This is a genomic window from Streptomyces sp. NPDC044984, from assembly GCF_040646935.1.
In the GTDB taxonomy this organism is placed as follows: Bacteria; Actinomycetota; Actinomycetes; order Streptomycetales; family Streptomycetaceae; genus Streptomyces.
Genome location: NZ_JBEZBE010000036.1, coordinates 1 through 57,179 on the forward strand (window position 1 = coordinate 1; position 57,179 = coordinate 57,179).

The 57,179-nt window shown below is 73.1% G+C and carries 48 protein-coding genes, 3 tRNA genes and 2 pseudogenes (1 of these 53 running past the window's edge); 28 read left to right on the forward strand and 25 right to left on the reverse strand.

Going from position 1 to position 57,179, the window contains the following annotated elements; all coding sequences use genetic code 11:
- Positions 1–176: 176 nt before the first annotated feature.
- Positions 177–830: a DUF4360 domain-containing protein gene (locus tag AB0A94_RS30955; protein WP_361749270.1), complete on the reverse strand. Its 654-nt coding sequence runs from the start codon at positions 828–830 to the stop codon at positions 177–179.
- A 335-nt stretch (positions 831–1,165) separates the two neighbouring features.
- Between AB0A94_RS30955 and AB0A94_RS30960 the strand changes: the two genes are divergently transcribed.
- Complete coding sequence (locus AB0A94_RS30960) at positions 1,166–4,006, forward strand: beta-galactosidase (protein ID WP_361749271.1); 2,841 nt, start codon at positions 1,166–1,168, stop codon at positions 4,004–4,006.
- 45 nt (positions 4,007–4,051) lie between these two features.
- Here AB0A94_RS30960 and AB0A94_RS30965 read toward each other — a convergent pair whose 3' ends face one another.
- From AB0A94_RS30965 to AB0A94_RS30985, 5 genes are all read right to left on the reverse strand, one after another.
- Positions 4,052–5,557: an alpha-N-arabinofuranosidase gene (locus AB0A94_RS30965; protein ID WP_361749272.1), complete on the reverse strand. Its 1,506-nt coding sequence runs from the start codon at positions 5,555–5,557 to the stop codon at positions 4,052–4,054.
- A 94-nt stretch (positions 5,558–5,651) separates the two neighbouring features.
- A complete protein-coding gene (locus AB0A94_RS30970) occupies positions 5,652–6,620 on the reverse strand; it encodes an arabinan endo-1,5-alpha-L-arabinosidase (protein ID WP_361749273.1) in 969 nt (322 codons plus the stop codon).
- A gap of 21 nt (positions 6,621–6,641) precedes the next feature.
- Complete coding sequence (locus AB0A94_RS30975; RefSeq protein ID WP_361749275.1) at positions 6,642–7,505, reverse strand: carbohydrate ABC transporter permease; 864 nt, start codon at positions 7,503–7,505, stop codon at positions 6,642–6,644.
- Positions 7,502–8,443 (reverse strand): sugar ABC transporter permease, encoded by a 942-nt coding sequence (locus AB0A94_RS30980; protein ID WP_361749276.1) that lies wholly within the window; start codon positions 8,441–8,443, stop codon positions 7,502–7,504. Before AB0A94_RS30980 ends, AB0A94_RS30975 begins: the two co-directional genes overlap by 4 nt.
- Positions 8,440–9,798 carry an extracellular solute-binding protein gene (locus AB0A94_RS30985; protein WP_361749277.1) on the reverse strand — a complete coding sequence of 453 codons (1,359 nt, stop codon included), beginning with the start codon at positions 9,796–9,798 and terminating at the stop codon, positions 8,440–8,442. Before AB0A94_RS30985 ends, AB0A94_RS30980 begins: the two co-directional genes overlap by 4 nt.
- 282 nt (positions 9,799–10,080) lie before the next feature.
- Here AB0A94_RS30985 and AB0A94_RS30990 point away from each other — a divergent pair, with 282 nt between their 5' ends.
- The 7 genes from AB0A94_RS30990 (at position 10,081) to AB0A94_RS31020 (ending at position 17,842) form a co-directional block, all read left to right on the forward strand.
- The gene (locus AB0A94_RS30990) at positions 10,081–11,307 is read left to right on the forward strand and encodes a DUF6545 domain-containing protein (protein WP_361749278.1); all 1,227 of its coding nucleotides are present in this window, start codon (positions 10,081–10,083) and stop codon (positions 11,305–11,307) included.
- A 91-nt stretch (positions 11,308–11,398) separates the two neighbouring features.
- Entirely contained in the window at positions 11,399–11,905 is a 507-nt protein-coding gene (locus tag AB0A94_RS30995; protein ID WP_361749279.1) for a toxin, read from the forward strand.
- Positions 11,902–13,086, forward strand: coding sequence for an MAB_1171c family putative transporter (locus AB0A94_RS31000; protein WP_361749280.1), 1,185 nt, complete (start codon positions 11,902–11,904; stop codon positions 13,084–13,086). The genes AB0A94_RS30995 and AB0A94_RS31000 overlap by 4 nt, the downstream gene beginning before the upstream one ends.
- A gap of 31 nt (positions 13,087–13,117) precedes the next feature.
- A complete protein-coding gene (locus AB0A94_RS31005; RefSeq protein ID WP_361749281.1) occupies positions 13,118–14,332 on the forward strand; it encodes an MAB_1171c family putative transporter in 1,215 nt (404 codons plus the stop codon).
- A complete protein-coding gene (locus AB0A94_RS31010; RefSeq protein WP_361749283.1) occupies positions 14,322–15,728 on the forward strand; it encodes an FAD-dependent monooxygenase in 1,407 nt (468 codons plus the stop codon). Before AB0A94_RS31005 ends, AB0A94_RS31010 begins: the two co-directional genes overlap by 11 nt.
- Positions 15,729–16,261: 533 nt before the next feature.
- Positions 16,262–16,504, forward strand: a complete 243-nt coding sequence (locus AB0A94_RS31015; protein WP_361749284.1) for a DUF6411 family protein — start codon at positions 16,262–16,264, stop codon at positions 16,502–16,504.
- A gap of 471 nt (positions 16,505–16,975) precedes the next feature.
- A complete protein-coding gene (locus tag AB0A94_RS31020) occupies positions 16,976–17,842 on the forward strand; it encodes a hypothetical protein (RefSeq protein WP_361749285.1) in 867 nt (288 codons plus the stop codon).
- 141 nt (positions 17,843–17,983) lie between these two features.
- Here the strand turns inward: AB0A94_RS31020 and AB0A94_RS31025 are convergent, their stop codons facing one another.
- Together AB0A94_RS31025 and AB0A94_RS31030 are read right to left on the reverse strand one after the other, a co-directional pair.
- Positions 17,984–18,838: an SMP-30/gluconolactonase/LRE family protein gene (locus AB0A94_RS31025; protein ID WP_361749286.1), complete on the reverse strand. Its 855-nt coding sequence runs from the start codon at positions 18,836–18,838 to the stop codon at positions 17,984–17,986.
- Entirely contained in the window at positions 18,835–19,608 is a 774-nt protein-coding gene (locus tag AB0A94_RS31030) for an IclR family transcriptional regulator (protein WP_361749287.1), read from the reverse strand. The genes AB0A94_RS31025 and AB0A94_RS31030 overlap by 4 nt, the downstream gene beginning before the upstream one ends.
- Before the next feature lie 125 nt (positions 19,609–19,733).
- Here AB0A94_RS31030 and AB0A94_RS31035 point away from each other — a divergent pair, with 125 nt between their 5' ends.
- A complete protein-coding gene (locus AB0A94_RS31035; protein WP_361749288.1) occupies positions 19,734–20,378 on the forward strand; it encodes a hypothetical protein in 645 nt (214 codons plus the stop codon).
- Here AB0A94_RS31035 and AB0A94_RS31040 read toward each other — a convergent pair.
- Together AB0A94_RS31040 and AB0A94_RS31045 are read right to left on the reverse strand one after the other, a co-directional pair.
- Positions 20,359–21,231 carry a hypothetical protein gene (locus AB0A94_RS31040; protein ID WP_361749289.1) on the reverse strand — a complete coding sequence of 291 codons (873 nt, stop codon included), beginning with the start codon at positions 21,229–21,231 and terminating at the stop codon, positions 20,359–20,361. The genes AB0A94_RS31035 and AB0A94_RS31040 overlap by 20 nt on opposite strands.
- Positions 21,232–21,366: 135 nt before the next feature.
- A complete protein-coding gene (locus tag AB0A94_RS31045; protein WP_361749290.1) occupies positions 21,367–22,074 on the reverse strand; it encodes a FadR/GntR family transcriptional regulator in 708 nt (235 codons plus the stop codon).
- A 177-nt stretch (positions 22,075–22,251) separates the two neighbouring features.
- Here AB0A94_RS31045 and AB0A94_RS31050 point away from each other — a divergent pair, with 177 nt between their 5' ends.
- From AB0A94_RS31050 to AB0A94_RS31065, 4 genes are all read left to right on the forward strand, one after another.
- Positions 22,252–23,604 carry an SLC13 family permease gene (locus tag AB0A94_RS31050; protein ID WP_361749291.1) on the forward strand — a complete coding sequence of 451 codons (1,353 nt, stop codon included), beginning with the start codon at positions 22,252–22,254 and terminating at the stop codon, positions 23,602–23,604.
- 105 nt (positions 23,605–23,709) lie between these two features.
- Complete coding sequence (locus AB0A94_RS31055; protein ID WP_361749292.1) at positions 23,710–25,191, forward strand: acyl-CoA synthetase; 1,482 nt, start codon at positions 23,710–23,712, stop codon at positions 25,189–25,191.
- Positions 25,184–26,611, forward strand: a complete 1,428-nt coding sequence (locus AB0A94_RS31060) for a carboxyl transferase domain-containing protein (protein WP_361749293.1) — start codon at positions 25,184–25,186, stop codon at positions 26,609–26,611. Before AB0A94_RS31055 ends, AB0A94_RS31060 begins: the two co-directional genes overlap by 8 nt.
- A gap of 50 nt (positions 26,612–26,661) precedes the next feature.
- Entirely contained in the window at positions 26,662–27,699 is a 1,038-nt protein-coding gene (locus AB0A94_RS31065) for a rod shape-determining protein (protein WP_361749294.1), read from the forward strand.
- 89 nt (positions 27,700–27,788) lie between these two features.
- On the opposite strand, the gene AB0A94_RS31070 is transcribed toward AB0A94_RS31065, so the two are convergent.
- A complete protein-coding gene (locus AB0A94_RS31070; protein WP_361749295.1) occupies positions 27,789–28,742 on the reverse strand; it encodes an anti-sigma factor RsbA family regulatory protein in 954 nt (317 codons plus the stop codon).
- A complete protein-coding gene (locus AB0A94_RS31075; RefSeq protein ID WP_361749296.1) occupies positions 28,739–29,095 on the reverse strand; it encodes an STAS domain-containing protein in 357 nt (118 codons plus the stop codon). Before AB0A94_RS31075 ends, AB0A94_RS31070 begins: the two co-directional genes overlap by 4 nt.
- A 187-nt stretch (positions 29,096–29,282) precedes the next feature.
- Here AB0A94_RS31075 and AB0A94_RS31080 point away from each other — a divergent pair, with 187 nt between their 5' ends.
- On the forward strand, positions 29,283–29,963 hold the full coding sequence (locus tag AB0A94_RS31080; RefSeq protein WP_361749297.1) for an ANTAR domain-containing protein: 681 nt from the start codon (positions 29,283–29,285) through the stop codon (positions 29,961–29,963).
- A 64-nt stretch (positions 29,964–30,027) separates the two neighbouring features.
- A complete protein-coding gene (locus AB0A94_RS31085) occupies positions 30,028–30,186 on the forward strand; it encodes a hypothetical protein (protein WP_361749299.1) in 159 nt (52 codons plus the stop codon).
- Between the two features lie 39 nt (positions 30,187–30,225).
- Here AB0A94_RS31085 and AB0A94_RS31090 read toward each other — a convergent pair.
- From AB0A94_RS31090 to AB0A94_RS31100, 3 genes are all read right to left on the reverse strand, one after another.
- Positions 30,226–30,302: transfer RNA gene (locus AB0A94_RS31090), tRNA-Ile, on the reverse strand.
- A 177-nt stretch (positions 30,303–30,479) separates the two neighbouring features.
- A tRNA-Asn gene (locus AB0A94_RS31095) sits at positions 30,480–30,552 on the reverse strand.
- A 5-nt stretch (positions 30,553–30,557) separates the two neighbouring features.
- A tRNA-Asn gene (locus AB0A94_RS31100) sits at positions 30,558–30,630 on the reverse strand.
- Between the two features lie 171 nt (positions 30,631–30,801).
- Between AB0A94_RS31100 and AB0A94_RS31105 the strand changes: the two genes are divergently transcribed.
- The 4 genes from AB0A94_RS31105 (at position 30,802) to AB0A94_RS31120 (ending at position 36,415) form a co-directional block, all read left to right on the forward strand.
- A complete protein-coding gene (locus tag AB0A94_RS31105) occupies positions 30,802–31,107 on the forward strand; it encodes a YtxH domain-containing protein (RefSeq protein ID WP_361749300.1) in 306 nt (101 codons plus the stop codon).
- Positions 31,108–31,168: 61 nt separating this feature from the next.
- On the forward strand, positions 31,169–32,623 hold the full coding sequence (locus tag AB0A94_RS31110) for an FGGY family carbohydrate kinase (protein WP_361749301.1): 1,455 nt from the start codon (positions 31,169–31,171) through the stop codon (positions 32,621–32,623).
- A 130-nt stretch (positions 32,624–32,753) separates the two neighbouring features.
- Positions 32,754–34,487, forward strand: a complete 1,734-nt coding sequence (locus AB0A94_RS31115) for an ABC transporter ATP-binding protein (protein ID WP_361749302.1) — start codon at positions 32,754–32,756, stop codon at positions 34,485–34,487.
- Positions 34,487–36,415, forward strand: coding sequence for an ABC transporter ATP-binding protein (locus AB0A94_RS31120; RefSeq protein ID WP_361749303.1), 1,929 nt, complete (start codon positions 34,487–34,489; stop codon positions 36,413–36,415). Before AB0A94_RS31115 ends, AB0A94_RS31120 begins: the two co-directional genes overlap by 1 nt.
- Before the next feature lie 112 nt (positions 36,416–36,527).
- Here AB0A94_RS31120 and AB0A94_RS31125 read toward each other — a convergent pair whose 3' ends face one another.
- The 4 genes and pseudogenes from AB0A94_RS31125 to AB0A94_RS31140 form a co-directional block, all read right to left on the reverse strand.
- A complete protein-coding gene (locus AB0A94_RS31125) occupies positions 36,528–37,805 on the reverse strand; it encodes an RNA polymerase sigma factor (RefSeq protein ID WP_361749305.1) in 1,278 nt (425 codons plus the stop codon).
- A gap of 106 nt (positions 37,806–37,911) precedes the next feature.
- Entirely contained in the window at positions 37,912–39,840 is a 1,929-nt protein-coding gene (gene dnaG / locus AB0A94_RS31130; RefSeq protein WP_361749306.1) for a DNA primase, read from the reverse strand.
- A 270-nt stretch (positions 39,841–40,110) separates the two neighbouring features.
- A complete protein-coding gene (locus AB0A94_RS31135) occupies positions 40,111–40,524 on the reverse strand; it encodes an RICIN domain-containing protein (protein ID WP_361749307.1) in 414 nt (137 codons plus the stop codon).
- A gap of 1,110 nt (positions 40,525–41,634) precedes the next feature.
- A pseudogene (locus AB0A94_RS31140) lies at positions 41,635–41,799 on the reverse strand (MerR family transcriptional regulator); the annotation flags it as partial.
- A gap of 50 nt (positions 41,800–41,849) precedes the next feature.
- On the opposite strand from AB0A94_RS31140, the pseudogene AB0A94_RS31145 reads away from it, so the two are divergent.
- Positions 41,850–41,975 (forward strand): annotated as a pseudogene (locus AB0A94_RS31145) (IS701 family transposase); the annotation flags it as partial.
- A gap of 230 nt (positions 41,976–42,205) precedes the next feature.
- Here AB0A94_RS31145 and AB0A94_RS31150 read toward each other — a convergent pair.
- From AB0A94_RS31150 to AB0A94_RS31160, 3 genes are all read right to left on the reverse strand, one after another.
- Positions 42,206–43,477 carry an FAD/NAD(P)-binding oxidoreductase gene (locus tag AB0A94_RS31150; protein ID WP_361749308.1) on the reverse strand — a complete coding sequence of 424 codons (1,272 nt, stop codon included), beginning with the start codon at positions 43,475–43,477 and terminating at the stop codon, positions 42,206–42,208.
- Positions 43,478–43,570: 93 nt separating this feature from the next.
- Positions 43,571–44,878 carry a deoxyguanosinetriphosphate triphosphohydrolase gene (locus AB0A94_RS31155; RefSeq protein ID WP_361749309.1) on the reverse strand — a complete coding sequence of 436 codons (1,308 nt, stop codon included), beginning with the start codon at positions 44,876–44,878 and terminating at the stop codon, positions 43,571–43,573.
- A 180-nt stretch (positions 44,879–45,058) separates the two neighbouring features.
- The gene (locus tag AB0A94_RS31160; protein ID WP_361749310.1) at positions 45,059–45,826 is read right to left on the reverse strand and encodes a sirohydrochlorin chelatase; all 768 of its coding nucleotides are present in this window, start codon (positions 45,824–45,826) and stop codon (positions 45,059–45,061) included.
- Positions 45,827–46,039: 213 nt separating this feature from the next.
- Between AB0A94_RS31160 and AB0A94_RS31165 the strand changes: the two genes are divergently transcribed.
- The 5 genes from AB0A94_RS31165 to AB0A94_RS31185 all read left to right on the forward strand — a co-directional run bounded on the left by AB0A94_RS31165 (position 46,040) and on the right by AB0A94_RS31185 (position 51,242).
- A complete protein-coding gene (locus tag AB0A94_RS31165) occupies positions 46,040–46,741 on the forward strand; it encodes an ElyC/SanA/YdcF family protein (protein ID WP_361749311.1) in 702 nt (233 codons plus the stop codon).
- Between the two features lie 99 nt (positions 46,742–46,840).
- Positions 46,841–48,973 carry a molybdopterin oxidoreductase family protein gene (locus AB0A94_RS31170; RefSeq protein WP_361749312.1) on the forward strand — a complete coding sequence of 711 codons (2,133 nt, stop codon included), beginning with the start codon at positions 46,841–46,843 and terminating at the stop codon, positions 48,971–48,973.
- 129 nt (positions 48,974–49,102) lie between these two features.
- Positions 49,103–49,519, forward strand: a complete 417-nt coding sequence (locus AB0A94_RS31175) for a gamma-glutamylcyclotransferase family protein (protein ID WP_361749313.1) — start codon at positions 49,103–49,105, stop codon at positions 49,517–49,519.
- 417 nt (positions 49,520–49,936) lie between these two features.
- A complete protein-coding gene (locus tag AB0A94_RS31180) occupies positions 49,937–50,473 on the forward strand; it encodes a hypothetical protein (RefSeq protein ID WP_361749314.1) in 537 nt (178 codons plus the stop codon).
- A 118-nt stretch (positions 50,474–50,591) separates the two neighbouring features.
- The gene (locus tag AB0A94_RS31185) at positions 50,592–51,242 is read left to right on the forward strand and encodes a class F sortase (RefSeq protein ID WP_361749315.1); all 651 of its coding nucleotides are present in this window, start codon (positions 50,592–50,594) and stop codon (positions 51,240–51,242) included.
- Here the strand turns inward: AB0A94_RS31185 and AB0A94_RS31190 are convergent.
- The gene (locus AB0A94_RS31190) at positions 51,180–51,593 is read right to left on the reverse strand and encodes a helix-turn-helix domain-containing protein (RefSeq protein ID WP_361749317.1); all 414 of its coding nucleotides are present in this window, start codon (positions 51,591–51,593) and stop codon (positions 51,180–51,182) included. The genes AB0A94_RS31185 and AB0A94_RS31190 overlap by 63 nt on opposite strands.
- Before the next feature lie 106 nt (positions 51,594–51,699).
- Here AB0A94_RS31190 and AB0A94_RS31195 point away from each other — a divergent pair, with 106 nt between their 5' ends.
- Positions 51,700–52,611: an NAD(P)-binding domain-containing protein gene (locus tag AB0A94_RS31195; RefSeq protein WP_361749318.1), complete on the forward strand. Its 912-nt coding sequence runs from the start codon at positions 51,700–51,702 to the stop codon at positions 52,609–52,611.
- On the opposite strand, the gene AB0A94_RS31200 is transcribed toward AB0A94_RS31195, so the two are convergent.
- Together AB0A94_RS31200 and AB0A94_RS31205 are read right to left on the reverse strand one after the other, a co-directional pair.
- The gene (locus AB0A94_RS31200) at positions 52,601–54,037 is read right to left on the reverse strand and encodes a PQQ-binding-like beta-propeller repeat protein (RefSeq protein ID WP_361749319.1); all 1,437 of its coding nucleotides are present in this window, start codon (positions 54,035–54,037) and stop codon (positions 52,601–52,603) included. The genes AB0A94_RS31195 and AB0A94_RS31200 overlap by 11 nt on opposite strands.
- Before the next feature lie 256 nt (positions 54,038–54,293).
- Positions 54,294–55,076 carry a TSUP family transporter gene (locus AB0A94_RS31205; protein WP_361749320.1) on the reverse strand — a complete coding sequence of 261 codons (783 nt, stop codon included), beginning with the start codon at positions 55,074–55,076 and terminating at the stop codon, positions 54,294–54,296.
- Between the two features lie 195 nt (positions 55,077–55,271).
- Between AB0A94_RS31205 and AB0A94_RS31210 the strand changes: the two genes are divergently transcribed.
- On the forward strand, positions 55,272–56,489 hold the full coding sequence (locus tag AB0A94_RS31210) for an FAD-dependent oxidoreductase (RefSeq protein WP_361749321.1): 1,218 nt from the start codon (positions 55,272–55,274) through the stop codon (positions 56,487–56,489).
- Positions 56,489–57,179, forward strand: partial view of a nitrite reductase large subunit NirB gene (gene nirB, locus AB0A94_RS31215; RefSeq protein ID WP_361749322.1) — the start only. It continues 1,916 nt past the right edge of the window; only the first 691 of its 2,607 coding nucleotides appear in the window; its start codon is at positions 56,489–56,491; its stop codon lies off the right edge, out of view. Before AB0A94_RS31210 ends, nirB begins: the two co-directional genes overlap by 1 nt.

The following is a 57,179-nucleotide window of genomic DNA, read 5'->3' on the forward strand; positions in this document are numbered from 1 at the left end:
AAGGCGACGCGGAGTGGAGCGCAGCGCAACGCAGCGCCCTTTACTCGGCTCGCGGAAGCACGACACTGACGAAGAAGCGAGTGGCCCCGACGGTGACCTTTCAGTCGGCGGTGACACCGAGGTGCGGCCCGCACGCCCATCCGGGTCGTGCGGGCCGCACCGGTCGGGTCACCGGGTCACGACTTCTCCGGGCACTCCTTCCACGCCAGGTGGTACACCGTGCTGATGTCCCCGTCCGTGGAGTCCATCGTCATGAAGCTGACGTCGTCGGGTGACGTGGTGCCCGCGCTCACCCGCAGCTCCGTGTTGATGTTGAAGTTGCGCTGGACCCCGCAGGGCGCGTAGACCAGCTGGGCCCAGTCGGTCTCGTCCGTGGCCTGCCAGTTGTCGTCGTAGGGGCCCGCGAAGGGGTGGCTGCGGTACTCGGTGTTCGGGGAGCCCTGGAAGTAGTACGACGCCCGCTGCGTGCCCTTCGCGCCGGGCTGGAGCGAGGCGAAGCCCCGGTAGTCGGCGCTGGCGATGGCGTAGGTGAAGCCCTGGGGGACGTGCACCAGCAGGCTGAGCTGGCAGTTCTTGCGGAAGGCCGTGGGGTCGGAGTCCCCGCCGGCCTGGGCGAGGTAGTCGCTGTACGTCACGGTGAACGCGGTGTTGTCCGCGGAGACGGCGACCGCGGCGGTGCCCTGGGGGCAACCGGAACCGTTCACCGTGGCGACCTTGATGACGATCTTGTCCGGCGGCGGGTCCTCGAACCCGGTCGACGGGTCGTGCGCGGGTAACGCGGCGGTGAGGAGCGCGGCCGCCGCCGCGCCCATGAGCAGTCCACCAGCCATGGTTCTCCGTCCTTCGGTGGGGGGTGATGTCTCGCCTTGCCGTTTCGGATCGTTGCTGCTATGGGCCGTTGAAACGTCATGTACATGCCAAATATGCACGCACATGCACCCCCGGCCCCCGTGAAGGAGGCGTGGAAGTGCGGTGAAGGCCGGGAGCGCTCGCATCGTATGGAGCCCCGCGACCGGCGGACAGGGTGAACTCCGGCCATTCACTTCCACCCCACCGAAAAGGGAGGAACCGGCCGTAACGGAACCCTCGTGTGAACGCAAGGGCACCGGTTCGTGGACAATGGCCCACCGGCACCCCGTGTGGCAGTACTACAGGAGGCGCTCCCTTGGAGCTCAGCAGGCGTACCTTCACCGCCCTGGCCGGTACGGCGGCGCTCGGTCTCGCGCTGGCCGGCAGCGGCGGGGCGGCGACCGGCGCGCACGGGCCGCGCAGCGTCCCGACGGGCCCGCCGCCCCCTCCCCCGAGCGCGGACGGCAAACGGCACCGGATCGGCCACGACCGGTACTCGCTGCTGGTCGACGGCCGGCGCCTGGTGCTGTGGTCCGGGGAAATGCACCCCTTCCGGCTGCCCAGCCCGTCCCTGTGGCGGGACGTGCTGCAGAAGCTGCGCGCCCACGGGTGCAACGCGGTCAGCGTCCCCGTGCCGTGGAACCACCACTCCCCCGCACCCGGTACGTACGACTTCACCGGGGTGCGGGACCTGGACCTCTTCCTGAGCACGGCCGCCGAGGAGCGGCTGTACGTCATCCTCCGTCCCGGCCCGTACCTCGGTTCCGCCGATCTCGACGCCGGCGGCTTCCCCGGGTGGCTGACGGCCACCGGGGGCCGCGCCCGCACCGCCGACCCGGAGTACCTGCGGCACGTCGACGAGTGGCTGAGCGCCGTCAACCGCATCGCCGTCCGGCACCTGTTCACCGCGGGCGGCGGCACCGTGCTGCTGTACCAGTTCGAGGAGGGGTTCGAGGTCCCCGCCGACGATCCGGCCGGGCGGGCCTACCTGACCCACCTGTACGACCGGGCGCGCGCCGACCGCATCGACGTACCGCTGTTCCACGCGGACGGGCGTTTCGGCGTCCGCGGGAACGGCCGGCGGACGCCCGGGGTCCTGGCCGGGGCGGCCGGCGGGGCGGCCGACCCGTGGGGCGGGGCCACCTCCGGCGGCAAGGGGTACGCGGAGGTGCGGCGGACGCACGACGCGGCCCACCAGCGGCGCGACCACCTCACGAGCCTCGCCGACGGCGTCACCGTGCACAACGTCCGCGTGGCGTTCGGCGGGACCTCGTGGGGCTGGCTGCCCGCGCCGGGCGTCTACACCTCGTACGACTACGGGGCGGCGATCAGCGAAGGCCGCCGGCCGACGCCGAAGCTGGCCGCGCTCCAGCAGCTCGGCCACCTGCTGCGGACCGTGCCCGACCTCGCCCGGCTGGACCCGGCGAAGGAGGTACGGGCCGAGGACGACCGGCTGAAGGTGCGCCACCTGGCCAACCCCGACACCGGCGCCCAGGTGTACGTCCTGCACAACGACTCCGCGGAACCGGTCGCCTCGATGCTGCCCGGCACCGGCATCGACGTACCGGTCACCGTCGGCGCGCGGGACGCCAAGCTGCTCACCACCGGGCTGGAACTGGGCCGGCGGAAACTGGCGTACACCACCGCGCAGCCCATGCTGAGCACGACCGTCGGACGGCAGGACATCGCCCTGTTCACGGGCCGCAGCGGTGAGACGGCGCAGGTCGCGCTGGACTGCGACAGCGAGCCGCTCACCTACCGGCTGGACGACGAGCCCGGGTGGTCCTACGACCGGGGCAGGCTGAACATCGTGGTGCCGCTGGGCGTGGGCGGACTGAGCCGGGTGCTGCTCGAGGGCGGGGACTCCGAGACGCCCATGGTGCTGCTGTTCGCCGACGACGCGACCGCGCTGCGCCTGTGGCCGTACGAGACCCCGTCCGGCCCGATGCTGGTCTACGGCCCGGCGCTGCTGCGCTCGGTCACCCTGCGCGGCTCCACCGCCCACCTCGTCGGCGACCTCGTCGGCGAGACCGGCCTGGAGGTGTGGACACCGCGCGGGATCACCGCCGTGACCTGGAACGGACGGCCGGTGCCCACCCAGGTCAGCCGGGCCGGGAGCCTGCTGATGGAGGGGCTGATGCCGGGCGTGCCCGAAGTGCGGCTGCCCGCGCTGGAGGGCTGGCGCCGACGGGCGGAGAACCCGGAGTCCGAGGCCGGTTTCGACGACTCGGCGTGGCCGTCCGCCGACCTCACCTCGTCGCACAGTACGACGCCCGTGCCCGAGGGCGGTCCCGTCCTCTTCGCGGACGACTACGGCTTCCACCACGGCGACGTCTGGTACCGGGGACGGTTCGAGGACACGCGGGGCGTCGAGTCCGTGTCGCTGTCCTACCGCACCGGTACGCAGGGACTGCTGATGGCCTGGCTGGACGGCCGCCCGCTGGGCACGCACCGCATGCCGGTGCCGGACGGGGACACGGCCCGGCGGGGCACGTGGACGGCGACGGCCTCCTTCGGCGTGCCGAAGAAGCGGCGCGAGCGGGGCCCGCACGTGCTGTCCGTGCTCGTACGGCCGATGCAGCACGACGGGGACGCGCGGGCGCGGGACCCGCACAAGGCCGCGCGCGGGCTCGTGTCGGCCGGGTTCGGGGGCGCGTCCCGGGACGTGGAGTGGCGGATCCAGGGCGCCACGGCGCCGGACCGGGTGCGCGGGCCGCTGAACAACGGCGGGCTGTACGGGGAGCGGGAGGGCTGGCACCTGCCCGGGTTCGACGACCGGGAGTGGCGGGCCGTGGAGTTCCCGCGGGCGGAGCGGCGGCAGGGGGTGGCCTGGTACCGGACGGGGTTCCGGCTGAACGTGCCCGCCGACGTGGACGCCTCGATCGGGCTCACGCTCGACGACGACCCGGAGCGCGCCTACCGGGTCCAGATCTTCCTCAACGGCTGGAACATGGGCCAGTACATCAACGATGTGGGCCCGCAGCACACCTTCGTCCTGCCGAACGGGATCCTGCGCACACGGGGGACCAACACACTGGCCCTGGCGGTACTGTCCGACGGGACCACACCCTCGGGCCCGCGTGATGTGCGGCTGACGCTGCTGGGCGCGGCACAGGGCGGGATCCCGGTGAAGGCGGTGGACTCACCGGGGAGGTGAGCCCACCGCCGGGCACATCACACCGGACGGTTCACGCCGGCCGGATCACGCCAGCCGGATCACGTTCCAGGACAGCGGCTCCAGCACGGCGGAGAGCCGGCCGTCGGCCAGGGTCGTGCCGTCGACCGGGTGCGGGGTGACCCGCTCGGGCTCGGCGAGGGTGTTGCGGGCGTCGGGGTCGGCGTCCGCGAGGGCGCTGTGCTCGACGACCGAGGTGAGGTCGAGTCCGTTGAGCGCGACGTCCAGCGGCAGGGACCCGGTGCGGCTGCGGTTGACGGCGAAGACGGTGACCGTGCCGTCCTCGGCGCGCACGGCGGTGGCGTGCAGCAGGTCGGCCTCGCCGTACTTCTTCGTCTCGTACGTCGGTGAGTCCACGCGGACGTCGAGCACCTCGCCGCGGCCGTACCGCGAGGCCTGGGCGAACGGGAAGAACGTCGTCTGCCGCCAGGCCGGGCCGCCGGGCTCGGTCATGATCGGGGCGATCACGTTGACGAGCTGGGCGAGACAGGCCACGGTGACGCGGTCCGCGTGCCGCAGCAGGGCGATGAGGAGCGAACCGAAGACGACGGCGTCGGTGACGCTGTAGTTGTCCTCGAGCAGGCGGGGGGCCTCGGGCCAGTCCAGGGCGCTGACCTGGGCCTCGGTCCGGGACAGGTACCAGACGTTCCACTCGTCGAAGGAGAGGTCGATCTTCTTCTTGGACTTGAGGCGGGCGCCGACGTGGTCGCAGGTGGCGACCACGTTCTCGATGAAGGACTCCATGTCGACGGCGGAGGCGAGGAAGGAGTCGACGTCTCCGTCGAGCGGCTCGTAGTAGGCGTGCAGGGAGATGTAGTCGACCAGGTCGTACGTCTCCTTGAGGACCGTCGCCTCCCACTCGGCGAAGGTCTCCATGGACTGGCCGGAGGAGCCGCAGGCGACGAGCTCGACACCGGGGTCGATCTGGCGCATGGCGCGGGCGGTCTCGGCGGCGATCCGGCCGTACTCCTCGGCGGTCTTGTGGCCGGTCTGCCAGGGGCCGTCCATCTCGTTGCCGAGGCACCACATGCGGATGCCGAACGGGTCCTTGTCGCCGTGCTCGACGCGCAGGTCCGACAGGGCGGTTCCGGAGGGGTGGTTGGCGTACTCCTGGAGCTCCAGGGCCTCGGCGACGCCCCGGGTGCCGAGGTTGACGGCCATCATGGGCTCGGCCTGGGGGCCGATCTTCTTCAGGAAGGCGATGTACTCGGAGAGGCCGAAGCGGTTGGTCTCGGTCGAGCGCCAGGCGAGGTCGAGGCGGCGGGGGCGGTCCTCCACCGGGCCGACGGAGTCCTCCCACTTGTAGCCCGAGACGAAGTTGCCGCCGGGATAGCGGATGGCGGTGACGCCGAGCTCCCGGACGAGGTCCAGGACGTCCTGGCGGAGGCCCTCCGCGTCCGCGGTGGGGTGGTCGGGCTCGAAGATGCCGGTGTACACGCAGCGGCCGAGGTGTTCCACGAACGAGCCGAAGAGGCGGGGGTTCACTTCACCTACGGTGAAGGCGGGGTCCAGGGTGAAGCGGGCGGTGCGCAATTTCTTCCTTTCGGGGGTTCGGTTTCGTCTGCGGGTCGGTGGGGGCTGGTCGCGCACACGCGGCGGAGCCGCACGTCGACACGGCCCCGCACCCCTAACGGATGACCGGCCAGCCGTTTTTCCTCCAGTTCAGGGTGTTGAGCCCCAGCTTGGGCGTGCCGTCGTCCTCGGCGTCGTAATAGTGGTAGGCCAGGACGTCCCGGCCCTTGTCCTTGAAGACCGACTGGCCGCCCGTGCCCACGTACCTGCCGTGGCCGGCCAGCAGGAGGTCGCCGCCGCCTTCCAGCATCGGGGTGCCCTCGCTGTCGACGTACGGGCCGGTGATCGACGTCGAGCGGCCCACCTTGATCCTGTACGTCGAGTTCACGCCCGAGCAGCACGCGTCGTACGACGCGAACAGGTAGTAGTGGCGGCCGTGCTTGACGATCTCCGGGCCCTCGACCGCGTACGGCTCGTCGGGGCGGGTGGCCAGGTGGTGGACCGGGGCGTCCTCGACCGCCTTGCCCGTCGCCGGGTCCAGTTCGACCATGCGGATGCCGGTCCAGTACGAGCCGAACGTCATCCACAGGCGGCCGTCGGCCCGGGTGACGGCCGGGTCGATGGCGTTCCAGTGGTCGGTGGTCTCCGAGGTGAAGACCTTGCCGTGGTCGGTCCAGGTGCCGGGCAGGCCCGTGCGGGAGGTGGCGACGCCGATCGCGGAGTGGTTGGTGCCCCAGGAGGAGACGGCGTAGTACAGCCAGTAGCGGCCGTCGCGGTGGGAGAGGTCGGGGGCCCAGGGGTCGCCGGTGTCGTTGTACTCGTACCACCAGGTGGGGGGTTCGGCGAAGGCGTTGCCCGCGTCCGTCCAGTGGACGCGGTCCTTCGAGGTGCGGGCGCCGATGACGCCGCCCGTCGAATAGGCCACGTAGCCGCCGGACTCGAGGCGCAGCACGGTCGGGTCGTGGATGATCTGCTGGCCGGTGACCGGCTGGGGGTCGGGGTACGTCACGTCCGCCCGGGCGGTGGTCGGCGGCAGGGCCACGGCCGCGGCGGCCAGGAGGGTGACGAGTCTCAGGCGCTTCACATCAGGCTCCCCTCGGCGGGATCACTGGCCGGCCAGACCGGTGTGGGCGACGCCCGCCACGATCTGGCGCTGGAAGAAGACGAAGACGATGATCAGCGGCAGGCCCGCCATGAGGCCGCCGGCCATGAGCTGGGCCCACTGGATGCCGTAGGAGTTCATGACGGTCGCGATGCCGTTCGGCATGGTCATCAGGTCGGGGTTGTTGGTGACCATGTAGGGCCACAGGAAGTTGTTCCAGGAGCTGATGAAGGTGAAGATGCCGACCGCCGCGAGGGAGGGGCGGGACAGCGGCACGATGATGGTGAAGAAGACGCGCCAGCGGCCGGCACCGTCGATGAAGGCGGCCTCCTCCAGTTCGCGCGGGATGCCCTGGAAGAACTTGTAGAGGATGTAGACCATCGCGGCGGGCGCGCACTGCGGCAGGATCATGCCCCAGTAGGTGTCGACCATGCCCATCTGCTGGACGGTGGTGAACAGGGGGACGCCGAGCACGGCCGGGGAGACCATGAGGCCGGCCATGACGACACCCATCAGGACGTTCTTGCCGCGGAACTCGGTGCGGGCGAAGCCGTATCCGGCGAGGGCGCTGACCACCAGCACGATCGTCGTCACGCAGACGGACACCACCAGGGAGTTCACGAACCAGTTGGTGATGTTGCCGGTCTCGAAGATGGCCGTCCACGCCTGGCCGGTCCACTCCTCCGGCAGCCAGTGCGTCGGTACCTCGACGGCCTCGGTCTCCGACTTCCACGAGGTGAACAGGGCCCAGGCGAGCGGGGCGAGGAAGACGACGGAGACGGCGGTGCCGAGGAGGGTGAGGACGATCTGGCTGGGGGTCCAGGTGCGCCGGGGCTCGACCCGTGTCTGCTGTGCGGCGGTGGTCATCGGCCGCCCTCCTCACGGTTGCGCAGCAGCCACATCCGGGCGAGGGCGATGGCCGCGATGATCACGAAGAAGATGATGGAGATGGCGGAGGCGTAGCCCACGCGGTAGCTGGTGAAGCCCTCTTCGAGGGTGTACTGCACGAACGTCCTGGTGGATCCCTCCGGACCGGGCAGGAAGTCCATCATCACGACGGCCTGGTCGAAGACCTGGAGCGAGGCGAGGATCTGCAGGGCGATGACCAGGCCGGTGATGTTGCGCAGCATCGGCAGGGTGATGTGGACCATCCGGTGCCAGGCGTTCGCGCCGTCCAGCTTGGCGGCCTCGTAGAGGTGTCCGGGGATGCCCTGGAGGGCCGCGAGGTAGAGCAGGAAGCTGAAGCCGACCGTCCACCACAGGGTGCAGATGACGACGGCGAGCATCGCGTACGACTTGTCGTTCAGCCACGGCGTCTCGATGCCGAAGACGTGGTTGACCATGCCGGTGCCGGGGTTGAACAGCCACTGCCACAGGTTGGCGGCGACGGTCGACGGCAGCAGGAACGGGGCGAAGAAGCACAGCCGCCACAGCCACTTGGCGCGCTCGATGTGGTGGGCGAGCATCGCGAGGAGGAAGGCGAGGACCGTGATGCAGGGCACGACGAGGAGCGTGAAGTACGCGCTGTTGCCGAGCGATTCCCACACCAGCGGGTCGTCGAGGGCCTCGCGGTAGTTGTCCAGGCCGATGAAGTCCGCGGCGTCGCCGGAGATGTTGGCGTCGGTGAAGCTGAGGTAGACGCCGCGCAGCAGCGGCCAGATCACGAAGAGCGCGAACAGCGCGAGGAACGGGGCGACGAACCAGCCGCCGTGCTGGAAGCCCTGCTTGCGGCGGACGGTGGCGCTGTCCGCGGCGGTCCGCACGCGCGCGGGCGCGATGACGGTCTCTGCGCCGGTCGTCGTCATGCGACCGCACCTCCCTGCGCGGCGGTGTGGCCGTCCATGGGGTTCTTCGAGGCGAGCAGTTGGGCGAGCGTGCTCTTCATGCTGCGGGCGGCGGCGTCCGGCTTGGCGGAGCCCATCGTCGAGGAGACCACGACGGGGCCGACGCGCTGGGCGAGGATGCCGGTGGAGCCGGCGAACCACACCTTCGGCTCGGTGGCCTGGTGGTCCATCGCGGAGACGTACTCGCTCTGCGGGTCGAGCTTCTGGTAGGCGGCCGTGGACAGGGTGGGCGTGTGGGCGGGGATGTGTCCGCCGGCGGCCCACTGCCGGGCGTGCTGGACGATGTAGGCGGCGAGCCGGTGCGCGCCCTCGTTGGCGGCGCCGCCGCGGTCGGACTGGTGCGGCAGGACGAAGGCGTGCGACTCGGCGTGGGTGGCCTGCCTGCCGAAGACGGGCGGCAGCGGGGTCGCACCGTAGTCGATCTTCGCGCTGTCGAAGACCGGCACCGACCAGTTGCCCTCCCAGACGAAGGGGCCGCCGTTGACGAACTGTTCGGCGCCCGCGCCGCCCGCGAAGTCCGGGTTCGCGTACCCGTCGGTGACGTGCCGGCGCAGGAACTCCAGGACCTGGGTGGCCTTGTCGGTGTCGAAGGTGACCTCGGTGTTGGCGTCGTCGAACCAGGTGCCGCCGAGCTGGGTGTAGAAGGCGACGAAGAACCACCACTGGAAGTTCTGGTCGGCGGACCACATGCCGATGGTCTGCAGGCCCTTCCCGGCGGCCCCCTTGGCCTCCTTGAGCACGTCGAACCATGCGTCGACCGAGGTCACGGGCACGATGCGGCCGTCGGCGCCGAGCAGGCCCGCCTTCTTCAGCACGTCCTTGCGGTAGAAGCAGAGCTGGACGTGGATGTCGAGCGGGAGGGCGTAGAGCCTGCCGTCGACGACGGCGCGCTTCCACAGCTCGGGGTTGAAGTCGGTTTCCTTCACGCCGTACTTGGCGAGCAGGCCGACGTCCCAGGGGTCCAGGAGGCGGCCGGGTGAGAAGCCGGTGACGCGGCCCAGGTGCATGACGCCGAGGTCGGGTGCGCGGTTGCCCGCGGCCGCCATGGCGAGCTTGGTGTAGAAGGGGCTGCCCCACTGGAGGGTGGAGTCCTTCACCTCGATGCCGGGGTGGTCCTCGCGGAAGGAGTCCAGCATCGCGATCATGTTGTATCCGTCGCCGCCGCTGAAGAGGTTCCAGTAGCGCACCCGGGTGTCCGCCCCGGAGGCGAGCGCGTCGGCCCCGGTCCCGAGCGCCGCGAAGCCGAAGCTTCCGGCGACGGTCAACCCGCCTAGTCCGGCGAGCAGTTGCCTGCGATTCAGGCCAGGTCGTCCCATGCCCTGCCCCATCCGTTCATGGATCGTTCGAAATATCGAATGACGCCCGTAACTTCGAACGGACCGTAAGGGGGATGGACCGGCGCGTCAATGACCCGGACAAGAACTCACAGCGGGACTTTCCGTGGACGTCCCTCGCATGACTCCGCGGACCTCCCTCGCATGACTCCGCGGACGTCCCTCGCATGACTTCGCGGACGTCCTTCGCATGACGCGGGCACGTTCGGCCGCGTAGGCTCGAACGGCCTTGGGTTCAGCGGTGAACGGGAGCGAGGGGACGGGATGGGGTTCGCGGACGCGGCCGTGGGTCCGGCCTCGTTCCTCAGCACGTTCTACACGTCCTTCTGGTGGATCCCGGCCGCCGTCCTCGCCACCGCCCTGGCGATCAAACTGCCGACCATCATCCGGCTGTGGACGGACCCGCTGCTGCGCGCGGTCGGCGGGCTGCTGCTGCTCGCCTGCGCGGTGTTCGTGTTCGTCGCCCCGTCGACCATCGTGTGGGTCAACCGGGTCACCGGCGTGCCGAACATCTCGGCGCCCTGGGTGTACTCGCTGCTGACCGCCTTCTGCGGCTCCTGCCTGGTGCTGATCATCGCCTGGCGCGACGGGCCGGCCGAGCACTCCCCCTCCACCCGCCGCGCCACCCGCCGGGTGCTCCGCGCGTACGGGGCCGTGATCGTCGCGCTGTGGGTGCTGTTCGCCCTCGCCGACGTGCCCGTGGAGCGCACCCGGGACCTGGACACCTACTACGCGACGACGCCGTTCATGCGCGAGGAGATCCTGCTGTACCTCGTCGCGCACACCACCGCCGCGCTCATCACCTCGAAGCTGATCTGGAACTGGATCCGCGCCGACGGACTCGACGCCTGGCTGCGCTGGGGACTGAAGTTCCTGGGCGTCGGATACGCGCTGAACCTGGCCTTCGACGCCGCCAAACTCACCGCCGTGGGCGCGCGCTGGACCGGCAACGACCTGGACTGGCTCAGTCTGGACGTGGCCCCGGCGCTGGCGTGTCTGGCGGCGGTGTCGATCGCGGTCGGCTTCATCCTGCCGCACGCCGGCCAGTACCTCCACGAGCGCTGGCGGCTGCGCCTGGCCCACCACCGGCTGCGGCCCCTGTACCTGCTGATGCGGTCCGTGCACGGCTGCGGCCTGCCGCTCGTGCTGCGCGCCGGGCCCGAACTGCGCCTGACCCGCCGCGAGACGTTCATCCGGGACGTCCTGCTGCCGCTGGCCCGCCACACCGACGAGCGGCTGCGCGAACGGTCGTACGCCGCCGCCCTCGGCCTGGGTCTCCCGCCGGAGCGGGCGCGGGCCCTCGCCGCGGCCGTGGTGGTCCTCGACGCCGTCGAGGCCGGGGCCGGTACGCGCCGCGGTCACGAACTCGACACCACCGAGCTGCTCCGCGAGATCGGGGCCGTCTCGCGCGCCCTGCGCCGGCCCGACGTGATCCGGGAGGTCCGCGCGCTCGCCGTGGCACCCGGGGACATCGCGGCGGTCACCGAGTGACCGCTTCACCTCCGGAACTGGCCGGGACGGCACCCGACTTGGCATATTGCACAGGTGACCGGGCGACACCCAGGGGAACAGGGAGACAGCGGTGCGTACCAGGAAGGAGATGCGTCGCCTCGCTGACGCCCTCATCGACCCCATCCGGGTGGCGGTCCCGGCGGACCCCGAGGTCCTGTTCGAGGCGCTGGTCGCCTCCGTCAGCGCCTGGCGGGGACGTGACGTGGTCGTCCACCGGGCGGCGTTCCCCCCGCACACGGCGAGCGGACTGTGGCTGGAGCGCGAGGGCCACGACGACGTGGTGGTGGACGAGCGGGCCGCCGTGTGGCACCAGATCGTGATCCTCTGCCACGAGGTGTGGCACATGAACCGCCGCCGGGAGGAGGCCGGTGAGCGGCCCGGACCGGTCGCCGCGCGCACCGACTTCAGCCTGGCGGAGGAGCAGGAGGCGGACCGCTTCGGCATGCTGATGGGCCGCCGGCTGCGCACCTGGCTGGACGCCTCCACCGACTCGGTGTACGCCGCGGAGGGCGGCGACCCGCAGGACCTCGCCGGACGCATCGGGGCCGCACTCAACTACCGCGGGACCAGGAGATGAGCGGCCTGATCAACTACGTCAGCTGCGGGGTGCTGTGGCTCGGCCTGCTGGTGAAGGCCCCCGATCTGCTGCGGCACCGGCGCGACCCGTACCTGCGGACGATCTGCGCGGTGCTGGGCCTCGCGGGCCTGTGCTTCTTCCTGGGGGCGCCGCCGACGGTCGGCGCCGTCAACCGGATCGGCGACGTGCCGAACCTCGCGGCGCCGGTCACCTACGTGGTGATCACCGGGTACTGCGCCGCGTCCCAGCTCCTCGTCGTGCACTGGCGCGGCGGTCCCCGGGTGCGCCGCACCGCCCGCCGCTGGCTGCTCGCCTACACCGTCGTCGTCCTCGGCATCACGGTGACGTTCACGCTCGGCGAGGCGCCCGTGGAGCGCCGTACCGACCTGGACACCTACTACGCGACGACGCCGTTCATCGCCCAGATGATCGTGCTGTACCTGCTCGCGCACCTCACCGCGGTGACCGTCACCGCCGTGTCCTCGCTGCGCTGGGCGCGCCGGGTGCGGGGCGGACTGCGGGCGGGGCTGACGCTGCTCGGCACCGGTTCGCTGTGCGGGGCCGGGTACAGCGTGGCCAAGCTGGTCGCGGTGGGCGCCCGCTGGTCCGGGCGGGACTGGTCGAAGCTCGGCACCACCGTCTCCCCGGCCGCCGCCGGGCTCGGCGCCCTGCTGACGGTCGTCGGGGTGCTGGTGCCGCTGGCGGCGCCCCGCGCCACCGAGTGGCGGCGGGCACGGCGGACGTACGCCCGGCTGGAACCGCTGGAGCGAGCGCTGGACGACCTCCTCACCCGCCGGACGCTGCGGCTGCCCCGGCCCGGGCTCGCCTCCCCCACGACGCGGCTGGTGTGGCGGCAGACCAGCATCCACAACGCGCTGAGCCACCTGGACGCCTACCTCGACCGGGAGCTGTACGACCGGACCCGCGCCGGCGCGCTGGCGGCGACGGGGGACGCGGAGCGCGCGGAGGCCGCCGCGTGGGCGGCGGTGATCACCGCCGCGGTGCGCGCCGAGGCGGAACCGGGGCGCCCGGTCCCGCCGCGCGACGGCGGCGGCCGGCTCCCGGACCGGGTGCCGGACCCGGCCGCCCTGGCCCGGATCGCCGACGCGCTGGCCGGTGCGGCCCCGGCGCCGGCGGCCGCCTCGGTGCCGAGCGGCACGACCACGGCGGGGACCGCGTGAACCGGGCCCCGGACGGGAGGAGCCGGCCGGTATGAGTCTCGTCGTCTACCTGGCGGCCTTCGTGTTCGGGATGACGTCCGTGCTGCTGTTCCGCCGCCCGCGCACGGCGGCCCCGCGCAACCCGCTCACCCTGTCCACCTGCGCCGCGATCATCCTGGGCGCCCTGGTCTTCGTGTGCGCCGCACCGGCCACCCTGGCCGCCGTCAACTCCCTCACCGGCGTCCCCAACTTCGGGGCCCCGCTGACCTACGGGATGCTCTCCGCGTACAGCTGCGCGGTGCTGGTGCTGCTGATCAACTGGCGGGGCGGGTCGCGGGAGCGGGTGCGGCGCATGGTGCTGCGCAGCGTGGCCGCCTACGGTGCGCTGGTGGTCGCCATCGTCGTCCTGTTCGCGCTCGCCGACGCGGACACCGAGCGGCTGACCGACCTCGACACGTACTACGCCAACACCCCGTTCATGCGGGAGATGATCCTGCTGTACCTGGTCGGGCACAGCGCGGCGATGCTGGTGATGTGCGTCGTCTGCGTCAAGTGGGGGCGCGAGGTCGGCGGGCTGCTGCGGACCGGGCTGCGGCTGATCCTGGTGGGGGCGCTGCTGGACGTGGTGGGGTTCCAGCTGACCAAGTACACGGCGGTGGTGGCCCGTTGGTCGGGGCACGACCTGGACTTCCTGTCCACCTCGGTCGCCCCGCCGATGGCCTCGCTGGCCGCGCTGCTGTGTTCGGCCGGGTTCGTGCTGCCGCGGCTGCTGCCGTCCGTCCGCGCGCAGTGGCGGGGGCTCGGCGACTACCGGCGGCTGGGCCCGCTGTGGTCGCTGGTGGGGACGGTGGCGACCGCGCCCAAGCCGCAGGCCGCCTGGTGGCAGCTGCCGCAGGCGCGGCTGCAGTGGCGCGAGGTGTCGATCCACGACGCGCTGCTCGCGCTGGCGCCCTACTTCGACCACCGGCTCCGCGAACGGACCCGGGACACCGCCCTGCGCGCGGGCCGCTCCCCCCACGAGGCGCGGCTGGCGGCCGAGGCGGCCATGCTCGCCGACGCGGCGCGCCGGGCCGCCGCCCGCGAGGACCCGCCCGAGACCGCCGGTACGTACCGACTGCACGCCACCGAGGTCTCCGGCACCGACGGGCTGGTGGAGCTGGCACAGGCGCTGCACCGCCCTCCCTCCGCGACCGCCGCGCCCGACGGCGCGGCGCCGCCCGCCACGACCGAAGCCGTGACCGAACCCGAGGAGCCCCATGTCGCGTAGAGCTGTCGTCATCGGTGCCGGCCTGGCCGGCATGCTGGCCGCGGCGGTGCTGTCCCGCGCGGGAGCGGACGAGGTGATCGTCCTGGACCGCGACGAACTGCCGGACGGCCCGGAGCACCGCAAGGGGCTGCCGCAGGGCCGGCACGCGCACCTGCTGATGGCGGGCGGCCTGGACGCCATGGAGGAGCTGCTGCCGGGCGCGGGACTGCGGGGGCGGCTGCTCGCCGCCGGGGCGCACGAGATCCCGCTCAACTCGGGCATGCTCGCGCTCACGTCCGAGGGCTGGCTGCGGCGGTGGCGCCGCGAGGGGCCGGTGATGGTGACGTGCAGCCGGGCGCTGGTGGACTGGGCGGTGCGCACGGCGGTACGGGAACGGGTGCCGGTGGAGGTCCGCAAGGCGGCGGTGGTGGGGCTGACGGGCTCCGCGGGGCGGGTGCGCGGGGTGCGGATCGCGGCGCCCGGCGGGGACACCGACCTCGAGGCGGACCTGGTCGTCGACGCGAGCGGACGCGGGACACGGGTCACCGGCTGGCTCGACGGGCTCGGACTGACCGGCGTGGAGGAACGGACGGTGGACTCCGGGCTGGTCAACGCGTCGCGCGTCTACCGGGTGCCGGACGGCGCGGAACGGTTCCCGCTGACGATCGTGCAGGCCAACCCGTATGTGTCCCGGCCGGCGCGGAGCGCGATGGTGATGCCGATCGAGGGGGGCCGCTGGCTGGTGAGCTGCGGCGGTTCGCGGGGTGGTGAGCCGCCGGCGGATCCGGAGGGGTTCCTGCGGTACACGCTCGATCTGCCGGATCCGATCGTGGGGCGGCTGATCTCCGGCGCGGAGCCGCTCACGGACGTGCACCTGAGCCGGTCGACCAGCAACGTGCGGCGGTACCTGGAGCGGATGCCGCGGTGGCCGGAGGGGCTCGTGGTCCTCGGGGACGCGCTGGCCACGTTCAACCCGGCGTACGGGCACGGGATGTCGGTGGCCGCGTTCGGTGCGCGGGTCCTCGGGCGGGAGCTGGAGCGGGGCGGGGACCTCGGCGCGCCGGGTCTGGCCCGGCGGGTGGTGCGGGGCGCCGCGCGGGCGGCGGACGCGGCGTGGTCGATGGCGGTCGGACAGGACGTGCTGTACCCGGACGTACGGGGCGGGAGGCCGCCGGGTGTCGGCGACCGGATGGTGACGGCGTACACACGCCGCATGATGAAGGCGGCCACGGGCTCCTACCCGGCGGCCTCGGCGGTCTGGGACGTCACCAGTCTGCGTACGCCGCCGACGCGGATGTTCCGTCCCGGCGCGGCGCTGGCGGCTCTCGCCGGTTCCCCGCTCCCTCCGTCGACCGAGCCCCCGCTGACGCCGGGTGAGCGTGAGGTCCTGCGGGGGCTCGACCGTACGGGGGTGTGAGCCGGAGGGTTTTCACCCGCCGGCCCTTCCCGTCCCCGTCCCCCGGGGCCGCCTGCACCGCGGGTACTTCGACCACGGCGACGGCCGCGGGAAGGCCCTGCCTCGCCCCTCTCGCCATGGCCGGCTGCGGTACCGCTGCCGGCACTGTCAGCGGTGTGGCTGCGGGAGCGGTGGAGGACGCGCTCGAACGAGGAGAGGCAACGGCCGTGAAGAGGCATCCGGACGGCGGCGAGATGGTGGACCCGCATGCGGGATCCGAGCCGGGGAGCTCGGTGGCGGCCGCGTCACTCCGGATCGGACCCTGCGCGAGTGTCTTCGCCGGCCCCACCCCTTCTGGCCGGGAGAAGAGCTCCCGCCTCTACGCCGAAGGCGACCGCGTCAACCGGAACCGACCTCGACGGACTGCTCTCCCTCGACCTCAGCGGTGAGTCTCGCACCGGGTGGGGCACGGCCTCGCGCCGCGCGGTATCGCACGCATGGCCCCGTGTCCTCGGGGCAACCGACAGACACCCCTCACGTTCAGGAGTCCCATCATGATGATCGTCGGGATTGTCGCAGTGTGTGTCGTCCTCGCCCTTCTGGCTTTCCTCGTGCCGCGCCTGTCCCACCATCCGCAACGCGGCACTCAGCGCACGCTCGGCGTCGGGTCACGGGCCGGCGGGAAGGCCCCCGGATTCCTCGGCCGAGCGCTCAGCAAGCCGTTTCGCAGCAGTTCCAAGGCTGTCGGCCGCAGCGGGTCGGCCGGCCGGCGAGCCCGTGGTCGCATGCCGTTCTGACCGGCGCCGTGGCCCATGGTGAGCATCTCCGGGAGAAGCACGCACTCGGCCGGTGCCCTGCGCACCATCGCTCACAAGGGCGGCGAATTCCTACCCGCCTGGCTCCTCCTCACCGTCATCGGCGCGGTCGTGGTTCTGATGGCCGTTCTCGCGTTGCGCAGGAAGAATCAACGGTGAGTCGGCGGAACGGTGTTCTTCGCGGCCGTCTCCGCCTCCCTGCCGAGGAAGGAAGGCGAAGGCAGGGAGACCACGCCAAGGGCGTGTCGGGCAGTACAGCGCCCGACACGCCCTTCGGCATTCGTCGGGCTCGGTGCCGCCTTCCCCTGTTCCGCCTTCCGACTCGACCGAAGTCGCCGCTCATCCTCAACTCGCCCCGCAAATAGGTGTGTTGGCCTTCATTCGGGGCATTCGGCCCAGCAGGCCGACGTGATGTGACGGCGGCCGGCACTCGTTGAGGAGATGGGGATTCGCATGGGTCACAGGGGGACGAAGGCCGCCGCGATCGTGGTCGCCGCGGTGATGGGGAGCGTTGTCCTGTCGGGTTGTGGTGACGGCAGCGGCTCGAAGGCCGAGGAGGACGGCACGTCGCCGAGCGCGAGCAGAAGCGCCGACGCCCAGGAGCAGGGCACGACGGAGGTGCGGGCCGCCTACGACAAGACGGCCGAGGCCGAGTCCGCGCGGATGACGATCAAGGTGAATCTCGCCGCGGAGGGCAAGACGATCACCTCCGAGGGCAAGGGCGTCCTCGACCTGGCCGAGGGCGACAGCGTCATGACCACCACCGCGCAGGACGAGACGATCGAGCAACGCGTGGTCGACCAGGTCCTCTACCAGAAGATTCCTGGCCAGAAGGCCCCGGGCGGCAAGCCCTGGATCAAGATCGACCTGGAGAAGGTCGCCGCGCAGCAGGGCCTGGGCAACCAGCAGATCGGTGACCCGGCCCAGACCGCCGCCTACGCCAAGGCGATCACGGACAAGGACGTCACCAAGGTCGGCACCGAGAAGGTCGGCGGAGTCGACACCACGCACTACAAGGTCTCCGTGGACGTCTCCAAGCTGCCGGGCGGCGACCGGATGAGCAAGCAGCTCGGCCCGACGCTGCCGATGCAGGTCTGGCTCGACGACGAGGGGCGGCTGCGCCGCCAGCAGATCGACATGACCGTCAAGGCCCCGGCCTCCGCCCAGCCGGAGGGCAGCGCCTCGCCGCAACAGCTGAAGATGAACACGGTGATGGAGTTCTCGGACTTCGGGACCGAGGTCGACGCCGAAGCCCCGTCGGCCGGCCAGGTCACCGACATGACCGACGAGACCCTCCAGGGCAGCCGGCAGCAGAGCTGAGCGGCGCAGGCCCGGTCGGTACTCGACCGTACGGGGGTGTGAGCCGAAGGGTTCTCGCCCCCGTCGGCCCTTCCCGCCCCGAACCCAGACCCCCGGGGAACGGGGATGGGAACGGGAAGGGCCGGCGGGGGCGCATCGGAATCAGCCCGCGAACGGCGGCTGGGGCACCCCCTTGCCCGCCCCCGGCACCACCAGCAGCGAGCCCGCCAGAGGGTGCGGAGCCGTCAGGCCCACCCGGGCCGTGGTGATGTAGAGGTCCGTCAGGTCGGGGCCGCCGAAGGCACAGGCCGTGACGAGGGGGACGGGAAGGGGAATCACCCGGTCCAGCTCCCCGGACGGGGTGTAGCGGCGCACCGCACCCCCGTCCCACAGGGCCACCCACACGCAGCCGTCCGCGTCCACGCACAGCCCGTCCGGGAAGCCGGCCCCGTCCTCGATCGCAGCCAGCGAACGACGGTTCGCGATCCTGCCGTCCGCCTCGCCGACGTCGAAGACGTCGATGCGGCGGGTCGGCGAGTCGATGTAGTACATCAGCCGGCCGTCGGGGCTCCAGCCGATGCCGTTGCTCACCGCCACGTCGTCGAGGAGGACCTTGACCGTGCCGTCCCCGGTGACACGGGACAGCGTGCCGCCGCAGGGCGCCTCGTCGTAGCGCATGGTGCCCGCGAAGAGGCTGCCGTCGGGGGCGACGGCGGCGTCGTTGGCGCGGCGGCCGGGGACGACCTCGCGGTGCAGCCAGCGGAAGGTGCCGTCGGGGTCGAGCAGGCCGATGCCGTCCCGCAGGTTGAGGACGAGTCCGCCGCCCGCGCGGGGCTTGACGGCGCCCACGTGCTGCTCGGTGCGGCGGACCGTGCGCCGGCCGGTCGCCGGGTCGTAGGTGTGGACGCGGGAGCCGAGGATGTCGATCCACAGCAGGCGGCCGGTGGCCGGGTCCCAGGTGGGGCCCTCGCCCAGGGCCGCCTCCGCACGGACGGCGACGTCGTAGGTGTTCGTCATGCCACGCTCCGGTAGCCCAGTCGCTCGGACAGTTCGGCGGCGCCCTTCGCGGCGAGCTGCTCCAGCTCGCCGAGCCGCTCGTCGCTCCAGCGGATCATCGGTACGGAGATGGACAGCGCGGCGACCACCTGCCCCGTGCGGTCGCGCACCGGGGCGGCGACACAGGAGACGTCCGGGTTGGACTCGCGGCTCTCCACGGCGACGCCCCGGGCCCGGATCTCCGCGAGGGTCTCGCGCAGGGCGGCCACGTCGGTGATGCTGTTGGGTGTCATCGCGGACAGCTCGGCGTCGTCGGGGACGCGCGCGGCGAGTTCGTGCTCGGGGAGGGAGGCCAGCAGCATCTTGCCGACGGAGGTGCAGTGGGCGGGCAGTCGGCGGCCGGCCGCCGACACCATCCGCACCGCGTGGGTGGAGTCCACCTTGGCGATGTAGATGACGTCGGTGTCCTCCAGGATCGCCACGTGCACCGTCTCGTCGCAGGTCTCGGCGACCGACCGGGCGACCTGCTGGCCCTCGGCGGCGAGGTCGAGGTGCTCGGCGTAGCGGGCGCCGAGCTGGTACGGGCGTACGCCGAGCCGGTAGCGTCCGGGCTGGCCCGCCACCGGGACGATGTACTTCCGGGCGGCGAGCGTGGTCACCAGCTCGTGGACGGTGGTGCGCGGCAGCTGGAGCCTGCGCACGATGTCGGGGGCGGAGAGCGTCCCGTCCCCGTCGAGGAAGAGCTCGAGAATGTCGAGAGCCCGGGTAACGGCTGGTACGAGGCGTCCCACGACCGGCCCCCTCCCTATGTGTCTCAGGCGCCTGCGATCGTTCGAGATTTCAACAGGCGATCGGAATGACGAACACACAGGCTAGCGATATGAGACGACCCTGGGCAATGGGACGATGCGCGACGATGGATCCCGTGCCCACCGGACACCCCCCCACCGCCCCGTTCACCCCGCTCGACTTCCAGCTCGTGCTGCTGCGCCGCATGGCCGACCACAACCCCGGCCCGGTGGAGGACGCGCGGCGCGCACTGGGCGTCTCCCCCGCGGAGCTGCGCGAGGCCAACAGGCGCTGGCAGGCGATGGCCCGCTCGCCGCGCTCCCGCCCGGCCCTCTCCCTCCCCCACTGCCCAGAACGGCGTGGGGGGACCCCCATCCGCTCGGTGCTCGGCGAGCCTGAGTCCCGGACCCCGCGCAGGGTCGGCGACCTGGAGTGCGAGGCGTGGCGGTGGCCGGTCCCGCTCTGGCCCGACCTGCGCTTCGAGGTGCTGACCCCGGCGGCCGGTGGCGCGGTGTGGAACGAGTGGCTGGTCCGCGCGCCGGACGCCGAACCGCCCGTCCTGCGCACGGTGGAGGACCTCACGCCCTGGTCCTGCACGGTGGACGAGGCGGCCCGCGCCTTCGCCCCCGCCCGCCCGCTGGAGGGCACGGCCCCCACCCGCTGGGGTCTCGCCTTCACGGCCCCGGACGCGACCGGCGTACGGCACGAGGTGGTCGCGGAGTTCACCTGGGGACTGCTGCAGCGTACGGCGGTCAGCGGACCGCGGCCTTGAGGATCCCCTCCACCACGCGCGGCACCGACTCCGGGTGCAGCCACAGGAACAGGTTCGGCTCGACCAGCTCCAGCTCCATCACGCGGGGCCGGCCGTCCTCCCCGTCCACGAGGTCGACGCGCGCGTACAGCAGCTCGGGCCGGCCCGGTACGGAGGCCAACGCCTTTCTGGCGATGGCGGCCTCCTCGAGGGTCGGGGTCCAGTCGGTCAGCCCGGGGTGGGCCACCTTGCGCTGGTCGTAGGGCGTGCCGGGGGCGAGGACGGGCCCCTTGCGGCTGGCGTGCAGCAGGCTCCCCCCGAAGTACTGCAGCGCCCGCTCGCCGGTGGTGTCGATGCCGCGCACGTAGGGCTGCACCATCGCGGTGAACCCCTCGGCGTGCATGCGCCGCAGGTGCCGTACGGCCGTGTCGTGCTCGTCGGGCGTGTAGCGGGCGGCGAACCGGGCGCCGGCGCCGGAGGTCGGCTTGACCACGTACTCGTGGCCGTCGGGGAGGTCGAGGGCGTCCCCGGGTGCCAGGTACCGGGTGTCCACCACGGGCACCCCGGCGGCGGCGAGTTCCCCGAGGTACCGCTTGTCGGTGTTCCAGCGCACCACGTCCGCCGGATTGGCCAGCCGGGTCACCGTGCCGCACCGCTCGGCCCACGCGGTGAACTCCGCCGCCCGCCAGCTGTAGTCCCAGGTGGAGCGGATCACGGCGAGGTCGAAGCCGGACCAGTCCACCCCGTCGTCGTCCCACGCCTCGGCGGACGCCTCGGCCCCGGCCTCCTCCAGCGCCCGCACCAGCCCCGGCAGATCCCGGTCCTCGGCCACCTCGGGGCCGGGCCGGCAGGTCACGAGCGCGATACGGGGCACGGCGGCTCCCTCCTCGTACGAACGGTTGATCGACGGGCAGGCTAGCAACCGGGGCGGGGCCGCGACAGGCCGTTCGCCGGCCAGGCGACGTACCGGAGGCGGTCAGGAGGCGGTCCGGAGGCGGTCCGGAGGCGGTCAGCGGTCCTCTTCCGGATCCCAGTCCAGGAGGCGGACCTTGGCGACCGTGCGGACGTGGCGGCGCATGGCGGCGGCCGCCTGGCGGGGGCGGCCGTCGGCGACGGCGTCGAGGATGGCCCGATGCTGGGCCAGGGAGCGGTGGGGGCGGCCGGGCTGGCGGAGGGACTCCGTGCGGCTCTCGGCGATCTGCCCGGCGATGGAGCGCATGAACTCCGCGAGCAGACCACTGTGGGCGGCCGCCGTCACCGCCGCGTGGAACAGCCGGTCGCCCTCCACTCCGCCGCCGCCCGCCTCGATCTCCTCGGCCATGTGCGCGAGCGCGGACCGCATCGCGGCCAGGTCGTCGTCCGTGCGGCGCTCGGCGGCCAGTTCGGCGAGCTTCGTCTCCAGCGCCTCCCGGGCCTCCAGCACGTCGGGCAGGCGCCGGCGGCGTTCCACCATCCGGTCGACCGGCTCGACGTCGAGGCTGTCCCGTACGAGATAGGTGCCGCCGCCGTGCCGGGCCTCCACCAGGCCCTGGACCTCCAGGACCACGATCGCCTGCTTCACCGAGGCGCGGCTGACGCCGAGCCGCTGGGCCAGGTCCCGTTCGGGTGGGAGGCGGTCGCCGGCACGCAGGCCGCCCTCGGTGACGTACTGGCGCAGACGGTCCAGCACCTGCTCGTACAGGCGCTGTCTCGTCATGGGGCGCAAGGCGTCGGTCACGGAGTCCCCCTCTCGTCGCGAGGTTAGCACCGGGGCCCTCACAGTGGACGAGTGGCTGAGCCAATTCCCGCGCGACCCCTTGACGGCCCCTCCCCCGGGGCCCACGCTGTCCAGCCAAACGGACCACACCACTCCAGTGGGCAAGTGGTTCAGCCACTCAGCCACTCGGGAGCCCGTATGTCCCCCGAACTCGTCTCGATCCTCGTCCTGGCGGTGGTGTTCGTCATCGCCACCACCCGCTCCGTCAACATGGGCGCGCTGGCCTTCGCCGCCGCCTTCGGGGTGGGTACGCTCGTCGCCGACCTCGACGCGGACGGCGTCTTCGCCGGTTTCCCCGGCGATCTGTTCGTCGTCCTGGTCGGCGTCACGTATCTGTTCGCCATCGCCCGCGCCAACGGCACCACCGACTGGCTGGTGCACGCGGCCGTCCGGCTGGTGCGGGGGCGGGTCGCGCTGATCCCCTGGGTGATGTTCGCCCTCACCGGCGCGCTCACCGCGATCGGCGCGGTCAGCCCGGCCGCGGTCGCGATCGTCGCGCCGATCGCGCTGAGCTTCGCCGCCCGGTACCGGATCAGCCCGCTGCTGATGGGCGCGATGGTGGTGCACGGCGCGCAGGCCGGCGGCTTCTCCCCGATCAGCATCTACGGCTCGATCGTCAACGGCATCGTCGAGCGCGAGAAGCTCCCCGGCAGCGAGATCACCCTCTTCCTCGCCTCGCTGCTGGCGAACCTCTTCATCGCCGGGGTGGTGTTCGTCGTCTGCGGCGGGCTGAAGCTGTGGAGCCGGGGGGCAGTGACCCAGGGCGAGAACACCGGGAGCACGGACGGTGGCGGCGGCTCGGGCGCCACCGTCAAGGGCAGCGGGGGCGGCACCCGTACCGCCCCCGCCCCCACCGCCACGGCCACCCGCCCCGGCACCCCCGCGGCCGGCCCGCTCACCGCCCCCGTCGTCGCCACCCTCGTCTCCCTGGTCGCCCTCGTCGTCGCCGTCCTCGGCTTCGACCTGGACGCCGGTCTCACCGCGATCACCCTCGCCGTCGTGCTGAGCACCGCCTGGCCGGACGACAGCCGCAAGGCGGTCTCCGAGATCGCCTGGCCCACGGTCCTGCTGATCTGCGGTGTGCTCACCTACGTCGGGGTGCTGGACGAGATGGGCACGATCACCTGGGCCGGTGAGGGCGTCGGCGGCATCGGCGTCCCGCTGCTCGCCGCGGTGCTGCTCTGCTACATCGGCGCGATCGTGTCGGCGTTCGCCTCCTCCGTCGGCATCATGGGCGCGCTGATCCCGCTGGCCGTGCCGTTCCTCGCCCAGGGGGAGATCGGGGCCGTCGGCATGGTGGCCGCGCTCGCGGTGTCCGCGACGGTCGTGGACGTGAGCCCGTTCTCCACGAACGGCGCGCTGGTCCTGGCCGCCGCGCCGGACGTCGACCGCGAGCGCTTCTTCCGGCAGCTGATGGCGTACGGCGGGATCGTGGTCGCGGCGGTCCCCGCGGTGGTGTGGCTGGTGATGGTCGTGCCCGGGTGGGGGTAGGTCCCGGTCGGCACGAGCACCTGGCAGCCTTCGGACGGCGGCACGAGCACCTGGCAGCCTTCGGACGACAGCTGGTCAACGACAGCTAGTTAAGGAGTACGACGCGTGTCCTCTCTCTTCCCGGCCCTGACCGACGGCCCGGCCGACCGGCCCGCCCTGCGCTTCGGCGAGCGCTCACTGACGTACGGGGAACTCGCCGCGGCGGCCGGAGCGGTGGCCGGGGGCCTGACGGAGGCGCGCCGGGTCGCCGTGTGGGCCACACCGGCGCTGGAGACCGCGGTCGCGGTCACCGCGGCACTGCTCGCCGGGGTGACCGTGGTGCCGCTCAACCCGAAGTCGGGCGGGAAGGAACTCGGCCACATCCTCTCCGACAGCGCCCCGGACCTCCTGCTCACCGCGCCCGGCGAGAAGCTGCCCGCCCCCCTGGGCGACCTTCCCCGACTCGATGTGGACCCGGCGGCGCGGGGCGACCTCCCCGACGACCGCGCCCGGAACGCGGAGGACCCCGCGCTGGTCGTCTACACCTCCGGCACCACCGGCCCGCCCAAGGGCGCCGTCATCCCGCGCCGCGCGATCGCCGCCACCCTGGACGCCCTCGCCGACGCCTGGCGGTGGACCGGCGAGGACGTGCTGGTGCACGGGCTGCCGCTGTTCCACGTGCACGGCCTCGTCCTCGGCATCCTCGGCCCGCTGCGCCGCGGCGGCTCCGTGCGCCACCTGGGCAGGTTCACCTGCGAGGGCGTGGCGCGCGAGCTGAACGACGGCGCGACCATGCTGTTCGGCGTGCCGACGATGTACCACCGCCTCGCGGAGGCGCTGCCCGACGGGCCGGAGCTGGCCGGGGCGCTGGCCGGGGCGCGGCTGCTGGTGTCGGGTTCCGCCGCGCTGCCCGTGCACGACCACGAGCGGATCACGGCGGCGACCGGGCGCCGGGTCATCGAGCGGTACGGCATGACGGAGACGCTGATGCTGTGCTCGTCCCGGTGGACACCCCCGGACCCCCGGCCCGGCATCCGCGCGGACGGCGAGGCCCGCCCCGGCACGGTGGGCGTGCCGCTGCCGGGGGTGGAGCTGCGGCTGGTGGAGGAGGACGGGTCGCCGATCGCGTCGTACGACGGGGAGACGGTCGGTGAGATCCAGGTGCGCGGGCCGAACCTGTTCACGGAGTACCTGAACCGGCCGGACGCGACGGCCGCCGCGTTCACCGCCGACGGCTGGTTCCGCACCGGGGACATGGCGGTGCGCGACCCTGACGGCCATGTCCGCATCGTCGGCCGCAGGGCCACCGACCTGATCAAGAGCGGCGGTTACAAGATCGGCGCGGGTGAGATCGAGAACGCCCTGCTGGAGCACCCGGGGGTGCGGGAGGCCGCGGTCACCGGGGAGCCGGACGCCGATCTGGGCGAGCGGATCGTGGCGTGGGTGGTGCCGGCCGATCCGCAGTCCCCGCCCGGTCTGGAGGAGCTGGCCGGTCATGTCGCCGGGCGCCTCGCCCCGCACAAGCGCCCGCGCGTGGTCCGCCACCTCGACGCCCTGCCGCGCAACGACATGGGGAAGATCATGAAGCGGGCGCTGTCCGATGGCTGACCGGCTGTCCGCGCGGGAGGCCGTCGCCCTCGTCGCGGACGACTTCACCGAACTCCCGCACCCCGCGGGAGAACCGGCCCCCGACGGCCCGCTCGGCTGGCCCGGCTACGGCGCCGCCCGCGCCCGTGCCGCCGAGCGCACCGGGGAGCGGGAGTCCGTGGTCTGCGGCACCGCGAGCGTCGAGGGCACCCGGGCGGTCGTCGTCGCGTTCGAGTTCGGCTTCCTCGGCGGCTCGCTCGGCGAACGCACCGGCGACCGGCTGGTGGCGGCGTACGACCACGCCCGCGCGCACCGGCTGCCGGTGGTGCCGCTGGTCGCCACCGGGGGCAGCCGGATGCAGGAGGGCATGCTCGCCCTCACCCAGCTCCAGCGGGTGGCCCGCGCGTCGGCGCTCACCCGGGAGGCCGGGCTGCCGCAGATCGCGGTGGTGCGGGACCCGACGACCGGCGGCGGGTGGGCCACCCTGGGCGCGGGCGCCGACGTCGTCCTCGCCCTGCCCGGCGCGCAGGTCGGTTTCGCCGGATCACGGGTGCGGCCCGCGGACGCGGACCCTGCGGCGTACACGGCCGAGGCGCAGGTGGCGGCGGGGACGGCGGACGCGCTGGTACGGCCGGAGGAACTGCGGGGGACGCTGGGCCGCTGGCTGCGGCTGCTGACCCGTCCCTCCACCGCACCGGTGCCGCCACCGCCGCCGCTGGGCGCGACGGACCTCCCGGCCACCGGCTGGGCCGCCGTCCGCCGCGCCCGATCCCCCGAACGCCCGCGCGCCACCGCGTACCTGGACGCCTGCCTCACGTCCCGCGTCACCCTCAGCGGCGACCGTTGCGGCGGCACGGACCCGGACGGCATGCTGTGCGGCTTCGGTGAGCAGGAGGGCCGTACGGTCGCCTACGCGGCGCAGACCGGGGCCGCCACCCGTCCCGCCGGGTACCGCACCGCCGCCCGGCTGGTCCGGCTCGCGGACCGGCTCGGCATCCCGGTGCTGACGCTGGTGGACACGCCGGGCGCGGCGAACGACGCGGAGGCGGAGCGGCAGGGCGCGGGGGCCGCCATCGCCGACCTGTTCGGCGCCGTGGCCGCCGCCCGTACGCCGGTCACCACGCTGGTCGTCGGCGAGGGCGGCTCCGGCGGCGCGCTGGCGCTCGCGGCCCCCGGCAACACCTGGGCCACCCCCGACAGCTACTTCTCGGTGATCGCCCCGGAACTCGCGGCGGCCATCCTCAAACGGCCCCCGCAGGAGGTGGAGGAGACGGCGGACCGGCTCCGTGTCCGCCCGCAGGACCTGGTGGAGCTGGGGGTGGTCCGGGGGGTCGTGGGACCGGCGGACCGCACCCCCGCGCCTGAGGGGCCCCGTTCGGCGGCCCCCCACCCGGCCCCCCAGGAAAGGCGCCCGCCCCCGCCCGCCGCGCACGATGCCTGAGAGGTCCGCCGCCCGGCGGGCCGCTGGGCGCGCACTCGGGAGGAACCGCCGTGACCGCCAGTCTGGAGCAGCTGCGCCGCTGCCACTTCGCCGTCGACCTGGGGGCGGCCCGCACCCGGGTGTACGTCAAGGGCGCCGGACTCGTCGTCGACCAGCCGTCCACCGCCGCCGTGAACACCCGTACCGGAGCGCTGATGGCGGTCGGTGAGTTCGCGGAGAAGATGACGGGCCGTACGCCGGACTACATCCGCGTCGTACGGCCCGTCTCCGGCGGCACGGTCGTCGACATCGAGATGGCCCAGCGCATGCTGCGGCAGTTGATCGGGGACAGGATGCGCCGCACCCTGCGCCGCAGGCCCCGGCTGCGGGCCGCGGCCTGCGTCCCGCACGACGCCGATCCGCTCGCCCAGCGCGCCGCGATCGAGACCCTGGTCGGTCTCGGCGCCCGCCGGGTGGAGCTGGTCGACACGCTCATCGCCGCCGCCGTCGGCTGCGGTCTGCCGGTGGAGCAGCCCGAGGCCACCATGGTCATGGTGTGCGGTGCGGCGGCCACGCAGGTGGCCGTGCTCTCCCTCGGGGCGATCGTGACGGCGGAGCGCGTCCCCGTCGGCGGGGAGGCCGTGGACAACGCGATCGTGCAGCACCTGCGCCACCAGCACGAGCTGGTGCTGCCGAGCCAGTCCGTACGGCCCCTGCAGCTCGCCCTGCACGACAACGGGCTCACCTCGCAGGGCCCGGAGTCGACGGAGATCCACGGGCGGGACGTGGCCACCGGTCTGGCCCGTTCCGTGCGGGTCGACACGGCCGCCGTGCGGCGGGCCATCCAGACGCCGCTCACCGCCGTCCTCGACGGCATCGGCAGGACGCTGCGGGAGTGCCCGCCGGATCTGGTCGCCGACCTGGTCGACCGGGGGATCATGATGGTCGGCGGGAGCGCCCTGCTGCCGGGCCTGGACCAGATGCTGCGTCAGGCGACGGGCATGCCGGTGCACATCGCCGAGCGGCCGGAGCTCTGCGCCGTACAGGGGCTGGGCGAGATGCTGGAGGGCAGGATCGCACCGATCGTGCTGGACCCGCTGCGGGCCTGAGCCGGGCGGGGCCGGCGGGGGACGTCAGCGGGGGACCGGCACTCCCTCGCCCCGGCGGGCACCCGCGGGCGCGGGCGGCCGGGCGGGCGTCAGCGGGGGAACCAGCACCTGATCGTCGTGCCCTCGTCCCCGGTGTGCACGCGCACCAGGTCGGCGATCAGATGGACCATCAGCAGGCCGCGCCCGCCGCGCTGGTCGCGGGAGGCGGGGCGGCGCCCCGCGAGGGGGTCGGTCATCCGGCCCCGGTCGCGCACCTCGCACAGCACGTGGCCGTCCTCGGCCCAGATCCGCAGCACCCCCGAACCGCCGCCGTGGACCACGCTGTTCGTGGCCAGCTCGGCCGCGGCGAGGGCCAGGTCCCCCAGGGTGACGCCGGTGAGGCCGAGCCGCCGTCCCTCCTCGGAGGCGGCGTGCCGGGCCGGGGTCAGCGACTCGGCGACGAACGGGAAGGTCATCGCGTCCGTCACGAGCGGCAGCGGCTCGTTGTAGCGGGCGACGACCGCGTCGGGGGCGTACGCCTCGCTGTCCCGGGCCGGGCTGGACCCGGCGGGGATGACGGTGGGGTGGGTGGCGTGGGCGTCGGCGAGGACGTGCGCGGGCAGGCGCACGGCGTCGTAGGGGCACAGGATCGTCACCGTGCGGCCCTGGAAGGCGGCGTTGATCAGTGCCTCGTGCTGGACGCAGGCGGGGTACTCGGCCGCGGAGCGGCCGGCCCAGACAGGCTCGCCGATGATCCGCACCCGCTGCCCGGCCGGGTGGGTGTCGGCGAAGGCGCGCAGCACGCCGGGGATGATCCGGCCGGGGTTGCGTCCGGCCTCGCGCATGTCGAGGAGGCGGACGGTGTCCGCGTCCCCGCCGAGCGCGTCCCGGACCATCCGCAGCCGGTCGCCGGGTACGGCGACCGCCACGGGTTCGCCGGCCGCGAGCCCCTCGCGCACGAAGGGGACGGTGCCCTCCAGGTACTCCTGGTCGTCCCGGTAGAAGAGGGCGGGATGGACGAAGGGACCGGCGGGGGTTTCCAGGGGTTCGGCCGCGGCGCTCATGACATCGACACCTCGATCGTCGGCAGGCCGGGCCAGAACATCTCCAGCACCCGGCGCAGGGCTGGCGGCGGACGGCGCACCACGAACCGGCGGCCGTCCCCGAGGCGCCCGGCCGCCGCCGCGAGCGCTCCCGCGCCCGCGACGTCGACGAACGTCACCTCGGACAGTTCCAGGTAGTACACGGCCTCACCCTCGCGCACCGCCTGCTCCAGCACGCGCTCCCAGATCGTATGCGTGGCCAGGCCGATCTCCCCGGTCGCGCGGACACCGCGGCCGCCCTCCAGCGGGCGCACCGTCAGGCACGGCGCCGGAGTCCCGGGCCCGTACGGCGTCCGGTGGTGATCGCCCAACACCCGTCTCCCCCCGCTCCCGGGCCTGCAGGTACCCCGTCGGTACCCGGCCACTCCCCCGGCACGGTGTGTAGTACGCCGCAGGGTGGGCAGGCGCACCCCCAGCGCAGCCGGGACCGTGCGCAGCCTACCGCTCCGGTACCGGCCGGACCTCACCCGAACGCCCCCAGAGGACCGACAAGGCGGTGACATGACCTCCACGGCATCCCTCCCTCTTCCCGGAAGGCTGGACACCTTGGTCATAGGCGGTCATACGGACGCGGACCGGGTGCTGCTCACCCCGCGCGGCGAACTGGTCCGCGGGTGCGCCCGGATCCTGGCGGAGAAGCTGGCGCGGCTGCCCGCCGGCACGGCCCGCGTCGACGTGGACATGAGCGGCGTGCACTTCATGGACACGGCGGGACTGGAGTTCCTGGAGGTGCTGCGCGACCACGGCCGGCGGCGGTCGGTGCCGGTCACGGCCACCCGCTGGAACGGCCAGCCGCGCCGCGTCCTGGAACGCGCCGGCCTCGACACCACGGACCCGCTGCGCTCCCCGGCCCCGGAGGGCGCGCCGCCGGGAACCGTCTCGGCGGTGGCTCTGGAGCGGGAGGAGCGGCTGCAGCTGCTCGAGGAGGAGGTCGAGCAGCTGCGCCGGGCGATCGCCTCCCGCCCGGTGATCGACCAGGCCCGCGGCATCCTGATGGCCACGTACAGCTGCACCTCGGACGAGGCCTGGCACATCCTGCGGGAGGCGTCCCAGCTGTCCAACACCAAGCTCCGCACGGTCGCGGAGGCGCTCACCGCCGGCGCGGAGGCGGAGGGCGCTCCCCCGCCCGAGGAGGTCCGCTCCGCCCTGTCCCGGGCCCTTGCCCGCCGCTCGTCACGATGACACCGGCCCGCGCGGGGTACCCGGCGACGGACGACCACCGGCCCCGTGATCGGGAGGCAGCACCATGAGCGAGCTGAGCGAACACACTCCGTCCCAGGCCGAGGGCGACCGGGACGACGACGAGTGGACCACCCCCGAGGTCCCGCACTCGACCCCGTCCCAGGCGGAGGGCGAACGCGATCCGGCGGACGCGCCCTCCTCCGGCGAAGGGGCCGCCGAGTAGCGGCTTCGCCGTGTCGTCCGGGGTACCGCGCGGGATGCGTGGTGGGGCGGGTGGGACTCGAACCCACGGCCGACGGATTATGAGTCCGCTGCTCTAACCGGCTGAGCTACCGCCCCATGACGGCGTGTCGCGTACATGTGTGCGCGCCGTCTGCCGCAGCATAGCCGCTCATACGATCTCCTGCTTCGGATGGTCGGCTGCGTACGGTCTTCGTGACCATGGAGACTTCGCCGAGCCCCGCGCGGTTCCCCCGGACATGAAAAAGGACCCCTGCGGGGTCCTCGTTCAGCATGCTCCCCCGACTGGACTCGAACCAGTAACCTGCCGGTTAACAGCCGGCTGCTCTGCCAATTGAGCTACGGAGGACCGAGCTCCCCCGACTGGACTCGAACCAGTAACCTGCCGGTTAACAGCCGGCTGCTCTGCCAATTGAGCTACGGAGGAATGCCTCGTTGCATCGAACGCATCCGCCTGGGTATTCGCCAGGGGGCGCGCGCTCGCTGCGACACATACATTAGCGCAAGCAGGGGGGTGCTCCGCCAATCGGTACTCCCCGGCGCCGTCGCCGCACCGGATACCTACGCAGACTGGAACAACGGGAAGGGTGGCCGACACATGCGTTACCGGCTCACGTTCGTCGCCGGAGTCGTCCTGGGTTACGTGCTGGGCACGAAAGCCGGGCGCGAGCGCTACGAACAGATCAAGAGGTCCGCGCAGCAGTTCACGCAGAACCCCGCCGTCCGCAACACCGCGGAGAGCGCGGCGCAGCAGGGCCGCGAGTTCGCGGACAAGGCGTACCACGCGGTCAGCGACAAGGTCGGCGATCGCATGCCCGACTCGGTGGCCCAGCGGGTCCGCACGCTGCGCGAGCGCACCGCCCACGGACCGGCCGAGGACGACTGGGGCACCAGCAACACGTAACGGCGGAACCTGTGAGCGCCCCCGCCCCACCTTCCCCTCCTCAATACGGCAAAATCGCCGTATGGGGATAGTCGCCGGACTGGACAGCGCGCCAGACTTCACTCGCATCGTCGTCTGTGACACGGACACCGGAGCCGTGCTCAGGCAGGGATACGCCCAGCATCCGGTACAGAGCGCCGACGGCGGTGGCCGTCCCTCCGACGTCGACCCGCAGGCCTGGCTGCTGTCCCTGGGCGAGGCGGCGGGCGGTGGCCTGCTGGAGGGCGTGCAGGCCATCGGCGTCTCCGCGCAGGCGAACGCGCTGGTGCCGCTGGACGCGCAGGGCAACACCGTGCGGCCGGCGATGACCGGCGGCGACAAGCGGGCGCAGGTCGCGGCGGCGGATCTGATCGACGCGTTCGGCGGGCGCGAGGCGTGGGCGCAGGCCGTGGGCTGTGTGCCGGGGGCCGCTCAGCCGGTGACCAAGCTGCGCTGGATGGCCCGCAGCGAACCGGAGAACGCGGCGCGCACCGCCGTACTGCTGCAGGCGCACGACTGGCTGGTGTGGCAGCTCCTCGGCCGGCCGGTGCGGCGCACCACCGACCGGGGCGGGGCCTCCGGCACCGGCTACTGGGCGGCGGCCACCGGCGGCTACCGTCCCGATCTGGTGGAACTGGCGCTCGGGCACCAGGCGATGCTGCCCGAGGTGATCGGCCCGGCGGAGGCGGCCGGTACGACACCGGAGGGGCTGCTGATCTCCGCCGGTACGGGCGAGACGATGGCGGCGGCGTTCGGGCTCGGCATCGGGCTGGGCGACGCGGTGGTGTCGCTGGGCGCGTCCGGGTCGGTGATGGCCGTGCACCCCGAGGCGCTCGTCGACCAGTACGGGATGATCACCTCGCTGGCGGACGCGACCGGCATGCACCTGCCCGTCGTCACCACCCTGAACGCCGTGCGCGCCCTGCGCGGGACCGCCGAGCTGCTCGGGGTGCCCGATCTGGAGACCCTGTCCGACCTGGCGATGAAGTCGACGCCGGGGTCGCACGGGCTGGTGCTGCTGCCGTACCTGGAGGGCGAGCGCACCCCGAACCTGCCGCACACCGCGGGGACGCTGGCCGGGCTGCGGCGCGAGTCGATGAAGCCGGAGCACCTGGCGCGGGCCGCGTTCGAGGGGATGCTGTGCGGGCTCGGGGACGCGCTGGACGTGCTGCGCGGCCGGGGCGTGGAGGTGCGGCGGGTCTTCCTGCTGGGTCCGGCCGCGGAGCTGCCCGCCGTGCAGTCGGCGGCGCCCGCGCTGTTCGGGGCGCAGGTGGTGGTGCCGCAGCCCGCGGACTACGCGGCGATCGGCGCGGCCCGGCAGGCGGCGTGGGCGCTCGGAGCGTCGCAGGGCACCCTCGATCCGCGCACCCCGCCCGTCTGGCAGGGCCCGGTGGCGCAGGTGCTGGACCCCGGGGAGGACCTGGCGGTGGGGCAGGCGGTGCGCCAGCAGTACGTGTCGGTGCGCGAGCAGACGCATCCGGGGGCGTTCCACCTGTAGCCCGGGCCGGTGGTTCCAACCGGTGGATCGAACCGGTGGGTTAATTCGGTTGAGGTAACGCGGGTGGAGTGTTCGACGATAGGGGCCACGGGCAACCAACGCCCCCGCCGACCACTCCGAGAGACTCAGCGTGCTCATACGACTCCTGCGGACCCATCTCCGGCCCTACAAGAGACCCATCGCCCTGCTGGTGCTGCTGCAGTTCCTGCAGACCTGCGCCTCGCTCTACCTGCCCACGCTCAACGCGGACATCATCGACAGCGGTGTCGTCGAGGGCGACACCGGTTACATCCTGGGCTACGGCGCCCTGATGATCGCCATCTCGCTGGTCCAGGTCGTCTGCAACATCGGTGCCGTGTACTACGGCGCCCGGACCGCGGCGGCCCTGGGGCGGGACGTGCGCGCCGCCGTGTTCGACCGGGTGCAGTCGTTCTCCGCGCGTGAGGTGGGTCACTTCGGCGCGCCCTCGCTGATCACCCGCACGACGAACGACGTCCAGCAGGTGCAGATGCTGGCCCTGATGACGTTCACCCTGATGGTGTCGGCGCCCATCATGTGCGTGGGCGGCATCGTGATGGCGCTCGGCCTGGACGTCCCGCTGTCCGGGGTGCTGGTCGCGGTGGTGCCGGTGCTGGGCGTCTGCGTGACGCTGATCGTACGGCGGCTGCGTCCGCTGTTCCGGACCATGCAGGAGCGGCTCGACACGGTGAACCGGGTGCTGCGCGAGCAGATCACCGGCAACCGGGTGATCCGCGCCTTCGTTCGGGACGCGTACGAGCAGGGGCGGTTCCGGACGTCCAACACCGAGCTGACCGACGTCTCGCTGCGCACGGGCAATCTGCTCGCGCTGATGTTCCCGGTGGTCATGACGGTGGTGAACCTGTCGTCGATCGCGGTGGTGTGGTTCGGCGCGCACCGCATCGACGACGGCGGGATGCAGATCGGCGATCTGACGGCGTTCCTCGCCTATCTGATGCAGATCGTCATGTCCGTGATGATGGCCACGTTCATGTTCATGATGGTGCCGCGCGCCGAGGTGTGCGCCGAGCGCATCCACGAGGTGCTGGACACCTCGTCGAGCGTGGTGCCGCCGGCCGCGCCCGTCACCGAGCTGCGCCGGCACGGCCATCTGGAGCTCCGGGGCGCGGGCTTCCGCTACCCGGGCGCCGAGGAGCCGGTGCTGAAGGCCGTCGACCTGGTGGCGCGGCCCGGTGAGGTCACGGCCGTGATCGGTTCCACCGGCAGCGGCAAGTCCACGCTGCTCGGTCTGGTCCCCCGGCTGTTCGACGCGACCGACGGGGAGGTGCTGGTGGACGGCGTGCCCGTGGCGGACGTCGAACCGCGGCTGCTCGCGAGGACGGTCGGGCTGGTGCCGCAGAAGCCGTACCTCTTCGCGGGTACGGTGGCGACGAACCTGCGCTACGGCAATCCGGACGCCACGGACGAGGAGCTGTGGCACGCGCTGGAGGTGGCGCAGGGCAGGGACTTCGTGGAGCGCCTCGAGGGCGGCCTCGACGCGCCGATCGCGCAGGGCGGGACGAACGTCTCCGGCGGTCAGCGCCAGCGGCTCGCGATCGCCCGGACGCTGGTGCAGCGCCCGGAGATCTACCTCTTCGACGACTCCTTCTCCGCGCTCGACTACGCCACCGACGCGGCCCTGCGGGCGGCTCTCGCGCGGGAGACGGCCGAGGCGACCGTGGTGATCGTCGCCCAGCGGGTGGCGACCATCCGGGACGCCGACCGGATCGTGGTCCTGGACGGGGGCCGGGTCGTCGGCACCGGCCGGCACCACGAACTGATGGCGGACAACGAGACCTACCGGGAGATCGTGCTCTCCCAGCTGACGGAAGCGGAGGCTGCCTGATGGCGGGGCCCGGAGGACGGATGATGGCCGGGGGCGGCCCCGACCAGCGGTCGATCGACTTCAAGGGGTCGAGCAGACGGCTGATCACGCGGTTCAGGCCCGAACGCCTCACGATCCACGGGCTGCTGGCCTGCGTCGTCCTGAGCGTCGGCCTCAGCGTGGTCGGGCCGAAGATCCTCGGTGAGGCGACCGACCTGGTCTTCTCCGGCATCGTCGGACGCGAGATGCCGGAGGGCGCCACCAAGGAACAGGTGCTCGACTCGATGCGGGAGCGGGGCGAGGGCGATGTCGCCGACATGCTCCGCAGCACCGACTTCACCCCCGGCGAGGGCATCGACTTCACGGCGGTCGGCAATGTCCTGCTGTTCGCGCTGGCGGTGTTCACGGCCGCCGGACTGCTGATGGCGGTCGCGACCCGGCTGGTGAACCGGGCGGTCAACCGCACCATGTTCCGGATGCGCGAGGACGTGCAGACGAAGCTGTCGCGGCTGCCGCTGTCGTACTTCGACAAGCGGCAGCGCGGTGAGGTGCTCAGCCGCGCCACCAACGACATCGACAACATCGGGCAGACGCTCCAGCAGTCGATGGGACAGCTGATCAACTCGCTGCTCACCATCATCGGCGTGCTCGCGATGATGTTCTACGTCTCCTGGATCCTCGCGCTGGTCGCGCTGGTGACGGTGCCGCTGTCGTTCGTGGTCGCCACGCGCGTCGGCAAGCGGTCGCAGCCGCACTTCGTGCAGCAGTGGCGCTCCACCGGCACCCTCAACGCGCACATCGAGGAGATGTACACCGGGCACACCCTGGTGAAGGTGTTCGGGCGGCAGGAGGAGTCGGCGAGGAAGTTCGCCGAGGAGAACGAGGCGCTGTACGAGGCCGGGTTCAAGGCGCAGTTCAACAGCGGCGTCATGCAGCCGCTGATGTTCTTCGTCTCGAACATCAACTACGTGCTGGTGGCGGTCGTCGGCGGCCTGAGGGTCGCGTCGGGCGCACTGTCCATCGGTGACGTGCAGGCGTTCATCCAGTACTCGCGGCAGTTCTCCATGCCGCTGACGCAGGTCGCCTCGATGGCGAACCTGGTGCAGTCGGGTGTCGCCTCGGCGGAGCGGGTCTTCGAACTGCTCGACGCCGAGGAGCAGGAGGCCGACCCCTCACCGGCCGAGAAGCCCGAGCGGTTGCGCGGGCGGGTGGCGCTGGAGCACGTGTCGTTCCGGTACGACCCCGGGAAGCCGCTGATCGAGGACCTGTCGCTGACGGTCGAGCCGGGCCACACGGTGGCCATCGTCGGCCCGACCGGCGCCGGCAAGACGACCCTGGTGAACCTGCTGATGCGGTTCTACGAGGTGTCCGGCGGGCGGATCACGCTCGACGGGGTCGACATAGCGAGGATGTCCCGGGACGAACTGCGCGCCGGGATCGGCATGGTGCTCCAGGACACCTGGCTGTTCGGCGGCACCATCGCGGAGAACATCGCCTACGGTGCGGCGCGCGAGGTCACCCGGGAGGAGGTCGAGGAGGCCGCTCGGGCGGCGCACGCCGACCGGTTCGTCCGGACGCTGCCCGACGGGTACGACACGGTGATCGACGACGAGGGCAGCGGGGTCAGCGCCGGTGAGAAGCAGCTCATCACGATCGCCCGGGCGTTCCTGTCGGACCCGGTGATCCTCGTCCTGGACGAGGCGACGAGTTCCGTGGACACACGTACGGAGGTGCTGATCCAGAAGGCGATGGCGCGACTGGCGCACGGGCGGACGTCGTTCGTGATCGCGCACCGGCTGTCCACGATCCGGGACGCGGACACGATCCTGGTGATGGAGAACGGCGCGATCGTCGAACAGGGCGCGCACGAGAAGCTGCTGGCGGCGGACGGGGCGTACGCGCGGCTGTACAAGGCGCAGTTCGCGGAGGCGGTGGCGGAGGTGGACTGAGCCCTGAACGCCGGAGGTGCTGAGTTCCAGCCCCTCCGGCGTTTGAGGAGCGGGGGTCCGGGGGCGCTGCCCCCGGGACGGGACCGGGAAGGGGCGGCGGGGGCGAAAGAAGTCAGTCCAGGTACCCGCGCAGCTGGTCGGCGAAGGCGTGGTCGCGGAGCTTGTTCAGCGTCTTGGACTCGATCTGCCGTATCCGCTCCCGCGTCACACCGAAGAGGCGACCGATCTCCTCCAGAGTCCGCGGACGCCCGTCGACGAGGCCGTAGCGGAGCTGGACGACCTTGCGCTCGCGTTCGCCGAGGGTGGAGAGGACCGCCTCCAGGTGCTCCTTGAGCAGCAGGAACGCGGCCGACTCGACCGGGCTCGCGGCGTCGCCGTCCTCGATGAGGTCGCCGAGCGCCACGTCCTCCTCCTCGCCCACCGGCGCGTGCAGCGACACCGGTTCCTGCGCGAGCCGCAGCACCTCGCCGACCCGCTCGGGCGGCAGGTCCAGCTGCGCGGCGACCTCCTCCGGCGTCGGCTCGTACCCCCGCTCCTGCAGCATCCGCCGCTGCACCCGCACCACCCGGTTGATGAGCTCCACCACGTGCACGGGCACCCGAATGGTCCGGGCCTGGTCGGCCAGCGCCCGGGACATGGCCTGCCGGATCCACCACGTGGCGTACGTCGAGAACTTGTACCCCCGCGCGTAGTCGAACTTCTCCACCGCCCGGATCAGCCCGAGGTTCCCCTCCTGGACCAGGTCGAGCATGGTCAGCCCGCGGCCCACGTACCGCTTGGCGACGGACACGACGAGCCGCAGGTTCGCCTCGATCAGCCGCCGCTTGGCCATCCGGCCCATGACGACGAGCCGGTCCAGGTCGACGGCGAGCCGGCTGTCCAGATCGGGGGTGAGCCGCAGCTTCTCCTCGGCGAACAGCCCCGCCTCGACACGGCGGGCGAGCTCGACCTCCTCGGCGGCGGTCAGCAGCGGGATGCGGCCGATCTCGCGCAGATACTGGCGGAACAGGTCCGAGGAGGGGCCGCCGGTCTCGGTCCGGACCGGCGCGGGCGGTTCGGCGGGTTCGGCCGGTTCCAGAGCCTCGGCCGGGGGTTCGGCCGGTTCCGGAGCCCGGGCCGGGGGTTCGGCCGGCTCGGGCGGGGCCTCGGGGTGGTGCACGGCGCGGCTCTGCGCGGGCATGGCGGCGAGAACGCCGACGCCGGGCTGGGTGAGGGTCTGGGTCTGCACGGGGGCGACCTCCAGGATGATCGCTGCCGGGGGGTGGGGCAGCGGTACTTCGGGGACGGAGTCGGCGGCCTCGCCGCTGTCCGTCCCGTACGCGATGAGCGGACCCGCGGATGTCCGGGACCCGTCCGTGACGGATCGGCCGCGCTCCGAGGACTCAGGCACCGGGACCAGTGTGGGGTACGACACATCGTCCCCACGAGGGGCGTGCGATGACTTTTTGCGTCCGGTCGGTGACCGGCCGATTACCCGGGCCCGCCCCCGGCCGCCCTCACAGCGCGGCCGCGCCGTGCTCCCGCAGGGCCTGGTCGTACTGCTGGAGCACCCACAACTCGTTCTGCACGGCGGCCAGTTCACCCGGGTCGCCGTGGGTGCTGAGGCGGGTGAGGCGGCTGGCGACGTCACCGATGCGGCGCTCGACCGCGCGGCGCCGGACGGTGACCAGCTGGGCGCCCGCGTAGGTCTCGTCGACCTCCTTGACGCCCCGGTGCAGCATGATCGCCTCGACGGCGAGTTCGGTGACCATGGCGCGGACGGTGTCGTCGGGGGCCGCCTCGCGGACCCGGATCAGGTACTCCTGCGGGTCCTGGGTGCCGTACTCCGCGCCGCCCGCGTCCAGGATCGCCTGGCGTACGGCCGCGTAGGGCGGGGCGGTGAACTCGTCGACGCCGTACGCGTCGAAGGCCGGGGAGACCAGCTCCGGGCGCTGGAGGGCGAGCTTGAGCAGTTCGCGTTCGGTGGCGAAGACCGGGTTGCGGAGGTTGAGGGCGGGGCCGCGCGGGGCGGCCTGGGCGGGGGCGTACTGCTGGGGCCCGCCGCCGCCCCCGCGCTGCCGGTGGTCCGGCGCCGGGCCCTTGCCGCCGCGGTCGCGGGCCCAGCGGGCGAGCTGGGCGACCCGCTTGACGACGAACTGGGTGTCGAGGATGCCGAGCATCCCGGCGAGCTGGACGGCGACCTCGTGCTGGGCGCCGCTGTTCTTGATCCGGGCGACGATCGGGGCGGCCTCGTCGAGGGCGGCGGCACGGCCGGCCGGGGTGTCGAGGTCGTAGCGGCGGACGATCTGGCGGAGGGCGAACTCGAAGAGCGGGGTGCGGGGTTCGGCCAGGTCGGCGACGGCCTCGTCGCCCTTGGCGAGGCGCAGGTCGCAGGGGTCCATGCCGTCGGGGGCGATGGCGATGTAGGTCTCGGCGGCGAACTTCTGGTCGTCCTCGAAGGCGCGCAGGGCGGCCTTCTGGCCGGCCGCGTCGCCGTCGAAGGTGAAGATCACGCGCGCGCTGCCGTTGTCCATGAGCAGCCGGCGCAGGATCTTGATGTGGTCACCGCCGAAGGCGGTGCCGCAGGTGGCGATGGCGGTGGTGACGCCCGCGAGGTGGCAGGCCATCACGTCGGTGTAGCCCTCGACGACGACCGCGCGGGACGCCTTCGCGATGTCCTTCTTCGCCAGGTCGATGCCGTAGAGGACCTGGGACTTCTTGTAGATCGCCGTCTCGGGGGTGTTGAGGTACTTGGGGCCGGTGTCCGCCTCGTAGAGCTTGCGGGCGCCGAAGCCGACGACGTCCCCGCCGATGTCGCGGATGGGCCACATCAGCCGGCCGCGGAAGCGGTCGATGGGGCCGCGGCGGCCCTCCTGGGAGAGGCCGGAGAGGATCAGCTCCTTGTCGCTGAAGCCCTTGCCGCGCAGGAAGCGGGTGAGGTGGTCCCAGCCCTGGGGGCTGTAGCCGACGCCGAAGTGGACGGCGGCGGCCTGGTCGAAGCCGCGGTCGGCGAGGAAGACCCGGCCGGTGTCCGCCTCGGGGGAGGTCGCGAGCTGTTCCGCGTACCACTCGGCGGCGATCTTGTGGGCCTCGACCAGGCGGATGCGCTCGCCGCGCTGGTGGGTGGGGTTGTACCCGCCCTCCTCGTAGCGCAGGGTGATGCCGGCCTGTCCGGCGAGGCGCTCGACCGCCTCCGAGAAGGAGAGGTGGTCGATCTTCATCACGAACGTGATGGTGTCGCCGCCCTCCTGGCAGCCGAAGCAGTGGAAGAGTCCCTTGCTCGGGCTGACCTGGAAGGACGGCGACTTCTCGTCGTGGAAGGGGCAGAGTCCCTTGAGGTTCCCGCCGCCCGCGTTGCGCAGCTGGAGGTACTCGGAGACGACGGCGTCGATCGGGACCGCGTCCCGAACCGCCTTCACGTCCTCGTCATTGATCCGTCCTGCCACGCGTGAATTCTACGGGTGCGCCGTGACGTCTCCGGGGCGTGCGGCACCCCGGAAGGGGTGCGGGGCTGTGACATATGCGGCTCCTCGCCGGAGCCAGGTGCCCTGTCCAGCGCGGTGAGCGCCGCGCGCACGCCCGGTTCATCGCGTTCCGGGCACGGAGCATGCGGCAGTCGGTCCCTTCCACGGCGCGACGCACGGGAGCATCCCACCACTCGGGTCCGGGCCCCGGCAGACCGGTGCGCCCGGGGGCCGGACCTTCGTGCGCAGTGGTCAGGTACTGCTCCACCGCTGGTTGTCACGGTCGTTGCATTCCCAGAGCACCACCTGGGTGCCGGACGCCCCTCCGAAGAGGTCCAGGCATTTACCGCTCGATGCGGACAGTAAAGACTTTCCCGACATGCTGAACCGCTGGGCTGCCGACCGGTCGCACGGTGCGAGGAGCACCGGCGTGCGGTCCGCGGTGCCGGTGACGGTCGCGCAGAGGTCACCCTGCTGGAGTGCCGTGCCGGACCCGAGGTTCCACAGCTGGGAGGATGCGCCGGTGCATGCGGTGACCACGAGTTCGGACCCCGAGCCGGCGCCCGTCAGGCAGTTGCCGGAGGCTTCGACCACGAGCGCCCTGCCGGGATCGGGAGCCGAGTCGCCCTCTCGGTCGGCTCCGTCCTTGTGCGGAACCTTGCTCACGGTGGGCCCCGCGTCGGCCTCCGCCGTCTTGCCCGTGTCCCGTTGCGTTTTCCGGCCGGAGGATGTGGGGGAGACGGCGGAAGGGGACGGGGACGATGCGGTCGCGCTCGGGGACCGCTCCGTGTCGGGGCTCTCAGGTCTGGCCGCATCGGACTGACCCGGCCCGCCTGCGACGTGGGAATGCCGGTCGGTCTCCTCCTGTGTCCCGCCGGTCGTGACGGCCACTCCGGCGGCTGTCACCACGATGGCCACGGCGGCGGCGATGGCCATCCACTTCGCGGACGGGCGGCGTGGGCCGGACCGGGGGCTGTCGTCCGGTGCCGCGGGGCCGGTGACGGTTTCGTCACGCCCTGCGATACGGGCAGGCGGCTCCGGTCGTGCGGTTTCCTTGTCGTCCCCCGTGTCGGCTCGGTGAGCCGCAGCCGCACGGGCGAGAGCGGCACGGGCTGCCGCCAGCTTCGCCGCATCGTTGACACCGGAAGGCCTGTCCGGTGGCGAGTCCACGTGTCGGCTCTGGTCCGTGTTCCGTTTGGGCAGCTCCGGCATTCTGGCGTGCTCCTTGCGCAGGGGTTAAGTGCGTCCGGAAGTCGTGCTCCGGGAGAGGGCGAATGGTGCGGTCGCCGTGGGGTCCTGACCCGTTCCCGGCCGACCGTGAGCCTCTTGTGCTCCGCGAGCACCCAATAGGCCATTTTCTGATCATCACTGTCCATTTAAGCGCACTGGCGACGGAACCCTGCCCGTGTCCGACGGCGCCGCACGGTGAACCGGCGTGCCAGGGACCGCCGTTCGCCTCGGGAAGGGACCATCGGCCCGGCGCGCGGCAGCTGTTCACGACGTTCCCCATCGGGGCAGGTGGGCCGGCGACGCGGGCCGATCGGCCGATGTCCGCCGACCGGTTCTTCAGAAGAGTCCGCGGAGGCGGAGCAGGACCCCGGCCGCCGGGCCGCGCGCGGTCCGGACGCGGAACCTCCTCGACGACAACGCCAGGACCTCCTCCGACCGCACGGCGAACCGAGGACTCGGAACACCGGGAGACTCAGGAAGATCTTGGTGAGTCTTCCGGTGCCGCAGCCGTGGATCGCCGGTGCAATGTCCGACCGGCCGCGCCCACGGGTGCGCGTCCGTGATCGCGATGACCTCGTCGAGGCGGTCCAGGGCTGCCTGCAGGTCGTCGGCCTCGGCCCGGATGCGGTCATGCTCGGCGCGCGGCACGGCTCGCTGCTCGGCGTCGGTGTGCCCGGAGCCCCGGCACGGAAGGAGTTCCGCGATCCTTCGGCAGGCGCGACGTTGCCTCGGAAGCACGGGATCCGCCGACGGGGCCGTTCGCACCGCTGGAGCGCAGGAACCGCTGGACGATCGCCGAGCACGCCGGTCACGCGCCCCCGCACCGATCGCGGCATGTGCTGGGCCGAGCGGTGTGGGACGCCGACGACGTGCGCTCCTACGTGATCGGGCGCCCCGGCCCGGTCGGTCGCCGGTGACGAGGTCCACGGCGCTGAAGCCGCCACCGCCGAGACCGAGCTGATCGCCGTCACACCGGCCGGGGCACGCCGCTTGTCCACCGCGCTCCGTGCCCGCACGACAGTCACCACCGAGCAGATCCCGGGCCGGTCACGCCGGCGACGACGCCACCGGCACCGCCCACTACCGCAGACGCGGAACCCCGGGCCGCAATCCCGACCTACGACTGGAGCACGAGGCTCTCCAGCGGTACGTGCGGATCCGCAAGCGCCTCCGTGTCCACCCGCGCCCGCCCGCGAATCAATCCCTGGATCGGATCCGTGACGTCCCACACGTTCACGTTCATCCCCGCCAGCACGCGCCCCTCCTTCACCCAGAACGCGATGAACTCGCGCTTGCCCGCGTCGCCCCGGACGACCACCTGGTCGTACGAGCCGGGCGGTGCCCACCCCGAGTACTCCATCCCCAGGTCGTACTGGTCGGTGAAGAAGTAGGGAACGCGGTCGTAGATCTCGTCCCGGCCCAGCATCGAGCGGGCGGCGGCCGGCCCGCCGTTCAGCGCGTTGGCCCAGTGCTCCACCCGCAGCCGCGTGTCGAAGAGGCCGTGCGGGAAGGACGCGACGTCGCCGGCCGCGTAGACGTCGGGGTCCGACGTCCGCAGCCGCTCGTCGACGAGGACGCCCCCGCCGGCCGCGCGGTCGGCGAGCTCCAGTCCCGCCGCCTGCGCGAGGGAGACCCGCGGGACCGCGCCGATCGCCGCGAGGACGGCGTGCGCGGGGTGCTCCTCGCCGTCGTCGGTGCGGGCGGCGAGGACCATGCCGTCCTGGCCGGTGATCTCGGTGAGCGTGGCGCCGAAGTGGAAGCGGACGCCGTGCTCGCGGTGCAGCTCGGCGAAGAGCTGGCCGAGCTCGGGTCCGAGGACCGAGTGCAGCGGGGTCTCGCCGCGGTGGACGACGGTGACCTCCGCGCCGTACTGGCGGGCCGCCGCCGCGATCTCCAGGCCGATCCAGCCGGCGCCGGCGATCACCAGATGGCCGTTGTCCCGGCCGAGGGCGGCCAGGACGCCCTTGAGGCGTTCGGCGTGGGCGAGGCGGCGCAGATGGTGGACGCCCGCGAGGTCCGTGCCCGGGATGTCCAGGCGGCGGGGCTCGGCGCCGGTGGCGAGCAGCAGTTTGTCGTAGCGGACGACGGTGCCGTCCTCGCCGAAGCGGACGGTCTTCGCGGTGCGGTCGACGGCGTCGACGATCTGGCCGAGGTGCAGTTCGATGTCGTGGCGCGCGTACCAGGCGGGCTCGTGGACGAAGACGCTGTCGCGTTCGTCCTTGCCGAGGAGGTAGCCCTTGGAGAGGGGCGGACGCTCGTAGGGGTGGTCGCGTTCGTCGCAGATCAGTATCACCCGGCCGGTGAAGCCCTCCGCTCTCAGCGTCTCGGCCGCCTTCGCGCCGGCCAGGCCGCCTCCGACGATGACGAATGTCTGATCCGCGTCGACCACGTCGTTGCCTCCTCGTAAGGATGTCGCCACCTGCGAGCGTCCCGCACTCGGGGTGGTGCCGGAAGGGGGAATGCCCCGATCAGGCCATACGGCTCATGCCTGCCCCGTGAGACGGGCGTGAAGCGAGCGGGCCGAGGCGTCGGTGAGCGACGCGATCTGGTCGACGATCACCCGCTTGCGGGCGCGGTCGTCCGGGGCCCGGTCGAACAGGGTGCGGAACTGAGGGCCCAGGCCGTCGGGGGCGCGGGAGGTGAGCGCCTCGGCCAGTTCGAGGACGACGATCCGCTGGTCGGCGCGGAGCCGTTCCTGTCCGGCGCGCTGCATGACGTACCGGTCGGCGACCGCCTTGAGGACCGCGCACTCCATGCGGGTGCTGCGCGGTACGACCAGCTCGGCGCCGTACCGGGTGAGGCGCCCGGTCCCTCCCCCCGTGCCTGAACGGCCCGGGCGGTGCCCCCACGCCTGGCGGGTGGCGCCCTCGGCGGCGAGGCAGAAGCGGCCGATGAGCTGGCTGGTGGCGTCCTTGAGGCGGGCCTGGGCGACCGCGGTGCCGTCGTAGCCGTGCGGCCACCACTCCTGGTCGAGGAGGCGGTCGAGGGCCTCCGCGAGTTCTTCCGGGTCTGTGCCGGCGGGGACGTACCGGCCGACGGCGACGGCGAAGACCGCCTGGCGTTCGGGTTCGGCGTGCAGGCAGTTCGGGTCGATGTGTCCGGCGTGCAGACCGTCCTCCACGTCGTGCACCGAGTAGGCGACGTCGTCGGACCAGTCCATGACCTGGGCCTCGAAGCAGACGCGGGTGCCGGGGGCGCCCTCGCGGACCCAGTCGAAGACGGGGCGGTCGTCCTCGTAGACCCCGAACTTCGGGGAGGCCGGGTCGGTGGGGTGGGCGCCGCGGGGCCAGGGGTACTTGGTGGCGGCGTCGAGGGCGGCGCGGGTGAGGTTGAGGCCGACGGAACCCTCGGGGGTGAACCGCTTGGGTTCGATGCGGGTGAGGAGGCGGAGCGACTGGGCGTTGCCCTCGAAGCCGCCGCAGTCCTCGGCGAACTCGTTCAGCGCCTGTTCGCCGTTGTGGCCGAAGGGCGGGTGGCCGAGGTCGTGGGAGAGGCAGGCGGCCTCCACGAGGTCGGGGTCGCAGCCGAGGGCGGCGCCGAGTTCGCGGCCGACCTGGGCGCATTCGAGGGAGTGGGTGAGGCGGGTGCGAGGGCTGGCGTCCCAGACCTGGCTGTGCTCTCCCGGGGTAACGACCTGCGTCTTTCCGGCGAGGCGGCGGAGGGCCGCGGAGTGCAGGACGCGGGCGCGGTCGCGTTGGAAGGCGGTTCGGCCGGGGCGTTTGTCGGGTTCGGGGGCCCAGCGGGCGACGGACGTCGGGTCGTACGCGGCGGGGGGTGCGGTGCCTTCCATGTCATGACAGTACGGGGGAGGTGTGACAGTCGGGGGGCGTGACCGGTCGGTTCGGGGTGCGGTGATTTTCTCGCCCCCGCCGCCCCTTCCCGTTTCCGTCCCCGTCCTCCGGGGGCCGCGCCCCCGGCCCCCCTTTGCGCCCCCGCGGCGGAGCCGCATGTCGGCACAGCCCGCGCCCCTTCAGCCGACTGACGCCAGTTCCAGGGGGGTCGTGGACGGGGTCCGCAGAGCCTGGTCGTAGCGGTGGAGGATCAGGTGGGCCATCGCGGGGTGGGTGCCCAGGGGGGCGGACGCGATGCCCGGGGCCGCTGCCGCGCACTCCGTGGCGAAGCGGCCGGGGGCGGTGAAGTAGGAGGCGACGGCCACGCGGTGGCGGCCCCGGGCGGCCAGGGCGCGGACGGCGTCGGGGACGGTGGGGGCGGCGGCGGAGGCGTACGCGGGGATCACGGGGACGCCGAGGCGGTCGGCGAGCAGGCGCGCGGTGCGGCCGGTGTCGACCCTCGACTCGGGGTCGCGGGAGCCCGCGGCGGCGAGCACGACCCCGCTCGCGCGGCGGGTCGCCGCGTCCGCCGGGGTACGCCAGCCGGCCTCGGTGAGGCGGGCGTGCAGGGCGTCCACGAGCAGGGGGTGCGGGCCGAGCGGGGCGGCCACGCGCGTGTGCGACCGTGCTCCGGCGGCCATCTCGGGGATGTCCCGCTTGACGTGGTAGCCCCGGCTGAGCAGCAGCGGTACGAGGACGGCGGCCCCGGTGCCGGGCGCGTCCAGCTCGGCGAGGGTGTCGGGGAGCAGGGGCGCGTTCAGCTCGATGTGGCCCAGGTGCACGGGCAGGCCCGGCCGCAGCGCGCGGACGCGGTCCAGGAGCTGCCGTACGGTGCCCAGCGCGCGCGGGTCGCGGCTGCCGTGGGCCACGACGACGAGGGAGGGGGGGTTCATGGTGTGCACCGTCATGCACCGATCGTGGCGGCGGCACGTTGCCTTCCCGTTGCGTGGACGTGACGGGTGTTTTCCGGCGGTTCACGATGCGGACGGCGGCGGGTGTGAGCCGGTTCCACCGGCCGTTCCACCCCCGGGCCGTGAAACCGGTCACGGTACGTGATGCGAACCGGAAGGCTCGGCGGGGCGTCTCTCACCGTCGAGGACCGACCGGGGAGGGCCCGTCCGATGCGCCGTTTCACAGTCCGCCGTCCGCGTCTGCCGCGCACCCGTACGGGGTGGCGGCGGCTGGTGCAGGGGGTGGCGGCGGTGTGCGTGCTGGCGCTGCTGCCGGCGACCTGGCTGCGCGTGACGACGGACGACCGGCTGCGCACCACCGCCGACGTGCCGCGCACCGACGTCGCCGTGGTCTTCGGCGCGGGCCTGTGGGACGGGGAGCCGTCGCCGTACCTCGCGCACCGGCTGGACGCCGCGGCGGAGCTGTACCGCGCGGGGCGGATCGAGGTGGTGCTGGTCACCGGCGACAACAGCCGTAAGGAGTACGACGAGCCGGACGCGATGCGCGCCTACCTCACCCGGCACGGTGTGCCCGACGCGCGGATCGTCAGCGACTACGCGGGCTTCGACACCTGGGACTCCTGCGTCCGCGCGAAGAAGATCTTCGGCGTGGACCGCGCGGTGCTGATCAGCCAGGGCTTCCACATCCGCCGCGCGGTGGCCCTGTGCCGGACGGCCGGCGTCACCTCGTACGGCGTCGGCGTGGCCGACCGTCACGACGTCACCTGGTACTACGGGGGCGTCCGGGAGATCTTCGCGGCGGGGAAGGCGGCCCTGGACGCCGTCTTCCGCCCGGACCCGCGCTTCCTCGGGCCGAGGGAGCCGGGGGTGGAGCGGGCGCTCGAGGAGGCGTCCGCGCGGAGCGTCGGATGAATCCCTCACCGCGGGCCCCGGCCGGCGGGGAGGTCGCCGTACCCGGGGTGTAACAGCGGCCGGCGCGGTGCGTAACACCGACGGCGCAGCCTGGGCCGTATGCGAGACACCGTGACGCCCACGCACTGCCCGTACTGCGCCCTGCAGTGCGGGATGAATCTGACGCCGTCCCCCGACGGGAGAGCCGTCGAGGTGAGCGAGCGCGCGGACTTCCCCGTGAACCGGGGGGCGCTGTGCGGGAAGGGGCGCACGGCGCCCGCCGTGCTGTCGTCGAGCGTGCGGCTGACCTCGCCGCTGGTGCGCTCCGCGGGGGGCGCGCTGGTGCCGGCCTCCTGGGAGGAGGCGCTGGAGCGGGTCGCCGGGGGGCTCGGTCGGACGCGTGCGGAGTACGGGGCGGACGCGGTCGGGGTGTTCGGCGGGGGCGGGCTGACCAACGAGAAGGCGTACAGCCTGGGGAAGTTCGCGCGGGTGGTGCTGGGGACCTCCCAGATCGACTACAACGGGCGGTTCTGCATGTCGTCGGCCGCGGCGGCGGGCGGCAAGGCGTTCGGCCTCGACCGCGGACTGCCGTTTCCGCTGGAGGACATCCCGCGGACCGGGTGCGTGATCCTGGTCGGGTCGAACCCGGCGGAGACCATGCCGCCGTCGCTGCGCTACTTCACCGAACTGCGGGAGAACGGCGGCACGCTGATCGTCGTCGACCCGCGCCGCACGAAGACCGCCGAGCAGGCCGATCTGCACCTGGCGCCGCGCCCCGGCACCGATCTCGCGCTGGCGCTGGGCCTGCTGCACCTGATCGTCGCCGAGGGGCGCACCGACGAGGCGTACATCCGGGAGCGCACCGGCGGCTGGGAGGAGACCCGGGCCGCCGCGATGGCGCACTGGCCGGAGTACGTGGAGCGGATCACGGGCGTGTCCGTGCCGCAACTGCGGGAAGCCGTAAGGCTGTTCTGCGAGCCGGAGGCGGCGATGGTGCTCACCGCGCGCGGGCCCGAGCAGCAGTCCAAGGGCACGGACACGGTGGGCGCGTGGATCAACCTGTGCCTGGCGACGGGGCGGGCGGGCCGGCCGCTGTCCGGGTACGGGTGCCTGACCGGGCAGGGCAACGGGCAGGGCGGGCGCGAACACGGCCAGAAGGCCGACCAGTTGCCCGGCTACCGCAAGCTCACCGACCCGGCGGCGCGGGCGCACGTCGCCGGGGTGTGGGGCGTCGACCCCGACAGCCTTCCCGGCCCGGGGCGCAGCGCGTACGAGCTGCTCGACGCGCTCGGCACGGACATCCGCTCCCTGCTGCTGATGGGCTCCAACCCGGTGGTGTCGGCGCCGCGCGCCGCGCACGTCGAGGAGCGGATCCGCTCGCTGGACTTCCTGGTGGTGTGCGACGTCGTGCTGTCGGAGACGGCCGCGCTCGCCGACGTCGTCCTGCCGGTGACGCAGTGGGCGGAGGAGACGGGGACGACGACGAACCTGGAGGGCAGGGTGCTGCTGCGGCGGCGCGCGATCACTCCGCCGGAGGGCGTCCGCAGCGACCTGGAGGTCATGCACGAACTGGCCGCGCGGCTGGGCGGCGACCGGAACCTGGAGAAGGGCTTCCCGACCGACCCCGAGGAGGTCTTCGAGGAGCTGCGCCGGGCGAGCGCGGGCGGGCCGGCGGACTACTCGGGGATCACCTACCGGAGGCTGGCGGAGGAGAACGGCGTGTTCTGGCCGTGCCCGGCGGACGAGGGCCCGGGAGACGGCGCCCACCCCGGCACCCCCCGGCTCTTCCTCGACCGGTTCGCCACCGAGGACGGGCGGGCGCGGTTCGCGCCGGTGTCGCACCGGGCGGTCGCCGAGGAGCCCGACGACGCGTACCCCGTGCTGCTGACCACCGGGCGGGTCGTGGCGCAGTACCAGTCCGGTGCCCAGACCCGGCGCGTCGACGAGCTGAACGCCGCCGCGCCCGGCCCGTTCGTGGAGCTGCACCCCCGGCTCGCGGAGCGGCTCGGCGCGGCCGAGGGCGACCCGGTGGCCGTGGTGTCCCGGCGGGGGCGGGCGGTGGCGCCGGCCAGGATCACGACCGCGATCCGTCCGGACACGGTCTTCATGCCGTTCCACTGGGCCGGTGAGGGCCGCGCCAACACCCTCACCAACCCCGCCCTCGACCCGACCTCCCGGATGCCCGAGTTCAAGGCGTGCGCGGTACGCCTCGAGGTGGTGGGGGCCGACCGGCCCGCGCCCTCCTCGCCGTAGCGGCCACGGGGGCGCGGGGTGAGACCGCACGCGCGACCGGCCGGTTCGTCCGGTACCGGCGGCCACGGGTGCGCGCGGGGCGAGAATCGTCCCCGCAAGGCTCCGCCGACCGTCCGCGCAGGTGAACCAGTGATCCTCCCCTTCTTCGTCTACGGCACCCTCCGCCCCGGCGGGACCAACCACGGCCTCTTCCTGCGCGGCCGCACCCTGCGCGAGGAACCCGGCCGGCTCCGGGGCGCGGTGCTGTACGAGGGGCCGGGATACCCGTACGCCGTCGAGGAGCCGGGCTCCGTGGTGAGCGGGGAACTGGTGACCGCGCTGCCGGAGGCGTACGCGGGGCTGCTCGCCGAGCTGGACCGGCTGGAGGAGTACGTGCCGGGCGATCCGCGCAACCTCTACGAGCGGGTGGCGCGGGACGTCGTCCGGGCCGCCGACGGCACGGCGGTGCGGGCCTGGGTGTACGTCGCCGCGCCCGCCGTCGCCGCCCGGCTGCGGGTGCGGGGGAAGCCGATCGAGGGCGGGGAGTGGCGGGGAGCGGGAGCCTAGTCGCGGCCCCGCGGCCGTCGTGTCCGCTCGTCCCGTGGCTCGTCACCCCCTGGCCGGCCTGGAACAGCCCCCGGAGCACGAGGGCCCACATCGCCGTCGGCACGCCGGTGCGCACTCCCACTCCGCCCCACCTCCCCGCACCCGATCGTCGCGGACCCGCCGGTCACCCGTTCACCCCCGTACGCCGCACCCTTCGGACGCTTCACCGCGACCCGATCGGCGCGGCACCGGTGACCTGCTGAAACGCGGTGAAGGGGGCGGCCGTCCGAGTGTGGCCCGACACCCGTTCAGCCCGCTTCCTGACGCCCGCTCAGGAAGCGGTACGGCCCCGGTGGCACTTACCTCGAAGGGGCAGGGACGCGTCCGACGGCGGCACATGGGGGTGCCGCGGGCCGTGACCCGCTCGAGGGAGCATCGATGCGACGTACCGCCCGGCCGCTGACCGGCACCGTGCTCGCCGTGGCCGCCGCGGGGCTGCTCGCCGCGCCCGCGTACGCCGGGGAGTCCCACGGCACGCCGGCCGGAGGCCTGGAGGTGTACCCGTCCTCGGTCGCACCGGGATCGCACGTCACGGTGAACACCGGGACGTGCGGCGACGGCGGGACGGCGGCGGGCGACGCCACCGCCGTGGGCGCCGGCCGGTTCACGCTGGCGCCGAGCACGCACGAACGGAACGCGATCGGACAGTTCAGGGTGCCGCCGAGCGCGCAGCCGGGGACGTACGAGATCGTCGCGACGTGTGACGGGAACGGCCGGCGGGTGGCCGGTGACCTGGTGGTCACGCTGACGCCCGACACGCAGCAGGTGGTTCCCCGGGGGAGTGTGAAGACGGGGGTCGGGGGCGCGCTGGGCCCCGACCCCGTGCAGACCGCGGCCGGTGTGACGGCTCTCGCCGTCGCCGCCGCGGGCGGTACCTGGCTCCTGCATCGCCGGGCGAGAGGCGACGGGATCTGACGGGCATCCTCCGCCGCCCGTCCCGCCGGTACCGCATGTCCCCTCCCCCTCCGGGTCCGACGCCCCTCGCGGCCCGGAGGGGGGTACGGGGGCCGACTCGAGATGAGGTCAGTCCGTCATGCGCCGCAGGTTCCGCCGGACCGGGGGTCCGGGCAACGCAGCGACAGCCGCCATCACGGTGTTCGCCCTGTGTGCGGGAATGTGGCTGCTGCGCGACGGGACCGGGACGCAGGCGCCGCCGCAGCCGTCCGCCGCCCAGGCGCACACGGAGGACGACGACCGCAGCGCGGTCCGGGCCTCGGCCCCCGCCCTGCCGCCTTCCCCGCCCGACCGCATCCGCATCCCCGCGATCGACGTGGACGCGCCCCTGACCGGTCTCGGCCTGACGGACACCGGCAGCCTCGACGTCCCCCCGGCCGACCGCGAGAACCTGGCCGGCTGGTACGAGGCCGGCGCCACCCCCGGGGAGACGGGCACCGCGATCGTCGCGGGCCACGTCGACAACGCCGACGGCCCCGCCGTCTTCTACTCCCTCGGCGCCCTGCGCAAGGGCAGCACCATCGAGGTGGACCGCCGCGACGGCGGTGTCGCGGTGTTCACGGTGGACGCCGTCGAGGTGTACGACGCGCAGGGCTTCCCCGACGGGAAGGTGTACGGCGCGGCGCCCCGCCCCGAGCTGCGGGTCATCACCTGCGGCGGGGGCTGGTCACGGACGACCGGGTACCAGGGGAACGTCGTCGTCTACGCGCACCTGACGGGCAGCCGCTGAACCGCCCGGCACCCCGCGGTCCGCCTCCCCGAGCACGTTCTCCCGTCCCCAGGCCCCGAGCGGCTCCAGCGCCGCGTTGAGGGACACCCCGCGCGGCGTCAGCGAGTACTCGACGCGGGGCGGCACCTCGTCGTACTCCTCGCGGTGCACGATGCCGTCGGCCTCCATCTCCCGCAGGTGCGAGGCGAGCACCTTCTCGGTGACCCCGGACAGCTTCCGGCGCAACTCGCCGAAGCGGTGCGGCCGTTCGCCCAGCTCCCAGAGGATGAGCACCTTCCACTTGCCGCCGATCACGTCCATCGCCGCGTCGGTCCCGCACACGTACCCGCCCGGCCGCCGTCCCGTCACCATGCCCGCCACCCGTCCGCTTCCGCTGCCTGCACCCTTTCCCCGGGGTAAGCGCCCACTTCGAAGTACGTACTTGAGCAGGTCCTTCCCCGCGGCGAGCCTAGTCGCCATGACCGACAACACCCTTGCCCCCGCCCCCGCTTCCCGCACTCCCCTGACCCTCCTCGGCACCGGCGCCATGGGCACCGCGCTGGCCCGGACCTGGCTCGCCGCCGGGCACCCCGTGACCGTCTGGAACCGCACCCCCGCCCGCGCCGGGGCCCTGGCCGCCGAGGGCGCCGCGGTCGCCGCGAGCGCCGCCGAGGCGGTGGCCGCGAACCGCCTGGTGATCGCCTGTCTGCTGGACGACGCCTCCGTCGGCGAGGCGCTGGAGGACGCCGACCTGACCGGACGGGACCTGGTGAACCTCACCACCGGGACCCCGGAGGACGGCCGCACCCGCGCCGCCTGGGCCGAGGCGCGCGGCGCCCGTTTCCTGGACGGCGGGATCATGGCGATTCCGCCGATGATCGGGATCCCGGAGTCCGGGGGTTATGTGTTCTACAGCGGCTCCCAGGACGTGTTCGAGGAGCACCGCGACACCCTCGCCGTGCCCACGGGCACCCGTTACGTGGGTACCGACCCGGGCTTCGCCTCACTGCACGACGTGGCGCTGCTGAGCGCCATGAGCGGACTGTTCGCGGGCATCACCCACGCCTTCGCCCTGATCCGCCGGGAGGACATCTCGCCCAAGGACTTCGCGCCGCTGCTCACCTCGTGGCTCACCGCGATGACGCCGTCCGCGCACCGGACCGCCGAGCAGTTGGTGAGCGGCGACTACACCACGGGCGTGGTCTCCAATCTGGCGATGCAGTCCGCCGGCAACGCCACGCTGCTGCGCACCGCCGAGGAGCAGGGCGTCAGCGCGGAACTGCTGACGCCCTACATGGACCTGATGGCCCGTCACGTCGCCGACGGCCACGGCGACCACGACGGGGCGGGCCTGGTCGACGCGCTGGTGCGGGCGGCGGCTAGGGACTGACCGCGAGCGCCGGGGGATAGGTGTCGCCGTCGGCGTTGACGATCACCCAGCCGTCGCCCGCCCGGACCAGCTGCGGGCCGCTGTCGAGCTTGAACGAGATGTCGCGCACCGTGGTGCCGTCCTCCTCGCCCACCCGGGTGCCGTCGTCGGTGGTGAGCGTCCACAGGCGCTGCGAATCGCCGAGGACGGCCACCCGGTCCGGGCCCGCCGGGGCGAGGGCGACGACCCCGGTGCCCAGGTCCGCGTGCCAGCGGCGGCGGCCGTCGTCGAGCGCGTAGGCCGCGACCCGCTCGGGATGGTCCGCACCCGGCTTCGCGGCGGCCACGATCAGGTTCCCGCCGGCGACCACGGCCCGGAACACCGGCCGGGCGGCGAACGTGGGGCCGGACGCGGTGACGGCCAGGTCCTCCTCGTCGGCGGTGAGCGGGATCGTCACCGGCTCCCGCTTCGGGTCGTCCGGGTCGCCGTAGGACAGCACGGCGGCGAGGCCGCGTTCGTCCTTCTCCTCCACCAGCAGGGTGAACGGCTCGGCGGAGAGCACCGCGGCCGAGGACAGGTAGCTCTCGACCGGCAGCGCACGCCGGCTCAGCTCCTTGCCCGTGGCGGTGTCGAGGGTGAGGATCCACGCCGAGTGGAAGTCGGTGTAGTAGCCGCAGGTCACGGCCACCCGGGTGGTGCCGTCGGCCGAGGAGGCCGTCACCGGCTCGCACTCGGCGTCCTCCTCGCCCCCGGTCCCGGCGGCGGTGGGCTTCACGGTCCAGCGCGCCGCGCCGTCGGTGAGCCCGTACCCGTGGAGGGAGCGGTCCCCCAGCGCCACGGCCACGCCCGCGTCGGCGCTGAGCACCCCTCCGCCGCCATTCAGCAGTGTCCTCCCGGTGAAGTTCCGCTCCCACACCTTGCGTCCGCTGCTCACGTCGACGCCCCACACGGTGTCGCAGGGCTTGTCGTCCCGCTCGAAGGCGACCAGGCCGATGCCGTCGACGATCCGCTCGCTCATCGCGCACACCGACTCCCGCACGGGCGCCCGCAGCACCCACCCCCGGTCCCCGCTGCCGGAGTCGTACGCGACCAGCGCGTCGGTCCGGGCGCGTACGACCGTGCCGCCGTCCTCGCCCACCGCCCAGGCCCCGACGCCGCGCACGCTCGCGGGCCGGTCCGGGCCGGACTGCCAGGCGCGGTCGAGCACCGGTCCGCGCATCCAGAGGTAGGCCTGCCAGCCGGGCCACAGCGCGATCAGCACGCCCGCCGCGACGAGCGCCCCGGGCACGGCCTTGCCGGGGCGGATCCGCGTGAACGCGGCGAGGGCGATGGTGAGCCCGACGAAGCCCACGAAGGTGAGGACGAACGCCAGGATGAGGGTGGGCGTCGTACCCTCCGGGCAGGGCCGGTACCTGCCGCCGCAGCTGTTGCCGGAAAGGACGTCCACCCCAGCACGTGGAACTCCACCGCGAGCCCGGCCAACGCGCCCGCTCCGACCACCAGTGCGGCCTTCCCCAGCGGCCGCGTCCCTGACGGTCTGTCGTCCTCAACCATCTTCTCCCCCACCCTTGTTCCGTTCCGCGGCGCTCCCCAGCACCGGCCGCCCGCGTCATGGCGGCGCTGGAGCCTAACCCGCACGAGTGGATCACGTCAGCCGGGTTGATCACCGGGTGTGCCGCCCGGGCCGGCCGGCACTCGGACGCTCAGGCCAGCCACTGCTCGTACGCCAGGTTCGCGACCAGCGCGAAGACGACCGTCAGCAGGACGACGCGGACGAAGCCGCTGCCCTTCTTCAGGGCCGTGTGCGCGCCGAGCGTGCCGCCCGCCAGGTTGAACACCGCCATCAGCGCCGCCAGTTGCCACAGCACCGCGCCCTGCCAGGCGAAGGTGGCGAGGGCCCCGGCGTTGGTGCAGCAGTTGACGATCTTGGCGGTGGCGGAGGCGGTGACCAGGTCGAGGTGGAGCAGGGCGGTGAGCGCCAGGACGAGGAACGTGCCGGTGCCGGGGCCGACGAGACCGTCGTAGAAGCCGATGCCGAGGCCGGCCAGGCCGATCGCGGCGAGGATCTGGCGGCGGGTCGCCGGGCCGGTGACGGGGGCCGCGCCGAAGGCGGGGCGCAGGATCACGAAGGCGGCCACGGCGAGCAGCACCACCATGATCACCGGCTTGAGGACCTCGGTGCTCATCCCGGCCGCGAAGAAGGCCCCGGCCGACGATCCGGCGAGGGCGGCCAGTCCGATGCGTACGGCGGTCTTCACGTCGACCGGTGCCTTGCGGGCGTAGGTGACCGCCGCGCCCGTGGTGCCGACGATCGCGACCGCCTTGTTGGTGCCGAGCGCGTGCGCGGCGGGGGTGCCGGCGGGCAGGCCGAGCAGCAGGGCGGGCAGGAGCAGCAGCCCGCCGCCGCCGACCACGGCGTCGATCCAGCCGGCGGCGAGGGCGGCCAGACAGAGCAGGACGACCGTGGTCAGGGAGATGTCGGGCATGGCCGTGAGCCTAGGGACGGGGTAGATGCTGCGTCCATCAAGATGAGCGTTTGTTGAGGTTGGCCTCCTCACAGCCCCGCCCGGCCGCGTCCCCGGAACCCTCACATCCACCCCCCGGCCCCACTGAGGGCAGCGTTCCGCGGGGGAAACAGAGGGGATGCCACCGGGTAACACCCGCACCGCACGCTCAGGGACATGACCTCGAACGATCGTGTGGTGGTGATCGGCTCCGGCCTCGCGGGCGTACGGCTCGCCCGGCGGCTCGGCGAGCTCGGCACACCCGTGACGCTGGTCGGCGAGGAGGAGCACCGCCCGTACAACAGGGTGCTGCTCGCCGAGGTGCTGGCCGGACGGTACAGCCCCGAGGTGATCGCCCTGCCGGCGCCCGCGGCGCTGACCCGCGCCCGGGTCACCGGCATCGACCGTGCCGGGCGGACCGTCGTCTGCGCGGACGGGTCGGTGATCGCATACGACAGGCTGGTCCTGGCCACCGGCTCCAACCCCGTACTGCCGCCGCTGCGCGGCCTGTTCACCGAGGACCACGAGCTGCCCGAGGGCGTGCACGCGTTCCGCACCCTGGACGACTGCCTGGGCCTGGCCAAGGCGGTACGGCCCGGGGTGCGGGCGGTGGTGATCGGCGGCGGGCTGCTCGGGGTCTCCGCGGCCCGCGCGCTCGCCGTGCGCGGCGCGCAGGTCGTCCTCGCCCAGCAGTCCGAGCGGCTCATGGAACGCCAGCTGGACCCGGCCGCGTCCGCGCTGGTCGCGCGGCACCTGACCGACCTCGGCGTGGAGGTGCACACCGAGTGCCGGGTGCGGGACGTGCGCTGTGTCGGCGGCGCCGTCCGCTCGGTGGAGCTGGCCGACGGCTACGCCCTCGACGCCGACCTCGTGGTCCTGGCCTGCGGGGTGCACCCGCGCGCCGGCCTCGCGCAGGCCGCCGGGCTCGACGTCCGCAAGGGCGTCGTCGTCGACGACGAGCTGCGCACCTCCGACCCGTACATCCACGCGATCGGCGACTGCGTCCAGCACGCCGGCACGGTGTACGGGCTGGCCACCCCCGCCCTCGAACAGGCCGACGCGCTCGCCGCGCTGCTCGCCGGGGACACCGAAGCCCGTTACACCGGCACCCGTTCGCTGACCCGGCTCACCCTCACCGGGCCGGACAGCCCCTTCGACCTGGCCGCCTTCGGCGAGACCGAGGCGCTGCCGGGCGACGACGTCGTCCAGCTCACCGACCGCACCCGGGGCACCTACCGCAAGGTCGTCGTCCGCGACGACCGCCTGGTCGGCGGGGTCCTCGTCGGCGAACTCGGCACCGTCGGCGCCCTCGCGCGCGCCTGGGAGGGAGCAGAGCCGCTCCCCTCCGACGGCGGGCCCCTGCTCCACCTGCTCACCAACGATGGAGGCTCCTGATGACCGCCACTCCCGGGGCATCCCCCACGATCGTGCTCGTCGGCCACGGCATGGTCGGCCAGCGCTTCCTCGAGGCGCTCGCCGAGCGCGGCCTGACCGCCACGCACCGCGTGGTCGTGCTGTGCGAGGAGCCGCGCCCGGCGTACGACCGCGTCCAGCTCACCTCGTACTTCTCGGGGAGGACGCCCGAGGACCTGTCCATGACGGACCCGTCCTTCATCGAGGAGCACGGCATCGAGCTGCACGTCGGCGACCCGGCGGAGAGCGTCGACCGCGAGGCGCGCACGGTGACGGCCCGCTCCGGGCTGGTCGTCGACTACGACGTCCTGGTGCTGGCCACCGGCTCCTACCCGTTCGTGCCGCCGGTGCCGAACAAGGACGCCGAGGGCTGCTTCGTCTACCGCACGATCGAGGACCTCCTCGCGATCGAGGAGTACGCGAGGACGTCGACGACCGGTGCCGTGGTCGGCGGCGGTCTGCTCGGCCTGGAGGCGGCGGGCGCGCTCAAGGGCCTCGGACTCACCTCCCACATCGTGGAGTTCGCGCCCCGGCTGATGCCCGTCCAGGTCGACGAGGGCGGCGGCGCGGCGCTGCTGCGCACCATCGAGGAGATGGGCCTGTCCGTCCACACGGGGGTGGGCACGCAGGAGATCCTGACCGACGCCTCGGGCGCCGTCACCGGCATGAGGC

Coding starts and splice junctions, on each gene's coding strand:
- AB0A94_RS30955 (WP_361749270.1), bottom strand. CDS start 830: ATGGCTGGTGGACTGCTCATGGGCGCGGCGGCGGCCGCGCTCCTCACC.
- AB0A94_RS30975 (WP_361749275.1), bottom strand. CDS start 7,505: ATGACCACCGCCGCACAGCAGACACGGGTCGAGCCCCGGCGCACCTGG.
- AB0A94_RS30980 (WP_361749276.1), bottom strand. CDS start 8,443: ATGACGACGACCGGCGCAGAGACCGTCATCGCGCCCGCGCGCGTGCGG.
- AB0A94_RS30985 (WP_361749277.1), bottom strand. CDS start 9,798: ATGGGACGACCTGGCCTGAATCGCAGGCAACTGCTCGCCGGACTAGGC.
- AB0A94_RS30990 (WP_361749278.1), top strand. CDS start 10,081: ATGGGGTTCGCGGACGCGGCCGTGGGTCCGGCCTCGTTCCTCAGCACG.
- AB0A94_RS31000 (WP_361749280.1), top strand. CDS start 11,902: ATGAGCGGCCTGATCAACTACGTCAGCTGCGGGGTGCTGTGGCTCGGC.
- AB0A94_RS31005 (WP_361749281.1), top strand. CDS start 13,118: ATGAGTCTCGTCGTCTACCTGGCGGCCTTCGTGTTCGGGATGACGTCC.
- AB0A94_RS31010 (WP_361749283.1), top strand. CDS start 14,322: ATGTCGCGTAGAGCTGTCGTCATCGGTGCCGGCCTGGCCGGCATGCTG.
- AB0A94_RS31015 (WP_361749284.1), top strand. CDS start 16,262: ATGATGATCGTCGGGATTGTCGCAGTGTGTGTCGTCCTCGCCCTTCTG.
- AB0A94_RS31020 (WP_361749285.1), top strand. CDS start 16,976: ATGGGTCACAGGGGGACGAAGGCCGCCGCGATCGTGGTCGCCGCGGTG.
- AB0A94_RS31025 (WP_361749286.1), bottom strand. CDS start 18,838: ATGACGAACACCTACGACGTCGCCGTCCGTGCGGAGGCGGCCCTGGGC.
- AB0A94_RS31035 (WP_361749288.1), top strand. CDS start 19,734: ATGGATCCCGTGCCCACCGGACACCCCCCCACCGCCCCGTTCACCCCG.
- AB0A94_RS31050 (WP_361749291.1), top strand. CDS start 22,252: ATGTCCCCCGAACTCGTCTCGATCCTCGTCCTGGCGGTGGTGTTCGTC.
- AB0A94_RS31060 (WP_361749293.1), top strand. CDS start 25,184: ATGGCTGACCGGCTGTCCGCGCGGGAGGCCGTCGCCCTCGTCGCGGAC.
- AB0A94_RS31070 (WP_361749295.1), bottom strand. CDS start 28,742: ATGAGCGCCGCGGCCGAACCCCTGGAAACCCCCGCCGGTCCCTTCGTC.
- AB0A94_RS31080 (WP_361749297.1), top strand. CDS start 29,283: ATGACCTCCACGGCATCCCTCCCTCTTCCCGGAAGGCTGGACACCTTG.
- AB0A94_RS31085 (WP_361749299.1), top strand. CDS start 30,028: ATGAGCGAGCTGAGCGAACACACTCCGTCCCAGGCCGAGGGCGACCGG.
- AB0A94_RS31105 (WP_361749300.1), top strand. CDS start 30,802: ATGCGTTACCGGCTCACGTTCGTCGCCGGAGTCGTCCTGGGTTACGTG.
- AB0A94_RS31110 (WP_361749301.1), top strand. CDS start 31,169: ATGGGGATAGTCGCCGGACTGGACAGCGCGCCAGACTTCACTCGCATC.
- AB0A94_RS31120 (WP_361749303.1), top strand. CDS start 34,487: ATGGCGGGGCCCGGAGGACGGATGATGGCCGGGGGCGGCCCCGACCAG.
- AB0A94_RS31155 (WP_361749309.1), bottom strand. CDS start 44,878: ATGGAAGGCACCGCACCCCCCGCCGCGTACGACCCGACGTCCGTCGCC.
- AB0A94_RS31160 (WP_361749310.1), bottom strand. CDS start 45,826: ATGACGGTGCACACCATGAACCCCCCCTCCCTCGTCGTCGTGGCCCAC.
- AB0A94_RS31165 (WP_361749311.1), top strand. CDS start 46,040: ATGCGCCGTTTCACAGTCCGCCGTCCGCGTCTGCCGCGCACCCGTACG.
- AB0A94_RS31170 (WP_361749312.1), top strand. CDS start 46,841: ATGCGAGACACCGTGACGCCCACGCACTGCCCGTACTGCGCCCTGCAG.
- AB0A94_RS31180 (WP_361749314.1), top strand. CDS start 49,937: ATGCGACGTACCGCCCGGCCGCTGACCGGCACCGTGCTCGCCGTGGCC.
- AB0A94_RS31185 (WP_361749315.1), top strand. CDS start 50,592: ATGCGCCGCAGGTTCCGCCGGACCGGGGGTCCGGGCAACGCAGCGACA.
- AB0A94_RS31190 (WP_361749317.1), bottom strand. CDS start 51,593: ATGGTGACGGGACGGCGGCCGGGCGGGTACGTGTGCGGGACCGACGCG.
- AB0A94_RS31195 (WP_361749318.1), top strand. CDS start 51,700: ATGACCGACAACACCCTTGCCCCCGCCCCCGCTTCCCGCACTCCCCTG.
- AB0A94_RS31205 (WP_361749320.1), bottom strand. CDS start 55,076: ATGCCCGACATCTCCCTGACCACGGTCGTCCTGCTCTGTCTGGCCGCC.
- AB0A94_RS31210 (WP_361749321.1), top strand. CDS start 55,272: ATGACCTCGAACGATCGTGTGGTGGTGATCGGCTCCGGCCTCGCGGGC.